Source organism: Brevibacterium sanguinis (assembly GCF_003315415.1).
In the GTDB taxonomy this organism is placed as follows: domain Bacteria; phylum Actinomycetota; class Actinomycetes; order Actinomycetales; family Brevibacteriaceae; genus Brevibacterium; species Brevibacterium celere_A.
Genome location: NZ_QNSB01000013.1, coordinates 57,672 through 107,030, shown reverse-complemented (window position 1 = coordinate 107,030; position 49,359 = coordinate 57,672). Strand labels below are relative to the sequence as shown.

The 49,359-nt window shown below is 68.8% G+C and carries 39 protein-coding genes and 3 tRNA genes; 15 read left to right on the top strand and 27 right to left on the bottom strand.

From position 1 onward, the window contains the following. Positions 1-586 precede the first annotated feature (586 nt). A complete protein-coding gene (locus DFO65_RS15325; RefSeq protein WP_113905319.1) occupies positions 587-2,101 on the top strand; it encodes a hypothetical protein in 1,515 nt (504 codons plus the stop codon). Positions 2,102-2,280: 179 nt separating this feature from the next. After that, complete coding sequence (locus DFO65_RS15320; RefSeq protein WP_113905318.1) at positions 2,281-3,798, top strand: catalase; 1,518 nt, start codon at positions 2,281-2,283, stop codon at positions 3,796-3,798. A gap of 84 nt (positions 3,799-3,882) precedes the next feature. Here DFO65_RS15320 and DFO65_RS15315 read toward each other — a convergent pair whose 3' ends face one another. The 3 genes from DFO65_RS15315 to DFO65_RS15305 form a co-directional block, all read right to left on the bottom strand. After that, positions 3,883-4,569 carry a GntR family transcriptional regulator gene (locus DFO65_RS15315; RefSeq protein ID WP_113905317.1) on the bottom strand — a complete coding sequence of 229 codons (687 nt, stop codon included), beginning with the start codon at positions 4,567-4,569 and terminating at the stop codon, positions 3,883-3,885. A 35-nt stretch (positions 4,570-4,604) separates the two neighbouring features. After that, positions 4,605-5,612: a proline racemase family protein gene (locus DFO65_RS15310; RefSeq protein WP_113905316.1), complete on the bottom strand. Its 1,008-nt coding sequence runs from the start codon at positions 5,610-5,612 to the stop codon at positions 4,605-4,607. Positions 5,613-5,753: 141 nt separating this feature from the next. Further along, positions 5,754-6,641, bottom strand: coding sequence for a LysR family transcriptional regulator (locus DFO65_RS15305; RefSeq protein ID WP_113905315.1), 888 nt, complete (start codon positions 6,639-6,641; stop codon positions 5,754-5,756). Positions 6,642-6,914: 273 nt separating this feature from the next. On the opposite strand from DFO65_RS15305, the gene DFO65_RS15300 reads away from it, so the two are divergent. Beyond that, entirely contained in the window at positions 6,915-8,087 is a 1,173-nt protein-coding gene (locus tag DFO65_RS15300; protein ID WP_113905314.1) for an acyl-CoA dehydrogenase family protein, read from the top strand. A 155-nt stretch (positions 8,088-8,242) separates the two neighbouring features. Here DFO65_RS15300 and DFO65_RS15295 read toward each other — a convergent pair whose 3' ends face one another. From DFO65_RS15295 to DFO65_RS15275, 5 genes are all read right to left on the bottom strand, one after another. Continuing rightward, entirely contained in the window at positions 8,243-9,685 is a 1,443-nt protein-coding gene (locus DFO65_RS15295; protein WP_113905313.1) for a C45 family autoproteolytic acyltransferase/hydrolase, read from the bottom strand. Between the two features lie 337 nt (positions 9,686-10,022). Continuing rightward, positions 10,023-10,409: a hypothetical protein gene (locus DFO65_RS15290; protein WP_113905312.1), complete on the bottom strand. Its 387-nt coding sequence runs from the start codon at positions 10,407-10,409 to the stop codon at positions 10,023-10,025. A gap of 572 nt (positions 10,410-10,981) precedes the next feature. After that, positions 10,982-11,057 (bottom strand) — tRNA-Phe (locus tag DFO65_RS15285). 68 nt (positions 11,058-11,125) lie between these two features. Next, a tRNA-Asp gene (locus tag DFO65_RS15280) sits at positions 11,126-11,199 on the bottom strand. A gap of 37 nt (positions 11,200-11,236) precedes the next feature. Continuing rightward, positions 11,237-11,309, bottom strand: a tRNA-Glu gene (locus tag DFO65_RS15275). A gap of 344 nt (positions 11,310-11,653) precedes the next feature. Here DFO65_RS15275 and DFO65_RS15270 point away from each other — a divergent pair. Both DFO65_RS15270 and ybaK read left to right on the top strand, forming a co-directional pair. Continuing rightward, positions 11,654-12,001: a metallopeptidase family protein gene (locus DFO65_RS15270; protein WP_113905311.1), complete on the top strand. Its 348-nt coding sequence runs from the start codon at positions 11,654-11,656 to the stop codon at positions 11,999-12,001. Between the two features lie 495 nt (positions 12,002-12,496). Beyond that, a complete protein-coding gene (ybaK, locus tag DFO65_RS15265; RefSeq protein WP_113905310.1) occupies positions 12,497-12,997 on the top strand; it encodes a Cys-tRNA(Pro) deacylase in 501 nt (166 codons plus the stop codon). Between the two features lie 43 nt (positions 12,998-13,040). On the opposite strand, the gene DFO65_RS15260 is transcribed toward ybaK, so the two are convergent. Beyond that, on the bottom strand, positions 13,041-13,652 hold the full coding sequence (locus DFO65_RS15260) for a YigZ family protein (RefSeq protein WP_113905309.1): 612 nt from the start codon (positions 13,650-13,652) through the stop codon (positions 13,041-13,043). A gap of 137 nt (positions 13,653-13,789) precedes the next feature. Between DFO65_RS15260 and DFO65_RS15255 the strand changes: the two genes are divergently transcribed. Continuing rightward, positions 13,790-15,148: an aspartate aminotransferase family protein gene (locus DFO65_RS15255; protein WP_113905308.1), complete on the top strand. Its 1,359-nt coding sequence runs from the start codon at positions 13,790-13,792 to the stop codon at positions 15,146-15,148. 115 nt (positions 15,149-15,263) lie between these two features. Here the strand turns inward: DFO65_RS15255 and DFO65_RS15250 are convergent, their stop codons facing one another. Together DFO65_RS15250 and DFO65_RS15245 are read right to left on the bottom strand one after the other, a co-directional pair. Next, a complete protein-coding gene (locus tag DFO65_RS15250) occupies positions 15,264-16,895 on the bottom strand; it encodes an amidohydrolase (protein WP_113905307.1) in 1,632 nt (543 codons plus the stop codon). 319 nt (positions 16,896-17,214) lie between these two features. After that, positions 17,215-19,368, bottom strand: coding sequence for a thiamine pyrophosphate-dependent enzyme (locus DFO65_RS15245; RefSeq protein ID WP_113905306.1), 2,154 nt, complete (start codon positions 19,366-19,368; stop codon positions 17,215-17,217). 159 nt (positions 19,369-19,527) lie between these two features. Here DFO65_RS15245 and DFO65_RS15240 point away from each other — a divergent pair, with 159 nt between their 5' ends. Together DFO65_RS15240 and DFO65_RS15230 are read left to right on the top strand one after the other, a co-directional pair. Next, a complete protein-coding gene (locus DFO65_RS15240; protein ID WP_113905305.1) occupies positions 19,528-22,341 on the top strand; it encodes an aminotransferase class I/II-fold pyridoxal phosphate-dependent enzyme in 2,814 nt (937 codons plus the stop codon). Between the two features lie 500 nt (positions 22,342-22,841). After that, a complete protein-coding gene (locus DFO65_RS15230; protein WP_113905304.1) occupies positions 22,842-23,705 on the top strand; it encodes a hypothetical protein in 864 nt (287 codons plus the stop codon). Positions 23,706-23,797: 92 nt separating this feature from the next. On the opposite strand, the gene DFO65_RS15225 is transcribed toward DFO65_RS15230, so the two are convergent. The 10 genes from DFO65_RS15225 to DFO65_RS15180 form a co-directional block, all read right to left on the bottom strand. Continuing rightward, entirely contained in the window at positions 23,798-24,577 is a 780-nt protein-coding gene (locus tag DFO65_RS15225; protein WP_113905303.1) for an amino acid ABC transporter ATP-binding protein, read from the bottom strand. Beyond that, entirely contained in the window at positions 24,577-25,371 is a 795-nt protein-coding gene (locus tag DFO65_RS15220) for an amino acid ABC transporter permease (RefSeq protein WP_113905324.1), read from the bottom strand. The genes DFO65_RS15225 and DFO65_RS15220 overlap by 1 nt, the downstream gene beginning before the upstream one ends. Before the next feature lie 275 nt (positions 25,372-25,646). Then, a complete protein-coding gene (locus tag DFO65_RS15215) occupies positions 25,647-26,453 on the bottom strand; it encodes a basic amino acid ABC transporter substrate-binding protein (RefSeq protein ID WP_113905302.1) in 807 nt (268 codons plus the stop codon). A 297-nt stretch (positions 26,454-26,750) separates the two neighbouring features. Next, positions 26,751-28,199: an MFS transporter gene (locus tag DFO65_RS15210; RefSeq protein ID WP_113905301.1), complete on the bottom strand. Its 1,449-nt coding sequence runs from the start codon at positions 28,197-28,199 to the stop codon at positions 26,751-26,753. Positions 28,200-28,460: 261 nt separating this feature from the next. Then, on the bottom strand, positions 28,461-29,672 hold the full coding sequence (locus tag DFO65_RS15205; protein ID WP_113905300.1) for an MFS transporter: 1,212 nt from the start codon (positions 29,670-29,672) through the stop codon (positions 28,461-28,463). A gap of 163 nt (positions 29,673-29,835) precedes the next feature. Next, entirely contained in the window at positions 29,836-30,912 is a 1,077-nt protein-coding gene (locus DFO65_RS15200; RefSeq protein WP_113905299.1) for a cupin domain-containing protein, read from the bottom strand. Continuing rightward, positions 30,909-31,949 (bottom strand): alpha/beta hydrolase, encoded by a 1,041-nt coding sequence (locus tag DFO65_RS15195; RefSeq protein ID WP_113905298.1) that lies wholly within the window; start codon positions 31,947-31,949, stop codon positions 30,909-30,911. The genes DFO65_RS15200 and DFO65_RS15195 overlap by 4 nt, the downstream gene beginning before the upstream one ends. Next, complete coding sequence (locus DFO65_RS15190; protein WP_113905297.1) at positions 31,946-33,685, bottom strand: FAD-dependent monooxygenase; 1,740 nt, start codon at positions 33,683-33,685, stop codon at positions 31,946-31,948. The genes DFO65_RS15195 and DFO65_RS15190 overlap by 4 nt, the downstream gene beginning before the upstream one ends. Continuing rightward, positions 33,682-35,040 carry an MFS transporter gene (locus DFO65_RS15185; protein WP_113905296.1) on the bottom strand — a complete coding sequence of 453 codons (1,359 nt, stop codon included), beginning with the start codon at positions 35,038-35,040 and terminating at the stop codon, positions 33,682-33,684. The genes DFO65_RS15190 and DFO65_RS15185 overlap by 4 nt, the downstream gene beginning before the upstream one ends. Before the next feature lie 84 nt (positions 35,041-35,124). Beyond that, positions 35,125-35,988, bottom strand: a complete 864-nt coding sequence (locus tag DFO65_RS15180; protein ID WP_113905295.1) for a fumarylacetoacetate hydrolase family protein — start codon at positions 35,986-35,988, stop codon at positions 35,125-35,127. Positions 35,989-36,044: 56 nt separating this feature from the next. On the opposite strand from DFO65_RS15180, the gene DFO65_RS15175 reads away from it, so the two are divergent. The 3 genes from DFO65_RS15175 to DFO65_RS15165 all read left to right on the top strand — a co-directional run bounded on the left by DFO65_RS15175 (position 36,045) and on the right by DFO65_RS15165 (position 39,659). Then, the gene (locus DFO65_RS15175) at positions 36,045-36,776 is read left to right on the top strand and encodes a FadR/GntR family transcriptional regulator (RefSeq protein ID WP_113905294.1); all 732 of its coding nucleotides are present in this window, start codon (positions 36,045-36,047) and stop codon (positions 36,774-36,776) included. A 73-nt stretch (positions 36,777-36,849) separates the two neighbouring features. Then, complete coding sequence (locus DFO65_RS15170) at positions 36,850-38,100, top strand: DUF3500 domain-containing protein (protein WP_342766935.1); 1,251 nt, start codon at positions 36,850-36,852, stop codon at positions 38,098-38,100. Positions 38,101-38,186: 86 nt separating this feature from the next. Then, positions 38,187-39,659: an MFS transporter gene (locus tag DFO65_RS15165; RefSeq protein WP_113905292.1), complete on the top strand. Its 1,473-nt coding sequence runs from the start codon at positions 38,187-38,189 to the stop codon at positions 39,657-39,659. Positions 39,660-39,683: 24 nt separating this feature from the next. On the opposite strand, the gene pcaDC is transcribed toward DFO65_RS15165, so the two are convergent. The 5 genes from pcaDC to DFO65_RS15140 are packed head-to-tail and all read right to left on the bottom strand — an operon-like array spanning position 39,684 to position 45,314. After that, the gene (gene pcaDC / locus DFO65_RS17335) at positions 39,684-41,216 is read right to left on the bottom strand and encodes a bifunctional 3-oxoadipate enol-lactonase/4-carboxymuconolactone decarboxylase PcaDC (protein WP_487249336.1); all 1,533 of its coding nucleotides are present in this window, start codon (positions 41,214-41,216) and stop codon (positions 39,684-39,686) included. Continuing rightward, a complete protein-coding gene (locus DFO65_RS15155; RefSeq protein ID WP_113905290.1) occupies positions 41,185-42,627 on the bottom strand; it encodes a lyase family protein in 1,443 nt (480 codons plus the stop codon). The genes pcaDC and DFO65_RS15155 overlap by 32 nt, the downstream gene beginning before the upstream one ends. A 47-nt stretch (positions 42,628-42,674) precedes the next feature. Beyond that, the gene (gene pcaG, locus DFO65_RS15150; protein ID WP_113905289.1) at positions 42,675-43,268 is read right to left on the bottom strand and encodes a protocatechuate 3,4-dioxygenase subunit alpha; all 594 of its coding nucleotides are present in this window, start codon (positions 43,266-43,268) and stop codon (positions 42,675-42,677) included. Next, positions 43,261-44,061 carry a protocatechuate 3,4-dioxygenase subunit beta gene (gene pcaH, locus DFO65_RS15145; RefSeq protein WP_113905288.1) on the bottom strand — a complete coding sequence of 267 codons (801 nt, stop codon included), beginning with the start codon at positions 44,059-44,061 and terminating at the stop codon, positions 43,261-43,263. The genes pcaG and pcaH overlap by 8 nt, the downstream gene beginning before the upstream one ends. 2 nt (positions 44,062-44,063) lie before the next feature. Then, complete coding sequence (locus DFO65_RS15140; RefSeq protein WP_113905287.1) at positions 44,064-45,314, bottom strand: 4-hydroxybenzoate 3-monooxygenase; 1,251 nt, start codon at positions 45,312-45,314, stop codon at positions 44,064-44,066. Positions 45,315-45,681: 367 nt separating this feature from the next. On the opposite strand from DFO65_RS15140, the gene DFO65_RS15135 reads away from it, so the two are divergent. Next, positions 45,682-46,737: a YeeE/YedE family protein gene (locus tag DFO65_RS15135; RefSeq protein ID WP_113905286.1), complete on the top strand. Its 1,056-nt coding sequence runs from the start codon at positions 45,682-45,684 to the stop codon at positions 46,735-46,737. Further along, positions 46,734-46,958, top strand: coding sequence for a sulfurtransferase TusA family protein (locus tag DFO65_RS15130; protein WP_113905285.1), 225 nt, complete (start codon positions 46,734-46,736; stop codon positions 46,956-46,958). The genes DFO65_RS15135 and DFO65_RS15130 overlap by 4 nt, the downstream gene beginning before the upstream one ends. Positions 46,959-47,033: 75 nt before the next feature. Here the strand turns inward: DFO65_RS15130 and DFO65_RS15125 are convergent, their stop codons facing one another. Beyond that, positions 47,034-47,789 (bottom strand): class II glutamine amidotransferase, encoded by a 756-nt coding sequence (locus DFO65_RS15125; RefSeq protein ID WP_181778750.1) that lies wholly within the window; start codon positions 47,787-47,789, stop codon positions 47,034-47,036. A gap of 274 nt (positions 47,790-48,063) precedes the next feature. On the opposite strand from DFO65_RS15125, the gene DFO65_RS15120 reads away from it, so the two are divergent. Both DFO65_RS15120 and DFO65_RS15115 read left to right on the top strand, forming a co-directional pair. Then, complete coding sequence (locus tag DFO65_RS15120; protein ID WP_113905323.1) at positions 48,064-48,597, top strand: O-acetyl-ADP-ribose deacetylase; 534 nt, start codon at positions 48,064-48,066, stop codon at positions 48,595-48,597. Between the two features lie 41 nt (positions 48,598-48,638). Next, positions 48,639-49,310 (top strand): SDR family oxidoreductase, encoded by a 672-nt coding sequence (locus DFO65_RS15115; RefSeq protein ID WP_113905322.1) that lies wholly within the window; start codon positions 48,639-48,641, stop codon positions 49,308-49,310. Positions 49,311-49,359: the final 49 nt, after the last annotated feature.

Here is a 49,359-nt window from a genome sequence, read left to right as displayed (position 1 = left end):
TTCTGCTGCCCGAACGCTTGACCGGCATCCGCACCGACCATGCGGTGACCACTGATCCCGACAGCGCCGATTCGGTCCCTCGAGACGAGGTGACGGCAGAAATGTCCGTGGCGGCTGAATTTCAGGATGGTGCGTGCTGATCCTCCACTTTCTCGAGAGACGAGAAAAATCGTGTCGGTGGAACTGACGAACTTTTCCAGATCCATCTCGGGCCGGTGCTGAGAGTTTGGACGCGCCCAAGGCGGTGCCTTTGGGGTCGCCGAGGAGGCTCACCCAAGTGCGCACCTGACCGCAGGTACCATCGCCCTTCTTCTCGATGACCATCTGGTCCTTCTCCAACACCGCTCGATTTCCTCCCGACCAGTCCGGGCCGCACCTGAGGGATCCATGAGAGCCGACTGTGCCGGTAGTGGAAGTTCGCTTCGTTGCCCCAGGTGGTACGGGTGCGCTGCGGCTGCTCTGTCAGCGCTTTCCCAGACTACCGAGGGTGCGGTCAGGCAACCCGAAAACCGGCTGAGGATACTGGAGTCAGTCAGAGGTTTTTGGAGGATCATTGGCGTCGGAACATGAGAATTCAGCACAGTCATTGTCGTCCAAAGTCGGGCGCCCGGAAGCCGGCAGCGCCGAGGCGCGCGAACGGCCGACCGGAACGCATGATCGGGGGTCCGGAACGCGCGACACCGCCCAGATCGAGGGTGCGCTCCGGCCCTCGCAGGCGCTGCCGCTGATCACCGAGGAGCTGGCGGCCGCCCACACCCATTCGACCACTCCCGTGCTTCCCCCGAACCCGATCCAGCGGGAGCGGGAGATCCCCGGCATCTCGGACACCGTCGTCGCCCAGCGTTCTGCCCAGGGCACGAGAATCAATCCCGAGACCCCCGAGCGGCGGACCGCAGGCACGGGAAGCCCTGCCCGGGGTGAGGAAGACGTCGCCGCTGCGGACAGGGACGGCGAGGACGACGGCAAGGAGAAGAAGGAGAAGAGCGAGAGCGGGCTCTCGATCACCCAGCTGCTCGCCGGTGCCGGCGCCGCGGCGACATCGTCGGTCATCGGCGGTCAGCTCGGTGTCGCGGGAACGGTCGTCGGCGCCGCCGCGGCGAGCGTCATCACCGCCGTCGCGGTGACCATCTACAGCAAGAGCCTCGACAAGGGCAAGGAGAAGGTCAAGGACGTCGGCAGCAAGCTCGCGCCCGCGGTCAAGGTCGCACCGGCGAACGTCAAGGACGGCAAACCCCTGGCCTCGCTCCTGCGCGGCACCGCGTTCCGCAGGCCCGGCACCGAGGTGAAGGACGCGAAGGCCGGAGATGTGCCGACCACTCGCGCTTTCGGTGCCGTCCCCGACGGCCCGAACCCCGCGGGTTCCGACTCCGCCGGGCGCGGCGGAACAGCGGTCGACGGCACAGGGGTCGACGGAACTGCGGCGGACGAGTCCGCCGACGTCGCTGAGGACAAGGAGCCCAGGACCTGGCTGCAGAAGCTGCGTCGCAAGCGCGTGCTCTACCCGGTGGCGATCGGCGCCGCGACGTTCTGCGTCGGCCTGGGCATCGTCGTCGCCGCCGAGTCCTTCACCGAGGCAGACATCTCCCCGGGCACCTCCCAGATCTCGAACTCGGTCACGGGCACCTCGTCCGAGGACACGGGGGACACCGGCGACTCGGGCGGGTCGAGCGGCTCGGACTCCGGATCGACGAGCAGCGGCGGATCGCAGAGCGGCAGCGATTCCTCCCAGCAGGGAACGAGCAGCGGCAGTCAGGAGTCCACCTCGGCGAGCAACTCCGAATCCGGCACGAGCACGGACAGCCAGTCGAGCACGAACCAGACCACCGACACGGCGAACACCTCGTCCGAGGGCACGAGCAGCACCTCGGACTCCTCGGGCTCGACCACCTCGTCGAGCTCCTCGACGAGCGATTCCGCGCAGTCGGGCACCGCGGACGGCTCGAGCTCGTCCGGGTCGTCCTCGAGCTCCGCCGACACGAGCGGTTCGGGGACGAGCTCATCGGGCAGCGGTTCGAGCGGCTCGGGAACGAGCAGCGGATCGGGGTCGTCGAGCTCCGGATCGAGCTCCGCCGGCGGCTCCGGCAGCGTCGCCGCCGGATGAGGTGAGGCTACCTTGCCGCTTCGGGTGCGGATGGCTAGCGTGGTGAACGGCTCCGAAACCTGCCACCCGTCCCTTCTGGAGAACAGCTCCACAGCCGTCGAGTGAGCACGCGAAGCTCTCATTCGACGGCGAGGGCCCAGCGGCCCGCTGGGTCCACGCACTTGATCGAAGGAGAACCAATGACGAAGCACTCAGATCATCAGTTCGCGGGGTTCGACGGACAGCTGCCCTCGACCACGGAGTCCGGTGCCCCGAGGGAATCGGACGCCCATTCCCTCAGCGTCGGTCCCGACGGGCCGCTGCTCCTCCATGATGTCGCCCTCGTCGAGAAGCTCGCCCGCTTCGACCGCGAACGAGTGCCCGAGCGCAGCCCGCACGCGAAGGGCTCGGGCGCCTTCGGCGAGTTCGAGGTCCTCGAGGACGTCTCGAGCTACACGAGCGCGAAGTTCCTCCAGCCCGGAGCGAAGACGCCGATGCTCGCCCGCTTCTCCACCGTCGCCGGTGAGCTCGGGTCCCCGGACTCGTGGCGCGACGTGCGCGGATTCGCGCTGAAGTTCTACACCGAGGACGGCAACTACGACATGGTGGGCAACAACACGCCCATCTTCTTCGTCCGCGATCCGATGAAGTTCCCCGACTTCATCCACTCGCAGAAGCGCTCGCCCGCCTCCGGTCTGCGCAGCAACCTCATGCAGTGGGACTTCTGGACCCTCTCACCCGAGTCGGCCCACCAGGTCTCCTACCTCATGGGACCGCGCGGACTGCCGCGCACGTGGCGGAACATGAACGGGTACTCCTCGCACACCTACATGTGGGTCAACGGCGCCGGCGAACGGTTCTGGGTCCAGTACCACTTCCACACCGACCAGGGTGTCGAGAACATGACGAACGAGGAGGCCGCGAAGCTCGCCGGAAGCGATGCCGACATCCACCGTCGCGACCTGTTCGAGGCGATCGAGGGCGGGAACTTCCCGTCATGGACCTTCAGCGTCCAGATCATGCCCTACGAGGACGCGAAGAAGTACCGGTTCAACCCGTTCGACCTGACGAAGACCTGGTCGCACAAGGACTACCCGCTGCACAAGGTCGGTCGGTTCACCCTCAACCGGAACCCGTCCAACCACTTCGCGCAGATCGAGCAGGCGGCCTTCAGCCCCTCGAACACCGTGCCCGGCATCGGGGTCTCTCCCGACAAGATGCTCCTGGCCCGCGTGTTCTCCTACCCGGATGCGCAGCGGCACCGGATCGGGACGAACTTCAACCAGCTGCCGGTCAACGCACCCGTGGTGAAGACGAACTCGTACGACAAGGAGGGGTTCATGGAGTACCACCATTCGGGTGATGCTCCGGTCTACGCTCCGAACTCCTTCGGCCGTGCCTTCCAAGACACGCAGGGACCCGTCGCCAACCGCTGGGAGGCCGACGGTGAGCTCGTGCGCAGCGCCTACACCCTCCACGAGGAGGACGACGACTTCGGTCAGGCCCACACCCTGGTCCGCGAGGTCTACTCCGAGGAGGAGCGGCAGGGTCTCATCGAGACCGTGGCCGGTGCCGTCAAGGGAGAGGTGACCGAACCGGTGCTCTCCCGGGTGTTCGAGTACTGGAAGAAGATCGACGCCGAGGTCGGACAGGCGATCGAGGACAAGGTCAAGGGCACGTCCGCCGGTCGTGACTACGAGAACGAGATCAACCCCTGATCCCTCGTCCGTGACGCCCCCGTCGCCCGGGTCCGCCTCGGCGAAGCGGCCCGGCACCGCATTCCGCGGTGCCGGGCCGCTCTCTCATGACGCAGGGGTCGGATCGTGCTCGGCGTCCTCGCCCGTGGCCCACGTCGAACGAGCGTGGCCGATGTGTCGGGCGAGGAGCGCCTCGGCGCCGGGACCGTCACCGGAGCGGAGCACGGCGATGAGCTCGTGATGCTCCTTCGCCGAGGCGGACAGCTTCCCGTCGCGGGCCAGTGCCGCGATGCCGTAGAGCCGGGTCCGGGAGCGCAGGGACGTCGCGAGATCGGTGAGCTGGCGATTGCCGGCGAAGGACAGGAGGAGGGCGTGGAAGTCGCGGTCATGCCTGAGGTACTCGGTGAGGTTCTGCTCGTCGGCCCCTCCCAGGCAGGCGTCGGCGATCGACGTCAGCCGGTCGAACGCCTCGTCGGGGATATTGCCGGCGACGAGGCGCATCGCGGGCGGTTCGAGCAGCAGGCGGATCGCGGTGAGGTCGTCGAGGTCCTTCTCCGACATCGCCGTGATGCGGAAGCCCTTGTTCTTCACCGTCTCGACGAGGCCCTCGCGGGAGAGGTCCATCATCGCCTCGCGCACCGGGGTCGCCGAGACCCCGAGCTGCTCGCCGAGCGTCGGCGCGGAGACGAGCTCGCCCTCGGCCAGCTCCCCGGTGATGATCGCGGACCGCAGCGTGTCGAGCACGGTCTCGCGCAGGTTCCGCGGTCGATTGAGGGGACTGAGGGTCGCCACGTCGGTGTCCTTTCGTCGATGCTCAGTCAGGATACTCAGACGAGGAAGCCGGCGGGAAACGGGTCGCTCGGGTCGAGGAAGTACTGCGCGGTCCCCGTCACCCAGGCCCGGCCCGTCACGGTCGGGATCACCGCCGGGCGCCCGCCCACGGTCGTCTCCCCGATGAGGCGGCCGATGAAGCGGGAGCCGATGTAGGACTCGTTGACGAAATCGGTCTCCAGGCCGAGCTCGCCGCGCGCGTGCAGCGCCGCCATCCGGGCGCTCGTCCCCGTCCCGCACGGGGAGCGGTCGAACCAGCCGGGATGGATGGCCATGGCATGGCGGGAGCGCTGAGCGCTCGACCCCGGTGCCGTGAGGTAGACATGACGGGTGCCCCTGATGTCCGCGCGCTCCGGGTGGACGGGTTCGTCGTGGGCGTTGATCGCCCCCATGATCGCGAGCCCCGCGTCGAGGAGCTCGCCGCGGTTCGCCCGGTCCTCGCGGAACTCGATGCCGAGGGAGTCGAGGTCGACGATCGCGTAGAAGTTCCCTCCGAAGGCGAGGTCGTAGGTGACGGTCCCGAGCCCGGGCACCTCCACCTCGGCGCCGAGGCGGTCGGTGAAGGACGGGACGTTCGTGATCGTCACGGACTCGGCGTGGCCGTCGGTCACCGACACCGAGGCGATGACGAGTCCGGCCGGAGTGTCGAGGCGGACCGTCGTCACCGGCTCCTGGACCTCGACCATCCCGGTCTCGACGAGCACGGTGGCGACCCCGATCGTGCCGTGGCCGCACATCGGCAGGCAGCCGGAGACCTCGATGAAGAGGACGCCCCAGTCGGCGTCGTCCCTCGTCGGCGGCTGCAGGATGGCCCCGCTCATCGAGGAGTGGCCGCGCGGCTCGGTCATGAGCAGGGTGCGGATGTGATCGGAGTTCTCGAGGAACCAGGTCCGGCGCTCGGCCATCGTCGCCCCGGGCAGCACCCCGACTCCGCCGGTGATGACCAGGGTGGGCATTCCCTCGGTGTGGGAGTCGACGGCATGGAAGACGCGGGAGGTGCGCACGGGAGCTCCTTCGCTGGACAGTGCGGACGGTGACGAGCCGGCGCGGTGCAGGCCTGCCCCTGAAGCATCGTCGGGACGATGTGTGACATTGCACAGAATAGCAGGGAGCCCGCGGAGTGGGGCCTGCGAATCCGACGGGACTCAGGCGGTCGGCAGCACGTCGCGGAGAATCTCGACGACGCGGCTGAGCGCGGTCGACGGATTGTTCCGGCGCCAGCCGATGGCCAGGGGGAACGCGTTCCCTCCCTCGGCGAGGCGGACGTAGGACACGCCGTCCATGCGGATGTGGTGCGAGGACTCGACGACGACGGCGATGCCCACCGTCGCGCCGACGAGCGCGAGCAGACTGTAGGGATCCGGGGCCTCCTGGACGATGCGGGGGAGGAATCCTGCCTCATCGGACAGGCGCATGAGCGCCTCCCTGACCTGAGAGCCGTGCGAGGGGGCGTAGGAGATGAACGGCTGCTCACGGAGTTCGGCGACCCCCACCTCGGCGCGGCCGGCGAGTTCATGGTCGGCGGGGACGGCGAGCATGACCCGCTCCTGCCGGATGACGTGGACGTCGATGCCGGCCGGGGCGGGCGGGCTGATGACACCGAGGTCGAGCAGGCCGTCGCGCACCGCCGTCGCCGCCTCACCGGAGTACGTCTGCGGTCGGAGGACGAGCTCGATGCCGGGTTGGCGGCGGGCGACCTCCCGGGCGACGAGGGAGAGGATCGAGTAGCCGCTCGACCCGCCGAAGCCGAACCGCACCCTCCCCACGACCCCCTGCTGGGCCGCCCGGGCGATCCGCTTGGCGCCCTCGAGCTGGGTCTGGATCGACCGCGAGGGTTCGAGCAGCGCTTCTCCGGAGGCCGTGAGCCGCACCCGTCGGGTCGTGCGCTCGAAGAGCATCACTCCCAGCTCCCTCTCGAGGGAGCGGATCATCTGACTCAGTGCCGGCTGAGTGACGTGGAGCTTCTCGGCCGCGCGGCCGAAGTGGAGCTCCTCGGCGACGGCGATGAACGCGGAGAACTGGCGCAGATCCACGGGCCTCCCTCCTTTATTGATAAGTGCACCATATCAATGGCTGAGGGATTGGGCATTGGACTCGAGGCAATCCTCGGTGGGATGCTGAACGGGCGGACAGACAGCGGCGCACGAGCGCCTCGTCGCTCCGCGCACGAGAGTCGCGTCGCCTCGGCGCGAGCACCATGACCATCCTCCCGTGAACACCATTGACCACCCCGCGCGAACACCATGACCACCCCGCGCGAACACCATGACCACCCCGCGCGAGAGCGCACCGACAGGAGCACAGCGATGACGACGACAGGCAGCCCTTCCGACCTCCTCGACCTCGAGGGACTCTTCTCGGAGACCGAACTGCGGCTCCGCGACGAGGTCCGGGCCTTCGTCGACGCCAGGATCCGTCCGAACATCGCCGAATGGTACGAGAATGCGGTCTTCCCCGTCGACATCGTCCCCGAGATGGGGGAGCTCGGCCTCCTCGGCATGCACCTCGAGGGCTACGGCTGTCCGGGTCGCTCTGCCGTCGAGTACGGTCTCGCCGCGCTCGAGCTCGAGGCCGGTGACTCCGGACTGCGCACCTTCGTGTCCGTCCAGGGTTCGCTGGCGATGTCGGCGATCCACAAGTTCGGCTCCGAGGAGCAGAAGAACGAGTATCTGCCGGGCATGGCCGCGGGCGAGATCATCGGCTGCTTCGGGCTCACGGAGCCGACCGCCGGATCCGATCCCTCATCGATGGCGACGAACGCCCGTCGCAATGCCGACGGCTCGTGGACGCTGACGGGGCAGAAGAGGTGGATCGGGCTCGCCTCGATCGCGCACATCGCCGTCATCTGGGCGGCGACGGACGAGGGGATCCGCGGGTTCCTCGTGCCCACCGACAGCCCGGGCTTCACCGCGACTCCCATCGCGCCGAAGCTGTCGATGCGGGCCTCCATCCAATGCGACATCACCCTCGACGAGGTGGTTCTTCCCGCCGAGGCTCTCCTCCCGGGTGCGATGGGACTGAAGGGTCCGTTCTCCTGCCTCAACGAGGCCCGGTACGGGATCATGTGGGGAGCGATGGGCGCCGCTCGTGATGCCTTCGAGGCGGCGCTGAGGTACTCGCAGGAGCGGATGCAGTTCGACAAGCCGCTGGCCGCCTACCAGCTCAGTCAGGAGAAGCTCGTGACCATGGCCCTCGAGATCCAGAAGGGCATCCTCATCGCCGAGCGGACGGGACGGCTCAAGGACGCGGGCGCTCTCGATCCGGTCCAGATCTCGGTGGGCAAGCTCAACAACTGCCGGGAGGCGATCGCGATCTGCCGGGAGGCCCGCACGATGCTCGGCGGCAACGGGATCACGCTCGACTACTCACCCCTGCGGCACGCGAACAACCTCGAGTCCGTGCGCACCTATGAGGGCACCGACGAGGTCCACACGCTCATCCTCGGCCGGCACATCACCGGGGAGCAGGCCTTCCGCTGACCGGCGGTGTGCCGGGGTCCCGCGTGATCAGGCGGGCGGCGGTTGAAGGGAGACTGCCGGTCCTGCGGCTCAGCGCGACGGAAGGTGCGCCGGGAGCCTGCGGTCGGATGACCGGCGATCGCCGGCTCTGCGACTCAGCGCCGGCGCTGTAATACTCAGCGCCAGCGCTGCCAGGCGGCCTGCCGGCTGACTTCGGCGATCTCGGCCACCCGTGCCCATGAGTTCTGCTCCGCGAGCAGGCGGGCACTGGTGCCGAGCGCCTCGCCGACCTCGCTGGAGAGGTCGATGAGCGCGGAGAACGCGGCGGGATCCGGCGAGTGCGCGAGGTCGTTGACCGCGCGGCGCGCGGTGGCGGCGAGCTGGGCGACGGTGCCGGCTCCGGCAGGGTCGGTGGCCGTTGAGCCAGCGGTCGTGCTGTGCGATCCGGTCGGACCGGAGGTCGTGCTGGGCAACCCGGCGGTCGTGCCGGTCGCAGCGGAGGCTGTGCCGGTCGGATCGGTGGTCGGATCGGTCGGACCGGAGGATGGTCTGGATGCAGTGTCACCGTCTGCGCGTTCCGCCGGAGGTGTCGCATCCGAGGTCGAGGACGCCCCCTTCCCGCGGCTCAGGTCGATGGGTTCGGGCGTGGGGTCGTCGAGGGTCACGATGATCATCTCCTCGGTAGAGGTGAGGCTGCGGGTCCAGCTTCGCGAGCGCCAGCGGTATTCGACCTCGCCGCGCAGGGGCCGGTAGACGGCAGTGTACAGGGTGCCGAAGGCGTTGTCGTAGTCGTCGCTGAAGACTCCGGGGCTGAGCATCTCCTCGGCCATTGCGGTCACATCGCATCCTCGTTCCACGGCCTCGGTGAGCTGATCCTGCCGTTCGACGCTGCGGAAGCGCCGGGCGTGATCGGGGAATTCCGGGAGGCGTCCGCGATGGTTCGTCGCGACCGGGTCCTCGCAGACCTCCGGGGTCATTCCGGGTCCGACGTAGGCGGTCACTGCCGTCCCTTTCGCATCGACCAGGGTGAGGTTGTAGTACATCGAGACCGGGATCGTCTCGAGCCGCCGCAGGGCCTCCGGGACGTCTCCGGCGACCTCGAGGAGGAAGCGCACGACGAGGGGAGCGGCGAATCCGTCGCCGTCGCCCGGTCGTCCGCCGAAGGCGAGCGACACCGCCAACCCGTCTTCGTTCATCCCGTCGAGGAGGCCCCAGAGGCAGTCCGAGGTGCCGATGACGCGCCGCGCGCCGTAGCGGGTCGAGCTGTGGACGCGCTCGAACAGCTCGAGGCCATAGTCGTAGTTGCGCAGCAGGGCGGGTTCGGGCGTGCTGAGGGCGACCTGGGAGCAGCCGGGCAGGAAGCGGGGCGGATTCCACAGAGTGAGCATCCGGGCTGCCGTCTCATCGCCGCCGGCGAGGTCGACGAGGCGACGCCACGTGGGGACGAGTTCGGGCATGTGCTCGCGCAGGCGGCTCTCCGCGGTGCGCAGGTCGGGCCGTGCCCGGTCGCCGTCGCGCAGGTACCAGGCGCGGTAGGCGGGCCAGACGCTGTCGAACAGCGCCTTCCAGCGGGTCGAGGGGCGCTCTTCGGTGATTGAGTAGAACGTGAATGAAGTCATGCGTCAAGGTTAGGTTGACGCTTCGTGGGTGTCAAGAAAATATTGACAGAGTGGTTGCGGGACGCTGCTCTCCGCTGTGGAGGAGTGGTCCGAGCAGGGTGGTCTCCCGCGCTCTGGCGCGCAGCGGCAGGGGTGTGTGACGGTCTCGGCCGGTCGACGAATCGGCGCCGGCGGAGTCGGCGTGGGCGGGGTCGGCCTGTTCGCCTCGGTGCGGGCGGAGTCGGCGTGTGCGGGGTCGGCCTGGTCGCCTCCGTGCGGGCGTCGGTCGAGCGGGACCGGGAAAGGACGAGGGCCCGCACGCGATGTGCGGGCCCTCGGGAATCGTCGGTGGACTGGGTCAGTAGTTGTCGTCGATGACCTCAGGCATGCCGTCGATGACGTCGACCTGCTCGACGCCGTCGTCGGCAAGGGCCTCGATGTTGGCATCGTCGCCGGAGAGCTCTGCGACCTCGGCATCGTCGAGGCCCTCGGCGGCCATCTCGTCACCGACGCGGTTGCCCTGCTCGGCGGCCGGGGTCTCGTCCATGGACAGCTCGGTCGGCATCTCCGGGGCGTTGTCGTCGAACATCTCGCGATCGCCCTGGTCCCAGTCGGTGTCCTCGAGGAGGGCGTCGTCGGCGCCTTCGACTCCGGTTCCCACCGGTCCTTCGGCTCCCGGCTCCACATAGGGCTCGGCGTCGGGGTTGTCCTGCACATCCATCGGATCGTCGGGGTTCTCGCTCATGGTCACTCCTCTGCTCGTGATCGATCGGTGCCGAACTGCCGCTCGACTCTGGTCGGTTCCTCATTCTCGCACGCGGGAGCGGCATCCGACAGGTCGCATGTGCCTCACCATGGCTCGCGAATCCGCACCGCCCGCAGCGATCCCGCTCGGGTCCCCACGGCCACTCTCGTCGACCGAATCGGGGCGGGACGGTCCGCCGGGTGCGGGTCGACCGGACGGGCCGCCGTCTGTCGGGTGAGTCGACGGGGGCTGACACGGGGTGGGGTGGTGGGACGTCGATCGTCGACATCGTCAGGGAGGAAATGTTCGAGAACGCAGTGGGAATTCGACGCTCTCCTCCCTGACAATCGGGGTCAGCGGAACTCGGATGCACACTGACCGGGCCGAGGGGCCTGAGTGGGTGAAGTCGGCGCTCGGCTCGACGAGGAGCTTGTCTGGGCGCTTGGCTCAACGATGATGGGTTCGGGCTGAAGCGCGGAGGTTCCGCCGGAGGGCGGGGTCCGCGCGGGTCCTGCCCACACCAGCCCGGAACGCGACGAACCCCCCGCGGAGTCCGCGGGGGTTCGTCGTTCTGGTGGCTCCGACCGGCGTCGATCCGGTGACCTTTCGATTTTCAGTCGAACGCTCTACCAACTGAGCTACAGAGCCTGGTCGCCGACATACCGAAGTATGCCGAGAGAAACAAAGGCTCTTCCGAAGAAGAGCCTTATGCTCCGCGACCCTGACGGGACTCGAACCCGCGACCTCCGCCGTGACAGGGCGGCGCGCTAACCAACTGCGCCACAGGGCCTTGCTGTTGTGGTGTCGGACCTCTCGATCCTACACCGTACCCCCAACGGGATTCGAACCCGTGTCGCCGCCGTGAAAGGGCGGTGTCCTAGGCCTCTAGACGATGGGGGCCTAGTTTGCTCTCGGATTCCCCGTGGGCAACGACGTTAAGCTTATCCCAACCGTTTCGGAGAATGCAAAGCGAGAGCAGGTGTCCTCCGTCACAGTTCTTGGGCGGGGAGGCGGGAGCCCCGAGCCCCGGGAATCGGGGGGCACGCCGAGGTGCTGCGACCGTTCCCGGTCCCTTCCCCAAGCGTTGCGACATTCTCCTGCGCGTTCGTGAGGCGAGGTGATCGCGCGGTGCGTGCTCGCCTCGTTCCGTCGAGAGCTCGCACCGGGCGCGCATGCCGGCAGCTCGTGCAGCGAACTCGCCCCTTCGCCCGGAGGGGCGGCGGGTCGCCCGATAGAGTGGCGGCATGGAGCACCTCAGTGAAGACGAGTTCGAGGCGATCCTCGAGGAGGCGCTCGACGACCTCCCCGCCGGCGTCACCGACGAGCTCGACAACGTCGCCCTCTTCGTCGAGGACAAGCCCGAGAACGGTGACACCACGCTGCTCGGCCTGTACGAAGGCACTCCGGTGGGGGAGCGCGGCCAGGCGGGATTCGAACTGCCCGACGCGATCTTCCTCTACCGGGACAACCTCATCTCCTTCGCCGACGACCGCGAGCACCTCAGACGGGAGATCGTCATCACGATCGTCCACGAGATCGCCCACTTCTACGGCATCGACGACGAACGCCTCCACGAGATCGGGTGGGGCTGATCCGGACGTCCCTGCCCGATCCCCGACCGACTGCCGTCCCAGGCTCTCGATCCACGGCGCCGCGGCGTCCTCGAACACCCGCGGGCGCGGATCTCCGGCGTCCAGTCATCTGGCAAGGGACGTGAACGTCATCCGGCGCCCGCCCGTCGCACGTTCCGGGCGGCGCGAATCGTCGGGGTGTGCCCGCCCCTCCTCGGCGGCGTCGCGGCGACGACCGCCCGCACGCCGGGCCGGGGGCAGTGCGACCTGGGAGGATGACACCGGGAGCGAGCGGCACGCGATCACCGGGTCCAGCCTCGGCGATGTCGCGACATCCGCGTTACCGAACGGTCGACTCTCGGGCGGGAAGATTGGCGTTCCTCATCACATTTCGCCTATTGTGGCTGGGTATCCATAGCATTCGAAACTACGTTCCGTCCGTATCGAAGCTCGGTCGCAGGTGCTCGTCTCGGCGCACCGCGGCCGCTGAGTGCGGACAGGAGGCACGACCCCTTTATGACAGTCGCATCCAGAACGACCGGCGCAGCCACCCCGGCGGTGCGTGTTCTCAACCTGGCGGGGATCGACTACTCCCTGCACGGTTTCGACCATGATCCCAGCACCCGCCGCTACGGATCCGAGGCGGCGGACAAGCTCGGAGTCGGCTCCGACCGGGTCTTCAAGACCCTGATGATCCAGGTCGACGGCGAACCGGTGACGGCGCTGGTTCCCGTGTCCGGTCAGCTCGACCTCAAAGCCCTCGCCTCCGCGCGCAACGCCAAGAAGGCCCAGCTGGCCGGGGTCGCCGAGACCGAGCGGCGCACCGGATACCCGGTCGGCGGCGTCTCGCCCTTCGGCCAGCGCCATGCCGCTCCGGTGGTCGTCGACCGCACCGCGCTCGAGCACTCCTCCGTCTTCGTCTCCGCCGGCCGTCGGGGCCTGGAGATCGAGATCCGCCCCGAGGACCTCGTCATGCTCACCAATGCGCAGGTCGCGAAGATCGCCGCGCTCGACTGACCGTCAGCACTGATCACTGACGGTCAGCGCTGCTCTCCGGCCGTCAGCACCACTCGACGCCGCCGACGGTCGGCTCTGCTCGTCCCGCGGTGAGGTCGGCGAACATCGCCAGGGCGGCATCCACCTCGGCGACGGGTACCAGGACATCGACGGTCACCTCGGCGCCGTACTCCGCCCGACACCCCCATCCCCGGTTCCCGGCTGACCGTTCCACCGCATTGGCCTGGGCGTAATCCAGGAGCGCGCTGACCGGGACGAGCTCGTGCCTCGTGACGATGCGGACGAGATCCACCGCCGCCGAGGCGGCCTGCCCGTACGCGCGCACGAGCCCGCCCGCGCCCAGCAGGGTCCCGCCGAAGTACCGGGTGACGACCGCGACGACGAAGGTGAGCTCGTGCCCGGTGAGCACATCGAGGATCGGGGCGCCCGCGGTGCCCGCCGGCTCGCCGTCATCGCTGAACCGTCGGGTGCGGGAGTCGGGGTCGAGCACGAACGCCGTGCAGTGGTGGCGGGCCTTGGGATGGGCGGCGCGGCGGGCGGCGATGACCTCGCGGGCCTCGTCCTCATCGGACACGGGGGCGACGAAGCCGAGGAAGCGCGATCTCCTGATCTCGATCTCCGCCTCGGCGGCGTCTGCGATGGTCCGGTACGGCATGCCCTCACCCTATCGAACGAGCCCAGGTCACGGGCGGTGCGTGCCCCTCGACAGCGGTCCGTCCTGGCGTACGATGAGCCTGAGAAGCGCCGCAGGCGCTCGTCGATCATCTCTCCGCCGGCGAAAGGATGGCCGCCATGCACTTCACGGATGCTGAGCTCGCAGCGATCAAGGACGAATCCGCTCGAGCCTATGAGCTCGACCGGGCCCATGTCTTCCACTCGTGGTCGGCGCAGGCGAAGCTCGACCCGATGACGATGTCCCGCGCTTCGGGCTCCCACGTCTACGACGGTGAGGGCCAGGAGTTCCTCGACTTCTCCTCCCAGCTGGTCAACACCAACATCGGCCATCAGCATCCGAAGGTCGTCCAGGCGATCAAGGACCAGGCCGACCTCCTGTGCACGATCAGCCCCGCCCACGTCAACGCCGCCCGCTCCGAGGCCGCCCGCCTCATCACCGAGCGCACCCCCGCGGGCCTCGACCACGTGTTCTTCACCAACGGCGGGGCCGATGCCAACGAGCACGCCATCCGGATGGCGCGGCTGTACACCGGCAAGCACAAGGTCCTCTCCCGCTACCGCTCGTACCACGGCGGGACCCAGACGGCGATCAACGTCACCGGTGATCCCCGTCGGTGGGCCAACGACCGCGGCGACTCCGGGGTCGTCCACTTCTTCGGCCCGTTCCTCTATCGCTCCGAGTTCGACGCCACCACCGAGGCGGAGGAGACCGAGCGGGCGCTGCGTCACCTCGAGCGCACCATCGAGCTCGAGGGCCCGCCGACGATCGCGGCCATCGTCCTCGAGACGATCCCGGGCACCGCCGGCATCATGGTCCCGTCGAAGGAGTACCTGCAGGGCGTGCGGGCGCTGTGCGACAAGTACGGCATCATGTACATCGCCGACGAGGTGATGGCCGGGTTCGGGCGGACGGGCCGCTGGTTCGCCTTCGACCACTTCGATGTCGTGCCCGACATCGTCACCTTCGCCAAGGGGGTCAACTCCGGCTATGTCCCCCTGGGCGGAGTGATCATGAACGACGCCGTCTACGACACGTTCGCCCAGAGCGCCTACCCCGGTGGGCTGACCTACTCGGGTCATCCGCTGGCCTGCGCCGCCGCCGTCGCGACGATGAACGCGATGGAGGAGGAGGGCATGATCGAGAACGCGGCCCGCCTCGGCGAGGAGATCGTGGGACCGCGCCTGCGTGAGATCGCGGAGAAGTCCAAGCACGTCGGCGAGGTCCGCGGGGTCGGGATGTTCTGGGCGATCGAGCTCGTCTGGGACAAGGAGACCCGCGAACCGCTCGCACCCTACGGCGGAAGCTCGCCCCAGATGGCGTCCGTGCTCGGGCAGATGAAGGAGCTCGGCGTGCTGCCGTTCGCCAACTTCAACCGGATCCATGTCGTCCCGCCGATCAACATCAGCGAAGAGGACCTCGAGAAGGGCCTCAATGTCCACGACAAGGTCCTCACAGACCTCGACTTCACCCGCTGAGCGCGCTGTCACCCTCCCCACGATGTGACCCGAACGGACAAATTCGATGCGGCGCCACGTCGAATTTGTCCCTTCGGGTCGAGTTTGGCGGGGGCGGGCTCCGGGTAGCCGGGACTCACCGCGCGTCGTGGGTGAACTCGCCGCCGAGGACGGTCGCCTGGACGGGGATCTGCGCGATCTCGGTGGCGGCCACCTCGGAGGGGTGGGCGTCCAGGGCCACGAAGTCGGCGAGCTTCCCCCGCGACAGGGTTCCCTTGGCCCCGCCCTGCCCCGACGCGGTGGCCGCGACCGAGGTGTAGGCGGCGATCGCCTCGTTGGGGGTCAGGCACTCGTCCGCCGATCCCATGACATCACCGGCGCGGGTGGCGCGTGTGACGAACGCCTGAATGCAGCGGAGCACATTGCCGTCGGCGCACGGTCGGTCGGAGCTGCCCGCGAGCATGACACCGGCGTCGACGAAGGACTTCGCGCGGTAGAGGAGTCGGCGGCGCTCGGGCCCGACCGAGGCGTTCATCCCGTCCCCGATGCCGTCGGCGAAGGACGACTGCGGGGTCACGGCGATGCCGTGCTCGGCCAGCGTGGCCAGGTGCTCGTCGTGGACGAGCGCGGCATGCTCGATCCGGTTGGGCACCGCGCGTCTGCCGTGCCGGGTCTGTGCCTCGACGATCGCGGCGATCGCCGCGTCGACGGCGGCGTCGCCGATCGCGTGGACGGCGACCGACCACCCCGACGCATAGGTCTCGAGGATGCGCCGGTGCAGCGCCTCGGCGTCGTCCTGGAGGTATCCGGGATGGTCCCTGCCCGTGTAGTTCTCCCGCAGTGCCGCGGTCTCCCCGCTCAGGGCTCCGTCCATGAAGAACTTCACCGGTCCGAGGGAGAGCAGGTCGTCGCCGAGGCCGGTGCGGACTCCCGCGTCGAGGCCGATCCCGAATCCGTCGGCCCGGTTGGCCGCGATCTCGTGGAGACCGTCTGCCTGCGGCATGAGCTGGGCTCGGGCCCGCAGCTTCCCCTGTTCCCTGGCGCGGAGGTAGGCGCTGATCTCGATGGGGGAGTGACCGATCCACCCGTAGGCGATGCCGCACTCGCCGAACGAGGTGATGCCCTCCTTCGCATAGTGGGCCGTCGCGAGGTCGAGGGCGTCGACGATCGTGTCGACCGAGTAGGGGCGGATGAGGTTCTGCACGAGCTCCTGCGCCGTCTCCTCGAGCAGTCCGGTCGGATGCCCGGCGGCGTCGCGCACGACCCTGCCGCCGACCGGTTCGCTGAAGCCCTCCTCGAGGATCCCGGCCCGGCGCATCGCCTCGGTGTTGACGATCGCGGCGTGGCCCGAGGTCTGGCGCATGAACAGGGGCTTGTCTCCGGTGATCGCGTCGAGGCGGTCGAGCTCCGGGTACTCACCTCCGTAGTCGCGGTGGGCGAAGCCGGTGGCGTTGATCCACTCCCCAGGCGGCGTCGCCGCGGCCGCATGCTCGAGGGCCGAGTAGACGTCGATCAGCCCACCCGGCAGGTTCGTCACGTCGACCGCGGCCAATGTGAGGCCGAACCAGGTCGTGTGGCAGTGCGCGTCGTTGAAGCCGGGCAGCACGACAGCCCCGCCGAGGGATTCGACGCGGTCGGCGGCGATGCCGTCGAGCTCCTCGTCGAAGCCGATGATCCGGCCCCCGACCACGCCGATGCGGTGCGCGCGGGGACGGTCCGGGTCGAGCGTGTGGGCGTCGAGGTCGGTGAAGATCGCGTCGATTCTCATGCAGTCGCCTTCAGGTGGGGTGCGGGGCTGGAGCGGTGCTCGGTCCGGTCGTGAGGACCGGTCGTGGGGTCCGGTCGTGGGGTCCGGGTCGGAGCCGGGGAATGGGGTCTTCCGGCGACGTCGAGATGCGGGGGCCGCGGGGTCCGGCCGGTCCGTCGGTAGCGGTGCCGGGATGGCGGAGGTCGGCCGCTCGCGGACTGGAGCGTCGTGGGCCCGTCCGGGGCCGTGCCGAGGACCGGCGCGGCGCCGAGGTGCGAGGCCGGTTCGGCCGGCGTCGGGGTGCGGGTCGGCGTCGGAGGCGCCGGGAACTTCAGGGCCGTCACGGCCGGGAGCTGCGGATGGCGGGGTCGGTGATGCAGTGGACGAGCGAGAGTCCCTCGTGAGCGAGGGCCGCGGCGAACGCGTCGCGGAAGTCGGCGGTCCGCTCGACGCGCAGCCCGAGGCCGCCGAAGGCCTGCGCCATCGCGGCGAAGTCCGGGTTCCGCAGCGAGGTGCCCACCGCCCGTCCCGGGTAGTCGCGGTCCTGATGCCCCCGGATCGTGCCGTAGACCGAGTTGTCATTGACGATGACCGTGAGATCGATGCCGTACTGCACGGCCGTCGCGAGCTCCTGACCGTTCATGAGGAAGCAGCCGTCGCCGGCGATCGAGAAGATCGTCCGCTCCGGGTGGACGAGTCCGGCGGCCACCGCGGCGGGGATCCCGAACCCCATCGACCCGTTGCGCGGGCCCAGCGCGGAGGGGAAGGAATGGGTCGGCAGGAACCGGGTGGCCCAGCCCGAGTAGTTCCCGGCCCCGTAGGTGATGATCGCGTCTCCCGGCAGCAGCTCACGGACGTGGACGAAGGCCTCGTCCATGTCGACGTACTCCGCGACTGCTCCGGGGGCGGCGGTTCCCGGAGAGGTGGCGTTCCGTGAGCCGGCGCTCGCCGAGGTGCCTGCTCCCGGGGCAGCGCTCGCCGAGGTGGTGGACGCATCCCGGGCGGCGCGCGTCGAGGTGCCTGCTCCCGGGGCTGCGCTCGCCGAGGTGGTGGACGCATCCCGGGCGGCGCGCGGGATCCGCCAGTCCTGGAATTCGGCGCGGGCCTCCCGGACCCATTCGGGCAGAGCCGGGGCCTCCCTGTCGTCGAGGATGGAGGCCACGTCGCCCGCGGGTGCCGGACTGTCGGCGCCGGCAGTCGCCGCAGCCGCGGCCGCGGAGTCGGCCTCGGCCGTCGCCTTGCCTGCGGATTCAGTATCGGCGTCAGCAGGCCCGCTTCCGGCGTGAGCCCCGGCATCGTCGACCGGCCCAGCGGGCCCGTGGTCGGCAAGATCGACACCGTCGGCGAGATCGGCACGGTCGACGATCGACCCGTCGGCGCCCACGGTGTAGGCGCTTGCGGGCTCGTGCAGCCGCCCGGTCTCATGGAGTTTCCGGGCCAGTGCGCGGACGGAGGTGACGATGTGCTGGTCGAGGCGGCCGAAATGGCCCTGCGCGTCCGGGTCCGGGCCGATGACGACGGTGGGCTGGCTCGTGCCGATCGTGAACCCGTCGGTGGCGATGTCCGTGCGCACGCAGCCGAGGAAGACATGGAGGTCGGCCTCGTCGAAGACGCGCTTGGCGACCGGCGAGGCGCTGAAGCCGAGGATGCCGGTGAAGTTCGGAGCGGCGTGGTCGATGCCGTCGTAGGCCCGGAACGTGCCGAGCACGGCCATGCCCAGGCGCTGGCTCCAGCGCGCGATGACCGTCGAGGTCCGCGGCGACCAGTCCTCCCCGCCGACGATGAGCACCGGGCGGTCGGCGGCGTCGATCCTCGCCTCGAGCTCGACGAGGGACCCCGCGCTCGCCTCGGGGACCCCCACCGCCCGCGGAGGGAGGACCTCGCCGGCGCTCGGCTGCACGAGGATCTCCTCGGGAAGTCCGACGACGACGGGTCCCGGCCGACCGGATACCGCGGTGTGCATGGCGTCGACGACCACCTCGGCGGCCTTGTCGGGGTCGTCGAGGACGAGGACCTTCTTCGTCGTCGACGAGAACCAGCCGGAGAGGTCGAACTCCTGGAAGGCCTCACGGCCGCGCTGCTCGGTGGGGATGAGGCCGACGAACACGACCATGGGTGTGGCGTCCTGGTAGGCGGTGTGGACGCCGACCATGACATTGGACGCACCGGGGCCGCGGGTGACCATCGCGATGCCCGGGACGCCGGTCATCCGGCCCTCGGCGACCGCCATGTAGCCGACCCCGCCCTCCTGGCGGCACACGATCGGCACGATCGCCGAGTCATGGAGCCCGTCGATGACGTCGAGGTAGGACTCCCCGGGGACGAGGTACGCCCGTTTCACGCCGTGGGCCTCGAGCTCGTCGACGATGAGATGACCGGCCGACCGGGTGCCGGGAGAGGGAGCCGGCTGTGGCTGCGCAGGGGCCGACGAACGGGAGGAGACGACTGAACGGGAGGCCGGCGACGGTGCCGAGATCAGGTCGGTTCTGTCCATGTTCCATCCTTATCATTCTTTTGTCTCAAGTGGGCGCAGCGTCGCGCATTCGACCTCCGGACGCCGTATGATCTGTGCACAATGAACCACGCACAACGGATTCCGGAGCCGTCCGATCGCGCCCCGACCCGTTCGCACCATCTGAGCCAGGGGGCACCAATGACGGGCATCGACGCCGACGACCATTCCGAGCGGACGCTGTTCGCTCCCGGCCCATCGACTGCCGCCCGGTCCCCGCGAAGGCGCTTGGGTTCGAAATTCGAATCGCGACCGCAGAAGGCGAAGCTCGAGCGGGACCCGGGGATGCCCGCGAGCACGTGGCGGCTGCGCTCCGACGCCTGGGAGTACCTGAAGTTCGCGGTCAAACGGCTCGCCCTGTCCGGCGGTGACTTCTCCTTCATCGCCGCCGACGGCGAGGTGTGGCGGTCGCTGCGCGCCCTGAAGACGATCGAGCTCTACTGGGCCGGATTCGGCCAGCGCTATGTCGACGAGATCGCGGATCTGCTCACCACCGGCGAATTCGACAAGGCCCACGACCTCATCACCCGTGCCGTCCACCGCCTGCGCGGGACCACGGTGCCCGACGTCAAGGAGGAGATCCTCACTGAGGACGAGCTGGCCGAGCAGCGCGACCGGCAGGATCCGCGTCCCCGCTTCGAGGTCCTCATCGTCGACGAGACGACCGAGTCCGGTCGCGAGGAGCTGCAGGCGGACCTGCTCAAGCTCCGCAGTCCCTCCGACCTGTTCATCTACGACTACGTCATCGTCCCGACCGCCGACGATGCCGTGGTCGCGGCCCTGACGAACCCGAACCTGCTCGCCTGCGTGATCCGTCCCGGCTTCACCGACCGGACCCGGCAGGTGCTCAGCCGTGACCTGCGCGCTGCCGTCGCGATGGCCCACGAGGGCACCATGTCGTCCCCGACGACCCCGATGAGCCCGCTCAACTCCGTGCGGCGCGTGCTGCGACTGGCCGACACCCTCGCCGGTCTGCGCCCCGAGCTCGACCTCTACCTCATGGCCGGCGCCCACATCGAGAGCCTGGCCGGAGCGCTCACCCACCGGTTCCGCCGCGTGTTCCGCCGGGAGGACCAGTTCGAGCTCCACCTGTCCCTGCTCCGACGGGTCGGCCACCTCTACGACACCCCGTTCTTCGCCGCGATCCAGGAGCACGCCCGCCGACCCGCCGGGGTCTTCCACGCCCTGCCCGTGTCCCGCGGCGGATCGGTCGTCGGATCGAAGTGGATCAGCGACTTCGTCGACTTCTACGGACTCAATCTGCTGCTCGCGGAGACGAGCGCGACCTCGGGCGAACTCGATTCGCTGCTCGCCCCCGTGCGGACGCTGAAGAAGGCGCAGTCGCTGGCCGCCCGGGCCTTCGGCGCCAAGCGCACCTACTTCGTCACCAACGGGACGTCGACGGCGAACAAGATCGTCCACCAGGCGATCGTCTCGCCCGACGAGGTCGTCCTGGTCGACCGCAACTGCCACAAGTCCCATCATCACGCGCTCATGCTCACCGGTGCCCGCACCGCCTACCTCGAGGCGTACCCGCTCAACAACGTCGCGTTCTACGGCGCGGTCCCGCTGAGCCGGATCAAGCAGCTGCTCCTCGACTACCGTGCCGCCGGCCGCCTCCACGAGGTGCGGATGATCACCCTGACCAACTGCACGTTCGACGGCATCGTCTACGACCCGCTCAAGGTGATGTCGGAGTGCCTGGCGATCAAGCCCGACCTCGTCTTCCTCTGGGACGAGGCATGGTTCGCCTTCGCCCGCTTCCACCCGGTCACCCGCAAGCGCACGGCCATGGTCGCCGCGGAGCGCCTCGAGGAGACTCTGCGGTCGAACGCCCACGAGGCGGCCTACCGCCGGCAGCAGAAGCGGCTCTTCGACCCCGAGACGGGCGAGCCCGCCCCCGACGAGGTGTGGCTGTCCGAGACCCTGCTGCCCCCGCCCTCGGCGCGCATCAGGGTCTACGCCACGCAGTCGACGCACAAGACGCTCACCGCGCTGCGGCAGGGGTCGATGATCCACGTCTACGACCAGGACTTCTCCTCCGGAGCCGAGGACGCCTTCCACGAGGCGTATATGACCCACACCTCGACGTCGCCGAACTACCAGATCCTCGCCTCCCTGGACCTCGGGCGCAGGCAGGTCGAGATGGAGGGCTTCGCCCTCGTCCAGAAGCAGCTGGACCTCGCGACCAGCCTGTCCTCGGCGGTGGCCCGGCACCCGCTGCTGAAGAAGACCTTCCGGGTGCTCACGGCCAAGGACCTGATTCCCGCCGAGTACCGGAAGACGGCGCGCTCGATGCCGCTGCGCGACGGGCTGGCGACGTTCTGGGAGGCGTGGACGAAGGATGAGTTCGTCGTCGATCCCAGCCGGATCACGATCGAGATCAGCGGCACGGGCGTCGACGGAGACACGTTCAAGCACGAGCACCTCATGGATCGCTACGGCATCCAGGTCAACAAGACCAGCCGCAACACGGTGCTGTTCATGACGAACATCGGCACCTCGAGGTCCGCCGTCGCCTACCTCATCGAGGTGCTCGTCAAGCTCGCCGGCAAGTTCCACGACTCGCACAGCTACATCGAGGACCGCCCCGAGGTCGCCATGCCGCCGCTGCCGGACTTCAGCGCCTTCGCCCCGGAGTACGCCGCCGAGGTGCCCGCCGCGGATCCGAGCAGGCAGCTGCCCGACGGCGACCTGCGCAACGCCTACTACGCGGGGCTGCGCCGCTCGAGCATCGAGCACGTCCTGCCCCATGAGCTGCGCCGGCGGGTGGAGGCCGGCGGCAAACCGGTCTCGGCCGGCTTCGTCACTCCCTACCCGCCCGGCTTCCCCGTGCTCGTGCCCGGTCAGATCATCACCGCCGAGGTGCTCGACTTCATGTCCGCCCTCGATACCCGGGAGATCCACGGTTACGACCCGCGACTGGGCTACCGCGTCATCCTCCCCAAGGAGTAGGCCGGGGCGATCGGGCGCCGGCGCTGGCGCGTGCACTGGCGCTGGCGTGTGCGCGTGCGCGGGCGCTGCCACGAGCGTGTGCGCGTGCGCGGGCGCTGCCACGAGCGTGTGCGCGTGCGCGGGCGCTGCCACGAGCGTGTGCGCCCGTGGCCCCACTTCGCCGCGCCGGCCCCAGTTCCCCATTGCCGTTGCCCCACTTTGTCACGCAGGCCCCACCCCTGTGCGGGGCTTTCGTGACAAAGTGGGGCAACGGCTTTTGGCAATCCGAGGAGTGAGGGGAGTCGAGCTGGGGAGGATCCGATGAGAACTGTACAGTTTGCTTGTGTTTGATGCAGTTTGAATACTATCGTTAAGAAATGGTGACGGTATTCCGGTCGGGTGAACTGAGAAGTCTGGGGTTCACGCCGTCGGCGCTCGGGGAGGCGCAGAGCTGCTGTCTGCGGCGAGTCCGACGCGGATGCTATGTGCTATGGGCATCATGTTCGAACGCCCGTCATTCCGTGCTCCACGAGATCCATCGGGATTCGGACACGTCCTATCCTGCCGTCTTCGGGGATATCCGCGATCGCACGGAATGGCTGAAGGTCCTCATTCGCTCCTATGCGAACGAGCTTCTGCCGGACGCGGTGTTCTCCCACATCTCGGCCGCGATCATCCATGGACTGGACCCTCCGTTTCCGGTCGTCGACCATGCAGAGATGATCCGGACTCAACACCACCGGAAGAAGCCCACGGTGAACATCCGGGCGAGAAAACTGACAGTGGAGGAGACGACTCAGATCCGGGATCTGCCGGTGACAACAGTCGAGCGCACACTGCTCGACATCGCCCACGACTATCCGATCGAAGCGTCGGTGCCCCTCATCTCCACAGCGCTGCGATCAGGTCTGGTCTCGTCGCGAACGTTGGAGGCCGGCATCCGGCACGGTCGCTCAGGTGCGGCGGAGGCCCGGAGGGCCATGGATCTCGCCGATCCGCGTCATGAATCGGCGGGCGAGGCACTGTGTGCTGTGAATTTCCACAGGCATGGCATCGACGGCATGATTCCTCAGGTCGACAGCTACGACGAGCGGGGCAACTGGATCGCCCGCAATGACTTCCGGCACAAGAGGCTGCCCCTCGTCGTCGAGGTGCACGGGGTCGGAAAGTACTACCTGAACGACGACGGTCCCGACCGGGCGAGCAAGGAGAACCACCAACGCCACATGAGATTGCGGAATGCCGGCCTGCTGGTCTTCGATCTGGTCTGGGCGGATCTGTTCCGAACCCGAGAGTTCTTGAGGATCAGATCAGCCTTGGAGTCGCTCGAGCGAGAAGATGCGGCCGGCAACGCGAGAAGTTCGACAGAACGCCGAACGGCCTGAACGTCGCGGCCCCACTCCATACGAGCGTTGCCCCACTTTGCCACGTGGGGCAACGGCGACGAAGCAGAACGGCGACGAAGCAGAACGGCGAGTCAGCTCAGCTGACCGGGGTGGAGGACACGGGCGAGGAAGTTCTGCGTCCGCTCCTCCTTCGGGCTGCCGATGACGTCCTTCGCCGGGCCCTCCTCGACGACGACCCCGCCGTCCATGAAGACGACGCGATCGGCGACCTGCCGGGCGAACTCCATCTCGTGGGTGACGACGACCATCGTCATCCCCGCCTCGGCGAGGGAGCGCATGACGAGGAGGACGTCACCGACGGTCTCGGGGTCGAGCGCCGAGGTGGGCTCATCGAAGAGCATGACGTCGGGGTCCATGCTCAGGGCTCGGGCGATAGCGACCCGCTGCTGCTGACCGCCGGAGAGGGAGCCGGGCTTGGCATCGATCTTCTCCGACAGCCCCACCTTGGCGAGGTTCGCCTCGGCGACCCTGTTCGCCTCCTCCTTCGACCGGCCGAGGACCTTGATCTGGGCGACCGTGAGGTTGTCGCGCACGGTCAGGTGGCCGAAGAGGTTGAAGCTCTGGAACACCATCCCGATCCGCGTGCGGGCGGCGTCGATGTCGAGATCGAGATCGGTCATGTCCATCCCGTCGACGACGATCGAGCCGCCGGTGGGGGTCTCGAGGACGTTGATGCACCGCAGCATCGTCGACTTGCCGGAGCCGGAGGGTCCGATGACGCAGACGACCTCGCCCTTGCGGACGTCGAGGTTGATGTCGGTGAGCACTTGGTTCGAGCCGAAGCTCTTCTGCAGGTTCCTGATCGCGATGAGTGGGGTCTCCGCGGCGGGAGCGGTGGTGGTCTCGGTCATCATTTCACTCCTGCTTCGGCGGAACCGTACTTGCGTTCGAGGACCCGTGACAGATAGGACAGCGGGATCGTGATGATGAGGTAGCACAGCGCGACGACGATGAACGGGGTGAGGTTCGCGGTGTTGACGATCTCCGCGCGAGCCAGAGCCGTGAGCTCGCGGCCGTCGACCGAGGAGCCGAGGATGTAGGCCAGCGAGGAGTCCTTCGTCAGCAGGATGAGCTCGTTGGTCAGGGGTGGGAGGATGATGCGCATCGCCTGCGGCAGGACGATCGTGAACATCGCCCGCGAGGAGGACATGCCGAGCGACCTGGCGGCCTCGACCTGTCCCTTGGGAACGGCCTGGATGCCCGCGCGGATGGTCTCGGCCATGTACGCCGAGGAGACGAGGGCGAGGGCGATCATGATGATGACGAGCTGAGGCAGGTTGAAGCCCTCGAAGGCGAGCGGCATGCCGAAGCCCATGACGAGGAACACGACGAGGGCGGGCAGCCCGCGGAAGAACTCGATGTAGACGAAGGCCAGCCAGCGGTAGACGCCGACCGACGACAGCCGCATCAGCGCGAGCACGATGGCGATCGCCAGACCGAGGACGAAGCCGAGGAGGGTGAAGATGACGGTGTTCTTCAGCGCCTGGGTGACGACCTCGGGGAACATGCCCACGGCGATGTCCACCCGACCGAACGTGTCGATGAGCGTGGGCCAGTCCGCCATGAGGGCGACGACGACGGCGATGACGACGAGCAGACCGTATTGGATGCCGCGGGAGATCTTCGCCTTCTGGCGGCGGCTCATCTTCGCCTTCGGGGTGGCGACGGCCTGCGGAGTCCCGGATGGGCCGCCGGGGTCACCGGTGGTGGTGGGTCGAGGAGTCGACATGGGTGGAGTCCTTCACTTGCGGGGGCGCGACCGGATCGGTGCGGCCCGGCCCCGACAGATGCGCGTTCGACAGGGGTGGTGGTCGGTGAGCCGACCGGAGCAGGATGCGCTCCGGTCGGCTCGAGGGCTGAAACTCGGCTCGGTCGTTGAAGCCCGGCTCGACGGCTGATCGGTTCAGCCGTGAGGCGTGATCATTCCGCCGGAGGCTCGGTGCCGAACCACTTCTTGTAGATCTCGGCGTACTGGCCGTTCTCCTTGATCTCGGCCAGCGTGTCGTCGACGGCCTTCTTCATCGCCGTGTTGCCGTTCTTCATCGCGATGCCGTAGTGCTCACCGGTGTCGATGTCGAAGCCGATCTCGAACCCTTCGTTGTTTGCCGCGTAGTCGTAGAGCACGCCGTTGTCGTTGATGACGGCGTCCGCCTGACCGTTCTTCAGCGCCTCGAGGGAGAGCGGGAGGTCCTCGTACGTGATGACCTCGGCGTCCTTGAAGTTCTCCGTCGCGTAGTCGAGTCCGGTGGTTCCCGACTGCGCGGCGATCTTCATCCCCTTGAGATCGTCGGCGCTCTTCGCCGTCTTGTCCGACTTCGTCAGGATCGCCTGGTTGGCGGCGAAGTACGGCTCGGAGAAGTCGATGGCCTCCTGGCGCTCCGGAGTGATGGTGATCGCCGCGGCGGCGACGTCGCACTGGTCCTGCGCGAACGACGCGCCGGCGGTGATCGGCTCGAAGGGGACGTTGACGATCTCCTGCTCGACCCCGAGCTTCTTCGCCACGGCGTCGACGATCTCGACGTCGAAGCCGACGACCTCGCCGTCCTTCTCGAACTGGAATGGCTGGTAGGACAGGTGGGTGCAGGTGGTCAGTTTGCCTTCCTTGACCAGAGGCACGCCGCCTTCACCGGTGGCCGCGGGCTCGGACTCGCTCCCGCCCCCGCCGCACGCCGACAGCGCGAGCATGGCACCTGCGGCCAGAGCGGCAACAGTGATCCGTCGCTTCATTCTTCCTCCAAGAATCGGTGACTCATGGTCACAAACGGTGACCGTCCCTGCGTCGATGCGGGGACGGCGTCTGGAAGGAATCGTACAGTGTTCCTGGTCACAATGGTTCCCAGGGCGGCAGTCGCCGAGGTGGTTGTGACCGAACCGTAGTGATGGCGGCGGTCCGAGGGACAGCAGAGCGGGCCCCACCGATCAGATCGGTGGGGCCCGCGTGTCGGGGCTGAGGCGCAGCGGCGCCGAGGTGGTGGTCGGGTCATCGCGTCCGGGCAGGATTCCTGCCGAGGTGCGGCTGCGACATCAGGAGAGCTCGGACTCCATGTCGACGTCGGAGGTGTCCTCCGCCAGCCAGAGGGCGATGATCGTCAGCACCGCCGCGGCGACGATGTAGAGGCCGCAGGTGAAGATCGTGCCGCCCTCGGCCTGCCACAGCGCAACCATGGCGAAGGGGGCGGGCCCCGCGCCGATGACGCTGGCCATGTTGTAGGACACCGCCGATCCCGTGTAACGGACGTTCGCGGGGAACAGCTCGGGCAGGTAGGCCGCCATCGGACCGAAGGTCAGACCCATGAGGGTGAAGCCGATGATGAGGCCCACGAGGACTCCGAGTGTTCCCGAGTTGAAGAGGAGGTTGACGACGAGGCCGTAGCCGCCGATGAGCGCGGACACTCCCAGCAGCATCTTCCGGCGGCCCAGTTTCTCGGCCAACGGACCGGAGACGAGGGTGAAGATGCCGAAGAACACGACGCCGATGATGAGGTAGGTGAGGAACTCGTCCTTCGTGTAGCCCAGCCCCGCGACGAAGCCTGCGGGGTCGAAGGGCTTGCCCGCAGCCTCGGCGGCGGCCCTGGCCTGGTCGACGCTGGCCGGCGACGTTCCGTAGGTCAGGGTGAAGGCGGTCATGAAGTAGAAGATCACGTAGGTGGCGAGCATGATGAAGGTGCCGAGGACGAGCGGCTTCCAGCTCGTGACGAACACGCGCGAGATCGGAGCGCGGGTCACCTGCTGGCGCTGCTCGACGAGCTGGAACGCGGGGGTCTCCATGAGGGAGAGCCGCACGTAGAGGCCGACGGCCACCAACAGCGCCGAGAGCAGGAACGGGACGCGCCATCCCCAGGCGAGGAACGCCTCGGGGGAGGTCCACTTGGTGAGCCCGATGAAGAGGAGGTTGGTGAGGATGAATCCGGCCGGGGCGCCGAGTTGGGGGAACGTGCCCCAGATGGCTCTCTTGCCCTTCGGGGCGTTCTCCGTCGCGAGCAGTGCGGCTCCCGACCATTCGCCGCCGAGGCCGACGCCCTGGGCGAAGCGGAGGATGACGAGGAACAGGGGAGCGAGGACGACCCAGCCGGGAGTGGCGGCGGTGGGCAGGAGGCCGATGAGGAAGGTGCCGATGCCCATGATGAGCAGGGACGCGACGAGTGTCTTCTTGCGCCCGATGCGGTCGCCGAAGTGGCCGAAGATGATCGACCCCACGGGGCGTGCGACGAAGGCGACGCCGAAGATCGCGAACGAGCTCAGCAGCTGAGTCGTCGAGGTCTGGTTGGGGAAGAAGAGCGCAGGGAAGACCAGCGACGAGGCGGTGGCGTAGGCGTAGAAGTCGAAGAACTCGATCGTGGTGCCGACCATCGACGCGGTGAGCACCTTGCCGCGGGTGTTGGTCCTGCGCGCCAGGGCGATCGAGTCCTCGCCCGCGGACAGCGTCGAGCTGTCGGCCGGATCGGATCCGGCGGAGTGTGTTTCGGTGGACATGTTCCTTGATCTCATATCAGGCGGAAGGGGAGTCGTGCGCTCCGCGGGTGCGGGTGGCCCGCGGCGCCTGTCACGGCTCGGGGTGGTGGCCGCAACCGTTCGACACTACGCCCGGCATCTCGTCGGTCGGGGTGAGAATCTCAGAACGCAAGACACGTGTGAGCAAGCCCATGATGGGGACGTGACCCAGGACTCGATGACGGGGCGAGCGGTCTCTTCGACCGGACGAGTGAGAGCCGAGGAGCGCCTCGGCGTCAGTCGTCAGTCCTCGACGCGGGTGCGCGGACGCTGGGAGGCCGGCGCGCCTCGGCGCAGGACGATCGCGGCGGTGAGGACGATGAGCCCGGCCAGGCACAGTCCCACACCCACCCAGGCCGGGGCTCGGTAGCCGAGCCCCGCGGTGATGACGATGCCGCCCAGCCATGCTCCGAGGGCGTTGGCGAGGTTGAAGGCCGCGTGGTTCATGGCGGCCGACAGGCTCGGGGCATCGGTGGAGTCGCGCAGCAGCCGCATCTGCAGGGACGTCGTGATCATGGAGCCGGCGACGCCGATGAGGAAGAGCGAGACGATCGCGACGGCCGGGATGGAGGTGAAGGCGCCGAACGCGGACAGGACCAGGGCGGAGAGGACCATCCCGGCGACGCCGGACCGTTCGATGGACTTGTCGACGAGGGGGCCGGCGATGAGGGAGCCGGCGGTCATGCCCACGCCGTAGACGGCGAGCACCCACGGGATCGCCGAGGTGGGCACCCCGGCGACCTCGGTCATGGTGGGGGTGATGTAGGTGTAGACGGCGAACATGCCGCCGAACCCGACCGATCCCGCGAGCAGGGTGAGGACGATCTGCGGGCGGGCGAGGGCCTTCATCTCGCCGCGGGCGGACGGGGCCTGGGACAGCTTCACGCGGGGGACCGCGACGGCGACCATGATGACGGTGAGCGCACCGAGCGCGGCGACCAGCGCGTAGGCGCTGCGCCAGCCGAGCAGGTTGCCCAGTGCCGCGGCGAAGGGCACGCCGACGATGTTGGCGATCGTCAGGCCGAGCATGACGCGGGCCATCGCCCGTCCGCGACGATGCGGCGCGGCCAGGGATGCGGCGACGATCGCGCCGACGCCGAGGTACGCCCCATGGGGCAGTCCACTGACGAAGCGGGCGATGTTGAACAGCGCCGCGGTGGGCGCGAGCATCGAGGCGAGATTGCCGAGTGCGAACAGGCCCATGAGCCCGAGCAGGAGGTTCTTCCGGTCGATGTGCGCGGCGATCGTCGTGATCGACGGGGCGCCGACGACGACCCCGATCGCGTAGAACGACACCGCGTGTCCGGCCTGCGGAACGGAGATGCCGAGCCCTTTCGCGATATCGGGCAGCAGCCCCATCGTCGCGAACTCCGTCACGCCGATGCCGAAGGCGCCGATGGCGAGGGCGAAGACGGCGAGCTTGTAGACGCGGCGGGACACCGGGGCATCGGTCATGGAGGTCCTTCGCAGGGGTCGGAGTCGACGAGGCTGGTCTCACGGCGGAGTCGCGACGGGGCTGCGAGGCGCCCGGCATGCCGTGAGTCATCCAGCCTATGGGTCATCCGTCTCCGACCGATACCCCCGGAGTCGGTTTGTGACAGGTCGAACAGGGCAGTCGTCAGTTCTCCGGTGGCGGTCCGACCACGACCAGGTCGAGCTCCTCGCGGGCGCGGGCGAACCCCTCACCGGGGAAGTACGGCTCTCCGCCCTCGACATGGACGTAATCGTCGGTGGGATCGTTCATGTACTCGAAGAACGGCTCGAACACCGGTGGGGTGAGCAGGCCGAGCATGTGCGTGTTGTGCCCGGCGAAGGAGAAGCTGTGGATGGTTCCGGCCGGGGCGTGGAGGAAGTCGCCGGGCGTGAGCACCACCTCCTCCCCATTGGCGTGGAGCTTGACCTTCCCGCCCAGGCAGAGGAAGTTCTCCGAGTGCTCCTGGTGGAAATGCAGCGGAATGTAGGGCGAGCGGGCACCGCGCGTGTCCATCGCGAAGAACAGTCCGCCGGTGTTCCGGCTCCTCACCGGATAGGTGTTGAGCTGCTGGTAGGTCTCGTGCCGATCCCCGTGACCGGCCCGATTGACATAGGGTACCGGCCCCTGGGGGAGCCGGTCGCCGTCGCGCCGGTCCCGTTCATCGTCGTCGGTCAGCTCCTCGAGTCGAGCCCGATCGGCCTCGTGGACGGTGATGCCGTAGCCGGAGACCTCTCCGGCCAGGAGGTCCGAGACCGTCGACTGCGGGCGGCGGGAGAAGATGTGCGAGCGGCTCGCGCTGCCGAGCCCGTCGGCGAGGCGGTGCAGCCATTGGTCGGTGGAGTAGAGGAAGAAGGAGTTGAGGACAGCGCGACCGGAGAGGGCGAACGGTGTTCCGGCCGGGATGGACGCCGAGTCTCCGCCGATGAGCCGCCGGCCGCGACCCTCGAACCACAGTCCGATCTCGCCGTCGACGAGCTGGATGAAGGTGTGCCCGGGTGTGGAGATGAGCGGGCTGGTCGATCCGCCCGGCAGAGAGACGCGATAGAGCGAGAACTCGCCTCCCGTATCGGCTCCGCGTGCCATCGTCGTCACGTGCCAGTCGCCGAGGTCGTGGCGCAGTCCCTCTCCGGCCGACAGCGCGTAGGGGGCGAGCTCGCCGGGGAGGGCGTCGCGGACAAGCGGGGTTCTCTGGACTGTCTCCCAGTCGAATGCAGCGGTCATGATCGGCCTTTCTTGAGGTGGTGGACGAAGAAGTCGTGGATCAGGTCGAACGAGGCGGAATCCTGCCGCGGGGCGAAGCCGCCCCGATTGTCGAAGACGCAGGGGGCATCGGGTTCGGCTTCGAGCCGACCGTTGTCGAGGACCACCCCGGGCCCGAGCTCCAGCACCTCCCCCGGGTTGAGGAACCCGTGGCCGAAGCCGTCGATGAGGCACAGCAGTGATTCCCCGCCTGCCGCGCTCAGCCTCTCGTGCAGGGTCGCCGACTGCTCGGAGCCGACGGCGGTGTCCGCGGTGCCGTGCATGATGAGGAACGGCGGTGGGACCCGGCGGCCCCGGTTCGAGTTCGGGTCCCGGTCCGACGTCGTGGCCGGGTCCAGGCCCGCAGTCGAGAAAGACGCCGAGCCGGACTCGGGGAGGTCGAGGAGCGCGGGGCTGGCGGCGCGAGCCCGCTCGCGGATCTTCCGGTCCTCGCTCGCCGAGGTGGCCGGCCCTCCCAGCAGGTCCTCCTCGGGCGTCGAGCGGAGGTCTGCCGCCGCGATGCGCGCCGGGTCGAAGGCCGGCAGGAGCGGTTCGATCAGGGTCGGCCCGTAGCCGTCGACGACACAGGAGACGTGGGTGCCGAACCTCTGGAAGCCGGCGGGGATTCTCTCGTCCCCGAGGATCGCCACCTCGGCGCTGAGGGCGGTGAAGGCCGCGATATGGGAGCCGGCGGACGACCCCCAGAGTCCGATCGCCTCGGCGTCGAGTCCGAACCGTTCGGCATTCCGACGCAGCCAGCGCAGGGCCTGCCGCAGGTCGAGGACCTGCGCCGGATGCGGGTGGGCCGGTGCCAGACGGTAGTCGATCGAGGCCATCGCGAAGCCGGCAACGGCGAAGTGGATCCGGAAGTCGGGGCGGGCGGTGCGGTCCTGCAGCCTCCAGCCGCCCCCGTGGAGCCACACGATGACCGGCCACCCGCCGGCAGGGGCGGGGGACTCGGGCAGGACGAGGTCGATGAGGAGTTCGGGATGATGGGGAGCGAAGGACTCGGTGATCACCGGGCCTCCTCGGGGTCGAGGCCGCAGGCGGTGAGCAGGGCCGGGCCGAACGCGGCCAGGGAAGCCGCGCCGCCGTGCTCGCCCGCGACCGCAGCGCCCCCGACCGCATCGCCTTCGCCCTCGCCGGCGACGGCGGTGATGTGGTGGTCGGGGCGCACGAGCACCGCGGAGGCCGACCAGAGTGCCCGGGCGGTGCGGGCATCGGATCCGCCGAGGCGGACGTGGCGCAGGGGGATGGAGTGCCGCTCGGCGAGAGTAAGAAGTGCGGTGACCTCGGACTCGACTGCCGTCAGGGTGTAGAGCGTGAAGGTGACGGCGCCCGCGCTATCGTAGGCACTCGTGCCGTCGGCGCGGGTGAAGTGGGGAAGCAGACAGCCGGGCAGGGCCTGGGGTCGGTATTCGACCGGATCGACGAAGGGGACGGGTCCGGGCTGGACCCGCGAGGTCCCGGCGTACTCGTAGCCGACGACGAGGCCCTCGGAATGGAACTCGCTCGTCTTCACCTCCAGCGCCTCCCGGACCCTGGCCCGGGCGGCCGCGCCGTCCGGAGTGTCCTCGGTCATGTTCGCGGTGATGAAGTCGTAGGCCAGCGCCTTCCCGTTCGCCGCGGCGTCGGCGATCATCCGGGCCGCGACGGGTCGGCGCTCCTCCTCATAGCTGTCGAGGAGTTCCGGTTCCGCCCAGCCCTGGGCGACGGCGATGAGCTTCCAGGCGAGGTTCTCCGCGTCCGAGACGCAGGTGTTGAACCCGTGCCCGCCCCATGGCGGGTTGAGATGGGCGGCATCGCCGACGAGGAAGACCGTGCGCTCGCTCTCGGCCCCACCGTAGGAGTCGGCGAGCAGCATCCGCGCCGTCCACGAATCGGTGGCGAGCACCTCGATGTCGACGTCTTCGCCCACTCCGGCGAGGGCGCGGAGGGCGGCGGCGACCTCGACGGGGTCCTCGATCGGATCGCAGCCCTGGAGGATGGCCCACCAGGTTCCGGTGCGGTCGAGCTCCCCGATCATCCCCGAGACCTCCTCGCCGACGACCCACCACTGCACGGCGGGATCGAGGGTGACCCTCTCCCGCAGGCTCGTCGAGGTGAAGACGACGTTGAAGTTCGGGCGCGGGGCGCTCGCCCCCTGCAGGGAGATGCCCAGTGACCGGCGGACCCGGGAGGCGCCGCCGTCGGCCCCGACGATCCACCGCGCGGAGATCGTCCCGGCGGAGGCAGTGCCGGGGCCTCTCGCGTCGGGCACGGCTTCGAGGAGGAGGCGGGAGGTCTCGCGGTCGACGCCGGTGGCGCGGACGCCGGTGACGAAGGTGATGTGCTCGAAGGCGGCGACGGCCTCGCGGAGGACGAGTTCGACCTCCGGCTGGGGGATCTGCTGCCCGCACTCGGGCTGGAGCTCGTAGTCGCCGTCGACGAGCTGGAAGGCCCCGTGGAAGCGGCGCAGCTCGTGACCGGTGAGTCCGGTGCAGAAGATGACGTCCTGGGAGTAGGAGACGTCGAGTGCGGCCGCGGAGCGGACGGCGTCGGCGAGTCCGAGTCCGCGCAGCAGTGTCATCGTCCGCGCGTTCGTCGTCTTCGCCCGGGGCCGGAGCAGGTCGACCTCGGTGCGGGGTTCGACGATGACCGAATCGATTCCGTGCTGGGCCAGGCGCAGCGCCAGGTACATGCCGCTCGGCCCGCCGCCGGCGATGGCGACGGTGGCGGAGCCGGGGACGGCGGCGATCGAGTGCATCAGGGTCATGCACGCACTTCCTTCTCGGTCTCGGGACCGCGGTCGGGGGTGGTCGAACCGGCCGGGGCCGGCGTGGCGGCCGCGCCGGAGGTGAGGCGATCACGCAGGGGCATGATGATCGCGACGATGGCTCCGAGGGCGGCGGGGACGGCGAACCAGACGGCGGCGGCGTTCGGGGATCCGCCGATCGTCGCGGCCAGTCCACCGTAGACCGGGCCGGCGATGGCTCCGAAGCGGCCGATGGCCAGGGCCCAGCCGAGCCCGGTGGCGCGGATGCGCGGCGGATAGAACTGGGCGATGTGGTCGTTGATCATGTTCTGGGTGCCCATGCCGCCGACGCCGGCGAAGAAGATGCCGACGAAGAGCAGGGCCGGGCTCTGGGTGGCGGAGACGAGGACGAGCGCGAGGGCGGCGATCGTGAAGCCGAGGACGACCATGTACTTGGGCGCCGTGCGCTGGGCGATGATCATGATGACGATCGTGCCGATGATGCAGCCGAGCGAGTACACGGAGAGGAAGGTGATCGACGACTGGGTCGAGAATCCGGCCCCCTGCATGATCACCGGCAGCCAGGTGGTCAGGCCGAACATCGTCAGCATGGACAGCAGGCAGACCAGCCACAGCAGCAGGGTCGGCAGCAGGCGACCGGTGGCGAAGAGCCCGGAGATTCCCTGATCGCTGCGGGTGCCCGGGGCGACCGAGGCGCTGCGGACCGAGGCCGACCGCAGGCGCCCGCTCGAGGCGGCAGCATCCGAGGCGGAGACGGCGCGGTCGGCGCGGGCGGCAAGGAAGACCTCGGATTCGGGCAGCAGGAACCAGACGGCGGCGAAGAGGACCAGGGAGAGCCCGCCGAGGGCGTAGACGGGGCGCACGCCGTGATCGACGACGATCCCGGAGGCGACGAGGGCTCCGACGAGGGAGCCGACGGGAGGGCCGAGCAGCACCGCGCCCACGGACAGGGAGACCTTGCCCTTCGGGGCGAACTCATTGGCGAGCGCCACCGCGGTCGGCAGCACTCCGCCGACGCCGAGGCAGGTGAGGAAGCGGAAGACGGCGAACCACGTGAAGTCGGGCGCGAGAGCGCACAGGATCATGCCGATGCTGAAGGTGGCCAGCGAGGCCAGGAGCAGACGGCGACGGCCCCACCGGTCGGTCAGCGTGCCCGCGGCCAGGGAGCCGATGAGCATGCCCACGAGCGCGATCGACCCGACGGTGCCGGCGAGACTCTTGGTCACACCCCACTCGGGGTTGCCGAGGAAACCGGGCAGGGTCGCGCCGTAGACGTAGAGGTCGTAGCCGTCGGCCAGGAGCGCGAGGAAGCAGAGGAGCAGGATCACCCAGGTCGGTGTTGTCTTCGGGTTCATGTCTTCGCCTTTGAAGTCGGTGATGCGGATGGCGGGAGCGAGATGGTGGTGGAACTCGGTGGTGGAGCGGACGGTGGGACGAGATCAGGTGTGGCGGCTGGAGTTGGCCACGACGGTGTTGGTCAGGGTGCCGAGGCCCTCGACCTCCACCTCGACGGTGTCGCCGGGCTGGAGCAGCCATTCGGGGGTGCGGGTGTACCCGACGCCCTCGGGGGTGCCGGTGGCCAGGAGGTCGCCGGGGCGCAGGGTGAAGGTGCGGGAGATCAGCGAGAGCGTCGAGCCGACGCTGTAGACGATGTCGGCGGTGCTGCCGTCCTGGACGGTCTCCCCGTTGACCCGGGTCTGCACGCGCAGTCCCTGATCGAGGTGGCCCAGCTCGGCGGACGGGACGATGGGTCCCAGCGGCCCCGAGTTGTCCCCGTTCTTGCCGAGGATCCATTGGGAGGTCAGCTTCTGGGCGATCCGCGAGGTGATGTCGTTGAAGGTCGAGTAGCCGACCACCGCGTCGAGGGCCTGCTGCTCGTCGACGTCGACGAGGGTGTCGCCGACATAGGCGACGATCTCACCCTCCCAGTCGAGCCCGCGCTCGCCGGAGGGAACGGGGATCTCGGCACCGCCGACGGTGAGGCTGCGGGTCCAGCGGGCGAAGAGGGTGGGGTGCTCCGGGAAGGCCTGGTCCTTGAAGCTGCCTTCCGCGTGATGGGCGCGGTAGTTCAGCCCGATGCAGATGACGCGCGCCTCGGGGAGGACCGGAGGGACCACCCTGTAGGCGGCGAGGGGCACGAGATCGGTCGCCGAGGCGGTGCGGGAGTCGGCCGCGGAGGCGATGTGCCCGGCAGCGTCCGACCAGAACTCGCGCAGCTCGGCGAGGATGCGCGCCTCGGTCCCGGAGACTTGGTCGGCGACGTGAACGGTGAGATCGGGGGCCTGCAGGCCGATGAGCTTCATGGGAGTCCTCAGAAAGAGATTAAACATATGTATGTTTTGCTGGTTATACTGAGAATATGGCACACATCACCGGGGATGTCCAGAAATCCACCGAGACGGACCTTCCGCGCCTCGCTCTGCAGACGCGGCCGCTCTCGCGCGCCGAGCAGTTGGCCGAGTCCATCCGCGAGGCGATCCGGGAACGGGAGATGTCGGCCGGCGACTTCTTCGGCACCCTGGAGTCGATCCGTGAGAACACGGGGCTGGCACGCACCACCGTGAGCGAGGCGGTCACGCTGCTGCGCGACCGCGGAGTCCTCGTCGTCAAGCCCGGTCGTGGCGGCGGACTCTTCGTCGCCGCGACGACGCCCCTGGTGCGGCTGCGTCACACGCTGATGAGCTTCGAGGGCGACCCGGTCACCGCGGCCGACGCGATCGAGCTGCGCGAATCCCTGGAGGAGCTCATCGCCGTCAAGGCGGCCGCGCATCGCCGGGCCGCCGATGTCTCCGAGCTCGAGGAGATCCTCGTCGAGATGCGCACGGCCGAGACCTGGGACGGGTTCATGCAGGCGAACTGGCACCTGCATGCGAAGATCGCCGCCATCTGTCCCAATGCGATGGCCCGTTCCGTCTACGAGAGCACACTCGGCTTCCTCTCCGGAGGCCACGCCGAGCAGGACGACGAAGTCGACGAGACCTACTGGGGAATGCGCGTGGCGGTCCATGAGGAGCTCGTCGCCGCCATCGCCGCAGGCGACGCCGACGCCACTCGCGCCGCGGTCGCCGCCCATGCCTCGTCGCGCGGTTGACCACCGCGAGGCCGGACTCCGCCCGCGCAGCCGAGCGCCCTGCCACGAGGCCCCACCGACCAAGGAGATGACAATGATCGACCAGACGCCGTTCCGGCAGTTCCTCTACCCGCCCGGGCATCCTCGCATCGAGGAGCTCAAGGGCCTCGACGCCTACGAGTACCGGGAGATCGCGAAGACTCCCGGCACCTTCACCGGTGAGCTCATCGCAGGATGGACCCCGCTCTATCCGGGTGACTTCACGGGCGTGACCAGCGACGGCACGCTCATCGAGGGCCTGTACCCGTTGGAGCCGGCGCTGCCGGGGGAGGAGGCTCCGGTCACGCAGATGGTCGCGGCCGCCGACGAGCTCTTCGCCCGGTGCAGCCCGGAGGAGGCCGAGAAGTTGCGCTACGCCGTCGATGCGCCCGAATGGCAGACCTGGGCGAACCCCGAGTTCATGCAGTTCGACACCGGTCTGCGCCTCGAATTCACCTCGGAGCAGGTGCGGCAGGCCGCTCTCGACCTCGTCCGGGCCAGCCTCAGCGAGGAGGGCTATGAGCTCACCCGTGCGATGATGAAGATCAACGGGTTCCTCGGCGAGGTCGTCGGACTCGAGAACATCCTCGGGGAGTTCTCCTACAACTTCGCCGTCTACGGCTCTCCCCATGCCGAGGAGCCGTGGGGCTGGCAGCTGTACGGGCACCACTGCGCGCTCAACTGCCTCGTCGTCGCCGGGCGGATGTCACTGGCTCCCGTGTTCCACGGGGCCGAGCCGAATGAGATCGATGCCGGACCCGATGCCGGACTGCGTGCCTTCGACGACCGCGTCGATGCGGGCTACCGGGTGATGGCGGCTCTGACCGACGAGCAGCGAGGGCAGGCCGTGGTCTTCGCGGACATGGTCGATGAGGCGATGCCCGACGGGCGGGTCCATCCCGGCGATGAACGCCACTTGGCGGGCGCGTTCCAGGACAACCGCGTCATCCCCTACGAGGGGGTGCGAGTCTCCGAGCTCGCACCGGACGCCCAGGCCGCGGTCCTCGACTTCGTCGCCACCTATCTCATCACCTTGCCCGAAGGGCCCCGGGCGGCGAAGGAGCGGGAAGTGCGCGAGCATCTCGGCGATTCCTGGTTCTCCTGGATCGGCGGCACCGAACCGGGCGAGGTCTACTACTGCCGCTTCCAGTCACCCGTGCTCATCGTCGAACTCGATCACCATTGCGGTGTCTTCCTCGACTACGACCAACCGCAGCGCTTCCATGTCCACACTGTGATGCGCGCGCCCAATGGCAACGACTACGGCCGGGCCTGGGTGCGGCAGTGGCAGGAACGAGACGAGTAGGAGACAGTTGTGGCCTCGGCTCCTCGGGTCGATACTGGTGTCGGTGGCTGTGCTTCGGCGGTCACCTCTCACACCCCGAGGAAGTCATGGACGACGCGAATCCCCGACCGCAATCGCACGACGTCTCCGTTCCCCGTCCGCCGGATGCTTCTGCCGCGCCGGTGCCGGGAACTGTTCCACCTGTGCCGGGAGTCGCCCCTGCGCCCGCCGGCGACGATCCGGAGCCGCCTCCGAACGGTCACCGGACGTTCCTCCACGTCCTCGTCAACACGGCGGTCGCCAACACGACGACGAGCTTCCTGTGGTTCGGGCTCACCTTCTGGGTCTATCTGGAGACCCGATCCGTGCTCGCCACCGGCGTCATCGGCGGTGCCTACATGCTGCTCGTCGCGGTCTTCTCCATGTTCTTCGGCACGCTCGTCGATCGCTTCCGAAAGCATCGGGTGATGCTGCTCGCGACGATCGGCACCCTGGCGATGTTCGCCCTCTCCGGGATCGTCTACCTGCTCCACCCGGAAGCGGTCCTCCTCGACCTTCGCGGTCCCTGGTTCTGGATCTTCGCCGTCATCCTGCTCGCCGGCGCGGTCGTCGAACAGCTGCGCAACATCGCCCTGTCCACGACGGTGTCGCTCCTCGTCCCCGGCCCGCGGAGGGCGAACGCCAATGGGCTGGTCGGCACCGTGCAGGGGCTCGCGTTCCTCGTCACGAGCGTGTTCAGCGGCCTGGCGATCGGTCTGCTCGGCATGGGCTGGACCCTGCTCATCTCGGTGGTCCTCATCGCGGGCTCGGTGGCGCACCTGCTCATGCTGACGATTCCCGAACCCGTCATCGTCCACGCCGAGGGCCAGGCGAAGTGGGTCGACGTCCGCGGCGGCTTCCGCGCGGTCCTCGCGGCCCCCGGACTGCTGGCCCTGGTCATCTTCACGACGCTCAACAACCTCGTCGCCGGCGTCTACATCGCCCTCACCGACCCCTACGGCATCGAGGTCTTCGGCAGCGTCGAGCTCTGGGGCGTGGCGCTCGCCGTCGTGTCCTCCGGCTTCATGCTCGGTGGAGCCGTCATCGCGAAGTTCGGCCTCGGGCGCAATCCGATCCGCACGATGCTCCTCTTCGCCGCACTCATCGGCGTCGTCGGAGCGGTCTTCGCCATTCGCGACTGGTGGTGGCTCTACGGACTGGGGCTGTGGGTGTTCTTCGCGATCATGCCCGCCGTCGAGGCCGCCGAGCAGACCGTCATCCAGCGGGTCGTGCCGTTCCGGCAGCAGGGGCGCGTGTTCGGGTTCGCGATGACGTTCGAGGCGGCCGCGGCTCCGGTCACGGCCTTCCTCATCGCGCCGATCACCGAGTTCTGGACGATCCCCTACATGGAGTCCGCCGCAGGGCGGGCGACATGGGGGTGGCTCCTCGGGGACGGTCAGGTGCGCGGTATCGCCCTCGTCTTCGTCGGCGCGGGAATCGTCGCCACCCTGCTCGGGCTGGGAGCGTTCCTCACCCGTTCCTACCGGCTGCTGTCCAGTCAGTACGCCGAGGCGGTCAAGCACGACACGGTGACCGCGTAGTCGGTCGAGCCTGCCGCCTCCTGCTCATCCGCCTTGCGGCGCATCCTCCTCGTCCATCTCAGCGAGCGTCTTCGCCGCGACCGTGAACGCGGTGTTCGCGCTCGGCACGGAGCAGTAGATGGCGGACTGGAGCAGGACCTCCTTGATCTCGTCGCGGCTGAGCCCGTTGCGCACCGCCGCGCGCACGTGCATCGCGAGCTCGGCCTCGTGCCCGCCGGCGATCATCGCCGTGAGCGTGATCGCCGAGCGCATCCGACGATCGAGGCCGGGCCGTGTCCAGATCTCGCCCCACGCATAGCGGGTGATGAGGTCCTGAAAGTCGGAGGTGAACTCCGTGATCGCCGCGTTCGCCCGGTCGACGTGAGCGTCGGAGAGGACCTCGCGCCGCACCGTCATCCCGGCGGTGTGGACCTCGTCGCGGCTGGCCTCCCGCGGTCCGGAGGCGGTGGGCAGCTGCGTCGCCGAGGCGGTCGCCTCCTCGGCACGGCCAGTGCCGTGGAGGAAGTCGTCGAGAAGCGCGGCGGTGACCTCCGGCGCCTCGGCGGGGACGAGATGGCCGGCACCCTCGATGACCTCGAGCCGGCCGTCGCGAACGCCGTTGGCGATCTCGACGAGCTTCGTCGGCCGAGTCGGCTGGTCCTCGGAGCCGGCCACGGCGAGGACCGGCAACGGGATGTCGGTCAGCCGGTCGCGCACGTCGAAGGCGGCCAGTGCGTGGCAGAGCGCGGCATAGGAGAAGCGGTCGGCGTCCTGCAGCGAGTGGAGGAGGGCCGCCGATGCTTCGGGCTCGCGGTCCATGAAGCCGGGACCGAACCAGCGCTGGGCCGAACCGACCACCTGGGTGGGCGTGCCCGAGGCGGCGACGAGGTCGGCGCGCTCGATCCAGGCGGCAGGCTCGCCGATCTGCGCACCAGTGCAGAAGACGGCGACATGGCTGAAGCGCTCGCCGTGGTCGAGGGCCAGCTGCAGCGCGATCGCCCCGCCGATCGAATCTCCTGCCAACGCGATCCGCGGACCCTCGGTCCCGGCGGCCGCAGGAGTTCCGTCGGCAACGGCGGTTCCGCCATCGTCGTCGACCGAGCCACCGTCACCGGCGTGTCCGACGACGTCGGGCAAGACTCTGTCGATGGTGGCGAGGACCGCCTCGGCGAGGTCGCTCATCGTCACCGAGGCGACGGCCTCACCGGCGCCGTCGAGCGGAGCCGAGCGTCCATGCCCGGGCAGATCGATGCCGATGACCGTCGCGGCGGGCACCGACCGACAGTAGGCGCTCGCCGCCCGCTGCCACAGTGCGCTCACCGACGTTCCCAGCGAGGGGAGGACGACGAGCACATCGGTCGCGTGGGGGCGGTTGTCAGGCCCAGCGGCCCCGGCAGCCCGCCCGGAGGCGTTGCCTGGCCCGGCAGTACCGGAGGCGTTGCCTGGCCCGGCAATACCGGTGGCTTGCCAGGAGGCACTGCCCGCCTGCCCGGAGGCGCTGCCTGTCTGGTCGGAGGAGCCGAGGACGGTTGCGGTGAGTTCCACGTCAGAGCACTTTCGGATCGGGAGAGGGATCATCGGGAGCGGCGAACTGAGAATCGGGGTCGGCGAGCCGAGGACCCGGGCCGGTGAACCGAGAACTGGGGCCGCCGATCGTCTGCAGGATGGACCGGCGGATCTCCTCGGCGTCGCCGAGGTAGTTCGCCGGATCGAGGAGGCTGTCGATCTCCTCCCGGTCGACTGTGCCGCCGAGCGCCCGCTCGAGCTCCTCGGCCGGGTCGGATCCGGGCTGCAGCGCGTTCTGAAGCTGTTCCTTGGTCACCCGGTCGCCGAGGACGATCGAGAGCCGTTCGCTGAGGACCCCGGGCCCCGCGGCATCGAGATTGCGGCGCATCGCCTCGGGGTGCGGCACGACCGCGTCGATGGTCTCCTCGAACAGGGACAGGGACGAGCGCGCCAATGTCAGGAGCTCGGCCAGTGCCGGCCATTCGGCGTGCCAGGCGCCGTCCGAGCGCTCCTCGACCGCCTCGGCGGCGGCACTGGCCAGGGTCGACAGCGCGCCCGGGGCGCGCATCCCGTTGCGGTGGAGGAGGACCGCCGAGGTGGGGTTGAGCTTGTGCGGCATCGCCGAGGACCCGCCGCTCACGGCCAGGGTGATCTCACCGATCTCCGGGCGCGCACCGACGAGGATGTCACGGGCGATCGTCGACGCGACGGCGACGCACTGCGCCAGATGGGAGCCCCAATGGAGGACGCGCCCACGGTTGCCGTGCCAGGGCGGCGGGGGAGCCGTGAGCGCCGCATCGGGTCCGCGCAGCTGGACGTGGAACTCGCGCAGGAGCGCCTCCGTCGACTCTCCGGCGAGTTCCCTGATCGCCGCTCGGGTGCCTGCCGCCCCGCCGATCTGCACGGCCTCGACGACCGGTGCGAGTGCGAGCACGTCATGGATCTTCGCGGCCCAGTTGGCCGCCCGCAGCCCGAAGGTCGTCGGCAGCGCCGGCTGGGTCAAAGTCCGCGCCAGGCACAGGGTCGAGGCGTGCTCCGTGGAGAGTTCCGCGAGACGGTCGCAGACGGCGCCGAGCACGGCGATGTTCTCGCGCACGATCCGCGAGACGAGCAGTCCGATCGCCGAGTCGACGACGTCCTGGCTCGTCAGGCCCCGGTGCAGGGCCCTAGACGCCTCGGCGCCGAGACCGTTGCGGACGATCCGCAGGAACGGGATGACCGGGTTGCCCCCGGATTCGGCTTCACGGTCGAGGTCGTCGACTCCGGAGGCATCGCTGAGACAGGACCGGATGGTGGACTCGATGCCGGCGATCGCCTCGGCGCGGACCGCCTCGGTGATGAGACCGGTCCGGGCCTGCGACTCCACCCACGCCGTCTCCACCTCTCCCAGGGCGGCGACGAGGGCGAGGTCGTTGACGGCCTCGGTCCCGCGCCGGTCGCCGGGCGCGAACAGGGAACGGGTGGCCGGAGTCGTGTCACTCATCGGTCGTCCTCACTCTCGAAGCGGCGGTCCATGTGTCCGGGCAGACCTCAGTCGACGTGTCCCGGGAACCGGAGGAACGGGGTTTCGTCCTCGCCCTGCAACCGTATGTCGAAGCGCAGGGATCCGTCAGCCTCACGGGCGGCGATGAGCCGGTCGCGATCGGCGGGGTCGAGGGAGGACAGGAACGGGTCGGCGGCCAGCGCCTCGGCGTCCTCGGGCAGGTAGGCGCGGGTGAAGAGCCGGTTGAGCAGACCGCGGGCGAAGACGACGACACTGATGAACGCGGGTCGGCCGTCCTCGGTGGGGCCCGGGTTGACGGTGGAGAAGCTGAACCGGCCCTCCGGGTCGACCTCGCAGCGGCCGAAACCGGTGAATGAGAAGCCATCGCGCCGCAGGGACCCCGTCGCCCGGGAGACGGTCCCGGTCTCGTCGGGCTGCCAGATCTCGATGAGCGAATCCGGGACGGGGACCCCGGCGCCGTCGTAGACGACCCCGTGGAGCTGCACGGCCCGTGGCGAGCCGGGTGGGACGAGCTCGTTGTCTCCGGGGTAGGGCAGGGCGTAGCCGTAGAAGGGCCCGACCGTCTGCCCGGGGGTGGCGGTGAGGTCGGGGGCCGGGGCGGCAGGGGTCTGATCAGTCATGGTCCTCTTCTTCCATCCAGGTCCGGTTGGTGCCGGTGAGCACGATGTCCCAGCGGTAGCCCATGAGGAATTCGTGTTCGGTGATGTCGTGGTCGTAGGTGGCGACGAGGCGGTCGCGGGCCTTCTGATCGGTGATCGACTGGTAGATCGGATCGAGGGCGAACAGGGGGTCGCCCGGGAAGTACATCTGGGTGACCATGCGCTGGGTGAACTCGGAGCCGAAGAGGGAGAAGTGGATGTGCGCCGGTCGCCAGGCGTTGTGGTGGTTCTTCCACGGATACGGCCCGGGTTTGATCGTCGTGAACGAGTACGAGCCGTCGGGGCCGGTCAGGGTGCGGCCGACTCCGGTGAAGTTCGGATCGATCGGGGCCGGGTGCTGATCGCGTTTGTGGATGTAGCGGCCGGCGGCGTTCGCCTGCCAGATCTCGACGAGCTGGCCGGCCACGGGACGCCCCTCGCCGTCGACGATCCGACCGGTGACGCGGATGCGCTCCCCGATCGGCTCACCGCCGGCCTGGACGGTGAGGTCGGATTCGAGAATGCCGATGTCGCGGTGGCCGAATGCGGGGGAGTGGAGCTCGATCGTCTCGGGGTCGGCATGCCGCGGATCCTTGGTCGGATGGCGCAGCAGCGAGGACCGGTACGGCGGGTAGTCGAGCCGCGGCTGCGTCTCGGCAGGATGACCTGCCGCCACCGCGGCCGCATGGGACGCTTCGATCTCGGTGATCTCCGCGCTCAGGGTCGTCTGGGACTCGGCGGCATCGTCGGGTCCGGCAAGTTTCTGTGCACCCATGGTCACGCCTTTCGTTCGGGGGAGCGCCCAGCGGTCTGTTCCGGGGCGGGTCGGTCGGTGGTGGACGGGGAGGTCTCGGGCCAGCCCGTGTAGCACTCGGCGAGGTACCGGCGTCCGTGGACGGATTCGAGCATCGAGGTGAGCTCGCCGAGGCTGCGGCGGGCCTCGAACGCGTCCTGGCCGGGGTCGGAGTGGAGCATGCGGGTCATCTGGTAGGAGAAGTTCTGAGCCTTCCACACGCGAGCGGCCGCGGTCCGCGAGTAACCGGCGAGCGCCTCGGCGTCGGAGTCCCTGAACGCCGCGATGAGGGCCGGGGCGAGCACGGAGACGTCGGCGAAGGCGAGGTTGAGCCCCTTCGCCCCGGTCGGCGGCACGGTGTGGGCGCTGTCGCCGGCGAGGAAGAGGGAACCGTGCTGCATGGGTTCGTGGACGGCGGAGCGGAATGGCAGGACGGTCTTGTCGATGATCGGGCCGGTCCTGAGCTCGAAGCCGTCGGGACCGGCGACGCGGGCCTGGAGCTCGGCCCAGATCCGGTCGTCGGACCAGTCGGCGACGTCGGTGTCGGGCGGGGTCTGGAAGTACATGCGCTGGACGGTGTCGCTGCGCTGGGAGATGAGGGCGAAGCCGCGTTCGGAGCGCGAGTAGATGAGGACCTCATGGCTGGGCGGGGCCTCGCAGAGGATCCCGAACCACGCGAAGGGGTACTCGTGGAAGAACTTCTGCCTCGTCTCCGCCGGGATCATCCCCCGGCAGGGACCGCGGGAGCCGTCGGCGCCGACGACGTACCGGGCACCGACGTGCAGGTCCTCGCCGCCAGCAGTGGTGGCGCGGACCCAGGGGTGTGCGGTGTCGATGTCGCCGAGACGGGTGTCGGCGACGGAGAAGAACGTCGGCCGGGAGGTTCGGGCGCGGGCGGCAGCGAGGTCGACGAAGATCTCGTTCTGCGGGTAGAGCCACACGGACTCCCCGACGAGGGTGGGGAAGTCGAGGGGGTGGCTGATGCCGTCGATCCGGATGTCGATGCCGTCGTGCCGGTGGCCCTCGCTGAGGACCCGGGAGTCGATTCCGTCGGCGGCGAGCATGCGCACCGAGGCGGCTTCGAGGATTCCCGCCCGGTGCGTGTGGGCGATGTCGTCGTGACTGCGGTTGTCGACGACGACGGAATCGATGCCGGCGTTGTGCAGCAGATGCGCGAGCATGAGTCCGGCAGGACCGGCACCGACGATCGCGACGTCGGTCTGAAGTTCTGGCACCTGGGCCTCCTTGCCTGTGTGGGTGGCTCCAGTGTGCTCCGAGCCACTGACTCCAGTGTGCTCCGAGCCGCTGACGCTGGGCGAGACGATTCTCAATGAACGGGAACGCGGCGCGCAGGCGCGGGGCCACCGAAGCGCTCGCGGCGAAACGATCCTGCTCCGTCTCCTCGCGTCTTTTGTCCGGTTCTGCGCGTCGTCTGCCGAGGTTCTGCTCAACACTGTCGCACCTTCCAGGGTGTGCGAACCGACGTTGCCCAGTGTGACGCCGGATGACTTGGGGTTGACTGTTGAGCAATCTGATGATGACAATGGTGACTGTTTTGCGATCGGGACCCACCCGACACGAACCCGAGGAGACAGCAGCCCCATGATCATCACCGGACTGGTCGTCGGCCTGGTGCTCGGATTCGTCTTCCAGCGAGGACGATTCTGTGTCACCGGCGCCTTCCGCGACCTCACCCTGACCGGGAACACCCGCTGGTTCTCGGCCCTCATCGTGCTCATCGCCGTGCATTCGGCCGGCCTCTTCCTCCTCAGCTCCTTCGGCCTCATCACCCTCGAGGAATCGGCCTTCCCGTGGCTCGCCTCGATCGTCGGCGGACTGATCTTCGGATTCTCGATGGTGCTCGCCGGCGGATGCGCCACGGGCACCTACTACCGTGCGGGCGAGGGGCTCGTCGGGAGCTGGTTCGCTCTCATCTTCTACGCCCTCGTCGCGGCGGTGATGAAGACGGGACCGCTCGCCGAGGTGACGACCGGCCTGCGCTCGATCACCGTCGACAACGGCACGCTGCAGACGAGCACCGGGCTGAGCCCCTGGGTGTTCGTCGTCGTCCTCGGCGCCGTCGCGATCGCCCTCGCCGTCCACCACCAGCGCAAGGTCACCACACCCCTGGCCGCGCTTCCGCCGAGGAAGACGGGGCTCGCCCACCTGCTCACCGAGAAGCGCTGGAACCCGTTCGCCACCGCCGTCGTCATCGGCATCATCGCGACGATCGCCTGGCCGCTGTCGGCGGCGACGGGCCGCAACTCGGGCCTGGGGATCACGACCCCGTCGGCGAATCTCACCACCTACCTCACGACCGGAGACAGCTCGCTCATCGACTGGGGCGTCATGCTCGTCATCGGAATCCTGCTCGGCTCGTTCCTCGCGGCGAAGGCCTCGGGCGAGTTCCGGATCCGGATCCCGGACAAGGACACACTCATCAAGTCGATCCTCGGCGGGATCGGCATGGGTGTGGGCGCGGCGATCGCCGGTGGATGCACGGTGGGCAACGCGATGGTCTCGACCGCACAGTTCGAGTATCAGGGATGGGTGGCGACCTTCTTCATGATCGTCGGCGCCGGAATCGCCGTGAAGACGACCATCAGAGCACGTCAGCGACCGGTCACGGCACAGGTCGCGGAAAGCAGGAGCGCATGAAACAGGTACTGGAGACCAACGGCCTCGTCTGCCCGTTCCCCCTCGTCGAGGCGAAGGACGCAATGGAGACGCTGGCCGCCGGCGACGAACTCGTCATCAACTTCGACTGCACCCAGGCGACAGAATCGATCCCGCAGTGGGCCGCGGAGAGCGGCTACCCTGTCACCCATTTCGATCGGACGGGCGACGCGAGCTGGACGATCACCGTCCAGAAGGCGTGATCGCTCCACAGCGGCGGGACTGACACCTGACTGCCGGGCGGGACCGAGACCATCGGTTCCACCCGGCAATCGCATTCACAGGCGCACGGACGTCTCCGCCCCCGGGGACACGGGCAGGCGCATCGCGGTGTTCTGCCCGATCAGCCTCCACCCCTTGTGGTCGAGTCCTGAGGAGGACACGATCGTCGCGCCCGTGGGCAATCGCTGCCAGCTCATCCGGTAGTAATGGTCCTCGTGATCGAGGGGCAGCCTCCCGCCGAGGTGGCTGGTGTCGAAATGCTCGTACAGGATCGCGGTGCCCTCGGTGGCGTGGACGACGATCATCTCCTGCGAGGTGAGGAGCAGGAGATTCATTCCAGGGTGGTCGAAGACCTCGCGGAGCATCCTCACGGTCGCGACGGTGGCGGTGAGCAGGCCCTCGCCCTGGGAGATCCTGCGGAGGATGAGGGCGAAGACGATCGCGGTGTCGGTCGTGCCGCCCACCTCGGCGAGTTCTGCCGGTGTGACGAACTCGCGCAGACGCTCGACGGGATGGACGGATCCGTTGTGCGCCAGGGCGATTCCGCGGGCGAGGAACGGATGGGTGTTCTCCGCGAGCTCGGCCATGCCTGCCGTCGCCATCCGCAAGTGGGTGATGCGACCGACGGCCGGTTCACGATCGAGGACGGCGGTCAGGCGGGGATCGTCGGCACCTTCCTCCGGGGTGCGGAATCGCTTGATCGCTGTGGTCTGCTCCGAGATCCACGCGGTGCCCCAGCCGTCGGCGTGGAGGAGGCCGAGGTCCTGCCACTGTCGGCATTCGTCCGCACCGATGAGATCGGCTGCGCTCACCGGGGTGGGGGGAGACGTATCCGAGAAGCCTGCACATGTGCACCGCCTTTCACTTGTGGTCCAGGCTACGGCCGACGGGGGAGTGCTGATCCACGAGAGTCGTGCAATCTGTCGTCACGGGAGTGGGATTCTGGTGGAGAGCAGTGGGCGTGCGGGTCATCGCACCTGGAGACAGCCGGAGATCCTCTCGGTGCTCGACGAGTTCGCCGATGAGATCAGGGGGATGGCTGAGCCATCCTCCCGAGGCGACGGCGCCCTCGTTAGACTCGGAACCATGAAGATCACGGTGCTCGAAGGCGACATCACCGAGGCCGACGTCGACGCGATCGTCAACGCCGCGAACTCCAGCCTCCTCGGCGGAGGAGGGGTCGACGGGGCGATCCATCGTGCGGCCGGCCCCACGCTGCTCGAGGAGTGCCGGGAGATCAGGCGCACGACGCATGTCCGCGGCCTCCCCCCGGGCGAGGCCGTCGCGACGGGAGGCGGCGACCTCAAGGCGGATTGGGTCATCCACACCGTCGGGCCCAACCGGCACCAAGGACAGAATGATCCCCGAATCCTCGAGTCATGCTTCGCTTCGAGCCTCGACGCCGCCGTCGAGGTGGGTGCGAGGTCGGTGGCGTTCCCGGCGATCGGCGGCGGGGTGTACGGGTGGTCTCCTCGTGATGTCGCCGAGGCGGCGCATCGCGCGATCGTCGCCGGGCGTGAGCAGGGGCGCTGGGAGGAGATCAGCGAGGTCCAGTTCATCCTCTTCCACGAGACGATGACGAGCGTCTTCTGCCAGGTCTTCGACCACGACCAGTGGTGAGCGGTCGCCGCGTGTCTGAGGCGAACGAGGGGAGCTCGACGATGCCCGTTGCACTGATCACGGGAGCAGGCCGTCCCGACAGCATCGCGTCGGCAATCGTGCCGCGGTTGAGGAACGAAGGGTGGGAGGTCGTCACGAGCGATCTCGACACGTTCGATGTCGACCATCCCTGCGACCTGTCGCGGCCCGAGTCTCCCGACGAGCTGGTCGCCGCAGTCGTCGACGATCGGGGACCGGTCAGCGCCCTAATCCTCAGTCACGCTCACGACGTCGAATCCGGAATCCTCGACACCTCCGTGCGGAGCTTCGACGCGCACATGGCGGTCAACGCTCGAGCGAGCCTCCTGCTCATCGCCGCATTCGCCCGCCAGATCCCGGAGACGGGTGGGGCGATCGTCGCGTTCACGAGCGACCACACGACCGGGAACCTGCCATACGGGGCGTCGAAGGCCGCACTCGACCGCGTCGTCATCTCCGCGGCGAGCGAACTCGGACCGCGGGGCATCTCGGCGAACGTCGTCAACCCCGGCCCGATCGACACCGGATGGATGGACGATGGGCTCCGAGAGGCGCTGACACCGCATCACCCGCTGGGCCGGTTGGGAACCCCTGCCGACATCGCGGCGGTCACCGCGTTTCTCATCTCGAACGAAGGTCGCTGGATCACGGGTCAGCTGCTGAATGCCGATGGAGGATTCTCGGCCCGGATCTGAGCACAGGCCTGTCCATGGTCGAGCCGTCGAGGCGCTCCCGCGGGCGCTC

Bases quoted from the DNA above. Each gene is read 5' to 3' on its own strand.
- DFO65_RS15320 (WP_113905318.1), top strand. From the start codon at position 2,281: ATGACGAAGCACTCAGATCATCAGTTCGCGGGGTTCGACGGACAGCTG.
- DFO65_RS15300 (WP_113905314.1), top strand. From the start codon at position 6,915: ATGACGACGACAGGCAGCCCTTCCGACCTCCTCGACCTCGAGGGACTC.
- DFO65_RS15295 (WP_113905313.1), bottom strand. From the start codon at position 9,685: ATGACTTCATTCACGTTCTACTCAATCACCGAAGAGCGCCCCTCGACC.
- DFO65_RS15290 (WP_113905312.1), bottom strand. From the start codon at position 10,409: ATGAGCGAGAACCCCGACGATCCGATGGATGTGCAGGACAACCCCGAC.
- DFO65_RS15270 (WP_113905311.1), top strand. From the start codon at position 11,654: ATGGAGCACCTCAGTGAAGACGAGTTCGAGGCGATCCTCGAGGAGGCG.
- ybaK (WP_113905310.1), top strand. From the start codon at position 12,497: ATGACAGTCGCATCCAGAACGACCGGCGCAGCCACCCCGGCGGTGCGT.
- DFO65_RS15260 (WP_113905309.1), bottom strand. From the start codon at position 13,652: ATGCCGTACCGGACCATCGCAGACGCCGCCGAGGCGGAGATCGAGATC.
- DFO65_RS15255 (WP_113905308.1), top strand. From the start codon at position 13,790: ATGCACTTCACGGATGCTGAGCTCGCAGCGATCAAGGACGAATCCGCT.
- DFO65_RS15250 (WP_113905307.1), bottom strand. From the start codon at position 16,895: ATGAGAATCGACGCGATCTTCACCGACCTCGACGCCCACACGCTCGAC.
- DFO65_RS15245 (WP_113905306.1), bottom strand. From the start codon at position 19,368: ATGGACAGAACCGACCTGATCTCGGCACCGTCGCCGGCCTCCCGTTCA.
- DFO65_RS15240 (WP_113905305.1), top strand. From the start codon at position 19,528: ATGACGGGCATCGACGCCGACGACCATTCCGAGCGGACGCTGTTCGCT.
- DFO65_RS15225 (WP_113905303.1), bottom strand. From the start codon at position 24,577: ATGACCGAGACCACCACCGCTCCCGCCGCGGAGACCCCACTCATCGCG.
- DFO65_RS15220 (WP_113905324.1), bottom strand. From the start codon at position 25,371: ATGAGCCGCCGCCAGAAGGCGAAGATCTCCCGCGGCATCCAATACGGT.
- DFO65_RS15215 (WP_113905302.1), bottom strand. From the start codon at position 26,453: ATGAAGCGACGGATCACTGTTGCCGCTCTGGCCGCAGGTGCCATGCTC.
- DFO65_RS15210 (WP_113905301.1), bottom strand. From the start codon at position 28,199: ATGTCCACCGAAACACACTCCGCCGGATCCGATCCGGCCGACAGCTCG.
- DFO65_RS15205 (WP_113905300.1), bottom strand. From the start codon at position 29,672: ATGACCGATGCCCCGGTGTCCCGCCGCGTCTACAAGCTCGCCGTCTTC.
- DFO65_RS15200 (WP_113905299.1), bottom strand. From the start codon at position 30,912: ATGACCGCTGCATTCGACTGGGAGACAGTCCAGAGAACCCCGCTTGTC.
- DFO65_RS15190 (WP_113905297.1), bottom strand. From the start codon at position 33,685: ATGACCCTGATGCACTCGATCGCCGCCGTCCCCGGCTCCGCCACCGTC.
- DFO65_RS15185 (WP_113905296.1), bottom strand. From the start codon at position 35,040: ATGAACCCGAAGACAACACCGACCTGGGTGATCCTGCTCCTCTGCTTC.
- DFO65_RS15180 (WP_113905295.1), bottom strand. From the start codon at position 35,988: ATGAAGCTCATCGGCCTGCAGGCCCCCGATCTCACCGTTCACGTCGCC.
- DFO65_RS15175 (WP_113905294.1), top strand. From the start codon at position 36,045: ATGGCACACATCACCGGGGATGTCCAGAAATCCACCGAGACGGACCTT.
- DFO65_RS15170 (WP_342766935.1), top strand. From the start codon at position 36,850: ATGATCGACCAGACGCCGTTCCGGCAGTTCCTCTACCCGCCCGGGCAT.
- DFO65_RS15165 (WP_113905292.1), top strand. From the start codon at position 38,187: ATGGACGACGCGAATCCCCGACCGCAATCGCACGACGTCTCCGTTCCC.
- pcaDC (WP_487249336.1), bottom strand. From the start codon at position 41,216: ATGATCCCTCTCCCGATCCGAAAGTGCTCTGACGTGGAACTCACCGCA.
- DFO65_RS15155 (WP_113905290.1), bottom strand. From the start codon at position 42,627: ATGAGTGACACGACTCCGGCCACCCGTTCCCTGTTCGCGCCCGGCGAC.
- pcaG (WP_113905289.1), bottom strand. From the start codon at position 43,268: ATGACTGATCAGACCCCTGCCGCCCCGGCCCCCGACCTCACCGCCACC.
- pcaH (WP_113905288.1), bottom strand. From the start codon at position 44,061: ATGGGTGCACAGAAACTTGCCGGACCCGACGATGCCGCCGAGTCCCAG.
- DFO65_RS15135 (WP_113905286.1), top strand. From the start codon at position 45,682: ATGATCATCACCGGACTGGTCGTCGGCCTGGTGCTCGGATTCGTCTTC.
- DFO65_RS15130 (WP_113905285.1), top strand. From the start codon at position 46,734: ATGAAACAGGTACTGGAGACCAACGGCCTCGTCTGCCCGTTCCCCCTC.
- DFO65_RS15120 (WP_113905323.1), top strand. From the start codon at position 48,064: ATGAAGATCACGGTGCTCGAAGGCGACATCACCGAGGCCGACGTCGAC.
- DFO65_RS15115 (WP_113905322.1), top strand. From the start codon at position 48,639: ATGCCCGTTGCACTGATCACGGGAGCAGGCCGTCCCGACAGCATCGCG.